Annotated in this window: 49 protein-coding genes (1 of these 49 running past the window's edge); 23 read left to right on the top strand and 26 right to left on the bottom strand. The window is 67.4% G+C overall.

Features of this window, described 5'->3' with window-relative positions:
- Positions 1–109 precede the first annotated feature (109 nt).
- A complete protein-coding gene (locus ACYQ7X_RS10980) occupies positions 110–310 on the top strand; it encodes a hypothetical protein (protein WP_459697063.1) in 201 nt (66 codons plus the stop codon).
- Positions 311–456: 146 nt separating this feature from the next.
- Here ACYQ7X_RS10980 and ACYQ7X_RS10975 read toward each other — a convergent pair whose 3' ends face one another.
- Positions 457–1,680 (bottom strand): CaiB/BaiF CoA transferase family protein, encoded by a 1,224-nt coding sequence (locus ACYQ7X_RS10975; RefSeq protein WP_459697062.1) that lies wholly within the window; start codon positions 1,678–1,680, stop codon positions 457–459.
- Positions 1,681–1,784: 104 nt separating this feature from the next.
- On the opposite strand from ACYQ7X_RS10975, the gene speB reads away from it, so the two are divergent.
- Both speB and ACYQ7X_RS10965 read left to right on the top strand, forming a co-directional pair.
- Positions 1,785–2,735, top strand: a complete 951-nt coding sequence (speB, locus tag ACYQ7X_RS10970) for an agmatinase (RefSeq protein ID WP_459697061.1) — start codon at positions 1,785–1,787, stop codon at positions 2,733–2,735.
- Between the two features lies 1 nt (position 2,736).
- On the top strand, positions 2,737–3,348 hold the full coding sequence (locus ACYQ7X_RS10965) for a flavin reductase family protein (RefSeq protein WP_459697060.1): 612 nt from the start codon (positions 2,737–2,739) through the stop codon (positions 3,346–3,348).
- Positions 3,349–3,373: 25 nt separating this feature from the next.
- Here ACYQ7X_RS10965 and ACYQ7X_RS10960 read toward each other — a convergent pair whose 3' ends face one another.
- Entirely contained in the window at positions 3,374–3,898 is a 525-nt protein-coding gene (locus ACYQ7X_RS10960) for a hypothetical protein (protein WP_459697059.1), read from the bottom strand.
- Between the two features lie 180 nt (positions 3,899–4,078).
- On the opposite strand from ACYQ7X_RS10960, the gene ACYQ7X_RS10955 reads away from it, so the two are divergent.
- From ACYQ7X_RS10955 to ACYQ7X_RS10945, 3 genes are read left to right on the top strand one after another with little or no spacing between them, the layout of a single operon-like run.
- Positions 4,079–5,401 (top strand): PqiA/YebS family transporter subunit, encoded by a 1,323-nt coding sequence (locus ACYQ7X_RS10955; protein WP_459697058.1) that lies wholly within the window; start codon positions 4,079–4,081, stop codon positions 5,399–5,401.
- Positions 5,398–7,086, top strand: a complete 1,689-nt coding sequence (locus tag ACYQ7X_RS10950; RefSeq protein ID WP_459697057.1) for a PqiB family protein — start codon at positions 5,398–5,400, stop codon at positions 7,084–7,086. The genes ACYQ7X_RS10955 and ACYQ7X_RS10950 overlap by 4 nt, the downstream gene beginning before the upstream one ends.
- A complete protein-coding gene (locus tag ACYQ7X_RS10945) occupies positions 7,083–7,664 on the top strand; it encodes a PqiC family protein (RefSeq protein ID WP_459697056.1) in 582 nt (193 codons plus the stop codon). The genes ACYQ7X_RS10950 and ACYQ7X_RS10945 overlap by 4 nt, the downstream gene beginning before the upstream one ends.
- 30 nt (positions 7,665–7,694) lie before the next feature.
- Here ACYQ7X_RS10945 and iolG read toward each other — a convergent pair whose 3' ends face one another.
- On the bottom strand, positions 7,695–8,687 hold the full coding sequence (iolG, locus tag ACYQ7X_RS10940) for an inositol 2-dehydrogenase (protein WP_459697055.1): 993 nt from the start codon (positions 8,685–8,687) through the stop codon (positions 7,695–7,697).
- A gap of 238 nt (positions 8,688–8,925) precedes the next feature.
- On the opposite strand from iolG, the gene ACYQ7X_RS10935 reads away from it, so the two are divergent.
- The 6 genes from ACYQ7X_RS10935 (at position 8,926) to ACYQ7X_RS10910 (ending at position 17,093) form a co-directional block, all read left to right on the top strand.
- Positions 8,926–9,930: a MurR/RpiR family transcriptional regulator gene (locus ACYQ7X_RS10935; protein WP_459697054.1), complete on the top strand. Its 1,005-nt coding sequence runs from the start codon at positions 8,926–8,928 to the stop codon at positions 9,928–9,930.
- A 117-nt stretch (positions 9,931–10,047) separates the two neighbouring features.
- Positions 10,048–11,961 carry a bifunctional 5-dehydro-2-deoxygluconokinase/5-dehydro-2-deoxyphosphogluconate aldolase gene (locus ACYQ7X_RS10930; RefSeq protein ID WP_459697053.1) on the top strand — a complete coding sequence of 638 codons (1,914 nt, stop codon included), beginning with the start codon at positions 10,048–10,050 and terminating at the stop codon, positions 11,959–11,961.
- A gap of 27 nt (positions 11,962–11,988) precedes the next feature.
- Positions 11,989–13,860 (top strand): 3D-(3,5/4)-trihydroxycyclohexane-1,2-dione acylhydrolase (decyclizing), encoded by a 1,872-nt coding sequence (gene iolD, locus ACYQ7X_RS10925; protein WP_459697052.1) that lies wholly within the window; start codon positions 11,989–11,991, stop codon positions 13,858–13,860.
- A 26-nt stretch (positions 13,861–13,886) separates the two neighbouring features.
- Positions 13,887–14,771, top strand: coding sequence for a myo-inosose-2 dehydratase (gene iolE, locus ACYQ7X_RS10920; protein ID WP_459697051.1), 885 nt, complete (start codon positions 13,887–13,889; stop codon positions 14,769–14,771).
- The gene (gene iolB, locus ACYQ7X_RS10915; RefSeq protein ID WP_459697050.1) at positions 14,771–15,571 is read left to right on the top strand and encodes a 5-deoxy-glucuronate isomerase; all 801 of its coding nucleotides are present in this window, start codon (positions 14,771–14,773) and stop codon (positions 15,569–15,571) included. Before iolE ends, iolB begins: the two co-directional genes overlap by 1 nt.
- A gap of 28 nt (positions 15,572–15,599) precedes the next feature.
- Positions 15,600–17,093, top strand: coding sequence for a CoA-acylating methylmalonate-semialdehyde dehydrogenase (locus ACYQ7X_RS10910; protein ID WP_459697182.1), 1,494 nt, complete (start codon positions 15,600–15,602; stop codon positions 17,091–17,093).
- Between the two features lie 42 nt (positions 17,094–17,135).
- Here ACYQ7X_RS10910 and ACYQ7X_RS10905 read toward each other — a convergent pair whose 3' ends face one another.
- Positions 17,136–18,254 carry a Gfo/Idh/MocA family protein gene (locus tag ACYQ7X_RS10905; RefSeq protein ID WP_459697049.1) on the bottom strand — a complete coding sequence of 373 codons (1,119 nt, stop codon included), beginning with the start codon at positions 18,252–18,254 and terminating at the stop codon, positions 17,136–17,138.
- A 120-nt stretch (positions 18,255–18,374) separates the two neighbouring features.
- Between ACYQ7X_RS10905 and ACYQ7X_RS10900 the strand changes: the two genes are divergently transcribed.
- Positions 18,375–19,445 carry a threonine aldolase family protein gene (locus ACYQ7X_RS10900; RefSeq protein ID WP_459697048.1) on the top strand — a complete coding sequence of 357 codons (1,071 nt, stop codon included), beginning with the start codon at positions 18,375–18,377 and terminating at the stop codon, positions 19,443–19,445.
- A 33-nt stretch (positions 19,446–19,478) separates the two neighbouring features.
- Here ACYQ7X_RS10900 and ACYQ7X_RS10895 read toward each other — a convergent pair whose 3' ends face one another.
- Genes ACYQ7X_RS10895 through ACYQ7X_RS10885 form a run of 3 tightly spaced genes read right to left on the bottom strand, consistent with a single transcriptional unit; the run spans position 19,479 to position 22,626 of the window.
- Entirely contained in the window at positions 19,479–20,309 is an 831-nt protein-coding gene (locus ACYQ7X_RS10895) for a carbohydrate ABC transporter permease (RefSeq protein ID WP_459697047.1), read from the bottom strand.
- On the bottom strand, positions 20,309–21,229 hold the full coding sequence (locus ACYQ7X_RS10890) for a carbohydrate ABC transporter permease (RefSeq protein ID WP_459697046.1): 921 nt from the start codon (positions 21,227–21,229) through the stop codon (positions 20,309–20,311). The genes ACYQ7X_RS10895 and ACYQ7X_RS10890 overlap by 1 nt, the downstream gene beginning before the upstream one ends.
- 44 nt (positions 21,230–21,273) lie before the next feature.
- Positions 21,274–22,626 (bottom strand): ABC transporter substrate-binding protein, encoded by a 1,353-nt coding sequence (locus ACYQ7X_RS10885; protein WP_459697045.1) that lies wholly within the window; start codon positions 22,624–22,626, stop codon positions 21,274–21,276.
- Between the two features lie 187 nt (positions 22,627–22,813).
- Between ACYQ7X_RS10885 and ACYQ7X_RS10880 the strand changes: the two genes are divergently transcribed.
- Positions 22,814–23,935 (top strand): ABC transporter ATP-binding protein, encoded by a 1,122-nt coding sequence (locus ACYQ7X_RS10880; RefSeq protein WP_459697044.1) that lies wholly within the window; start codon positions 22,814–22,816, stop codon positions 23,933–23,935.
- Between the two features lie 10 nt (positions 23,936–23,945).
- Here ACYQ7X_RS10880 and ACYQ7X_RS10875 read toward each other — a convergent pair whose 3' ends face one another.
- From ACYQ7X_RS10875 to ACYQ7X_RS10865, 3 genes are all read right to left on the bottom strand, one after another.
- Positions 23,946–24,449: a CreA family protein gene (locus ACYQ7X_RS10875; protein ID WP_459697043.1), complete on the bottom strand. Its 504-nt coding sequence runs from the start codon at positions 24,447–24,449 to the stop codon at positions 23,946–23,948.
- Positions 24,446–25,591, bottom strand: a complete 1,146-nt coding sequence (locus tag ACYQ7X_RS10870) for a ceramide glucosyltransferase (RefSeq protein WP_459697042.1) — start codon at positions 25,589–25,591, stop codon at positions 24,446–24,448. Before ACYQ7X_RS10870 ends, ACYQ7X_RS10875 begins: the two co-directional genes overlap by 4 nt.
- Before the next feature lie 194 nt (positions 25,592–25,785).
- Positions 25,786–26,052, bottom strand: coding sequence for a hypothetical protein (locus tag ACYQ7X_RS10865; RefSeq protein ID WP_459697041.1), 267 nt, complete (start codon positions 26,050–26,052; stop codon positions 25,786–25,788).
- A gap of 152 nt (positions 26,053–26,204) precedes the next feature.
- Between ACYQ7X_RS10865 and ACYQ7X_RS10860 the strand changes: the two genes are divergently transcribed.
- Together ACYQ7X_RS10860 and ACYQ7X_RS10855 are read left to right on the top strand one after the other, a co-directional pair.
- Complete coding sequence (locus ACYQ7X_RS10860) at positions 26,205–28,499, top strand: FdhF/YdeP family oxidoreductase (RefSeq protein ID WP_459697040.1); 2,295 nt, start codon at positions 26,205–26,207, stop codon at positions 28,497–28,499.
- Between the two features lie 213 nt (positions 28,500–28,712).
- Positions 28,713–29,246, top strand: a complete 534-nt coding sequence (locus ACYQ7X_RS10855) for a hypothetical protein (protein ID WP_459697039.1) — start codon at positions 28,713–28,715, stop codon at positions 29,244–29,246.
- Positions 29,247–29,281: 35 nt separating this feature from the next.
- Here ACYQ7X_RS10855 and ACYQ7X_RS10850 read toward each other — a convergent pair whose 3' ends face one another.
- Genes ACYQ7X_RS10850 through gltX form a run of 8 tightly spaced genes read right to left on the bottom strand, consistent with a single transcriptional unit; the run spans position 29,282 to position 41,281 of the window.
- Positions 29,282–30,772: a S41 family peptidase gene (locus ACYQ7X_RS10850; protein WP_459697038.1), complete on the bottom strand. Its 1,491-nt coding sequence runs from the start codon at positions 30,770–30,772 to the stop codon at positions 29,282–29,284.
- Entirely contained in the window at positions 30,769–33,102 is a 2,334-nt protein-coding gene (rnr, locus tag ACYQ7X_RS10845) for a ribonuclease R (protein WP_459697037.1), read from the bottom strand. The genes ACYQ7X_RS10850 and rnr overlap by 4 nt, the downstream gene beginning before the upstream one ends.
- A gap of 7 nt (positions 33,103–33,109) precedes the next feature.
- Positions 33,110–35,860 carry a type I DNA topoisomerase gene (topA, locus tag ACYQ7X_RS10840; protein WP_459697036.1) on the bottom strand — a complete coding sequence of 917 codons (2,751 nt, stop codon included), beginning with the start codon at positions 35,858–35,860 and terminating at the stop codon, positions 33,110–33,112.
- Between the two features lie 21 nt (positions 35,861–35,881).
- Positions 35,882–37,030, bottom strand: coding sequence for a DNA-processing protein DprA (gene dprA / locus ACYQ7X_RS10835; protein WP_459697035.1), 1,149 nt, complete (start codon positions 37,028–37,030; stop codon positions 35,882–35,884).
- A complete protein-coding gene (plsY, locus tag ACYQ7X_RS10830; RefSeq protein WP_459697034.1) occupies positions 37,027–37,623 on the bottom strand; it encodes a glycerol-3-phosphate 1-O-acyltransferase PlsY in 597 nt (198 codons plus the stop codon). The genes dprA and plsY overlap by 4 nt, the downstream gene beginning before the upstream one ends.
- Entirely contained in the window at positions 37,620–38,894 is a 1,275-nt protein-coding gene (locus ACYQ7X_RS10825) for a dihydroorotase (protein ID WP_459697181.1), read from the bottom strand. The genes plsY and ACYQ7X_RS10825 overlap by 4 nt, the downstream gene beginning before the upstream one ends.
- A 23-nt stretch (positions 38,895–38,917) precedes the next feature.
- Entirely contained in the window at positions 38,918–39,853 is a 936-nt protein-coding gene (locus ACYQ7X_RS10820; RefSeq protein WP_459697033.1) for an aspartate carbamoyltransferase catalytic subunit, read from the bottom strand.
- 15 nt (positions 39,854–39,868) lie between these two features.
- Complete coding sequence (gltX, locus tag ACYQ7X_RS10815) at positions 39,869–41,281, bottom strand: glutamate--tRNA ligase (RefSeq protein WP_459697032.1); 1,413 nt, start codon at positions 41,279–41,281, stop codon at positions 39,869–39,871.
- A gap of 25 nt (positions 41,282–41,306) precedes the next feature.
- On the opposite strand from gltX, the gene ACYQ7X_RS10810 reads away from it, so the two are divergent.
- The 6 genes from ACYQ7X_RS10810 to ACYQ7X_RS10785 all read left to right on the top strand — a co-directional run bounded on the left by ACYQ7X_RS10810 (position 41,307) and on the right by ACYQ7X_RS10785 (position 48,806).
- A complete protein-coding gene (locus ACYQ7X_RS10810; protein WP_459697031.1) occupies positions 41,307–43,535 on the top strand; it encodes a ComEC/Rec2 family competence protein in 2,229 nt (742 codons plus the stop codon).
- Between the two features lie 32 nt (positions 43,536–43,567).
- Positions 43,568–44,545, top strand: a complete 978-nt coding sequence (locus ACYQ7X_RS10805; protein ID WP_459697030.1) for a sugar-binding transcriptional regulator — start codon at positions 43,568–43,570, stop codon at positions 44,543–44,545.
- A 123-nt stretch (positions 44,546–44,668) separates the two neighbouring features.
- Positions 44,669–45,973 carry an ABC transporter substrate-binding protein gene (locus ACYQ7X_RS10800; protein WP_459697029.1) on the top strand — a complete coding sequence of 435 codons (1,305 nt, stop codon included), beginning with the start codon at positions 44,669–44,671 and terminating at the stop codon, positions 45,971–45,973.
- A gap of 318 nt (positions 45,974–46,291) precedes the next feature.
- The gene (locus ACYQ7X_RS10795) at positions 46,292–47,215 is read left to right on the top strand and encodes a carbohydrate ABC transporter permease (protein ID WP_459697028.1); all 924 of its coding nucleotides are present in this window, start codon (positions 46,292–46,294) and stop codon (positions 47,213–47,215) included.
- Positions 47,212–48,039 carry a carbohydrate ABC transporter permease gene (locus ACYQ7X_RS10790; RefSeq protein WP_459697027.1) on the top strand — a complete coding sequence of 276 codons (828 nt, stop codon included), beginning with the start codon at positions 47,212–47,214 and terminating at the stop codon, positions 48,037–48,039. The genes ACYQ7X_RS10795 and ACYQ7X_RS10790 overlap by 4 nt, the downstream gene beginning before the upstream one ends.
- The gene (locus tag ACYQ7X_RS10785) at positions 48,036–48,806 is read left to right on the top strand and encodes an L-iditol 2-dehydrogenase (RefSeq protein WP_459697026.1); all 771 of its coding nucleotides are present in this window, start codon (positions 48,036–48,038) and stop codon (positions 48,804–48,806) included. Before ACYQ7X_RS10790 ends, ACYQ7X_RS10785 begins: the two co-directional genes overlap by 4 nt.
- A 16-nt stretch (positions 48,807–48,822) precedes the next feature.
- Here ACYQ7X_RS10785 and ACYQ7X_RS10780 read toward each other — a convergent pair whose 3' ends face one another.
- The gene (locus tag ACYQ7X_RS10780) at positions 48,823–49,704 is read right to left on the bottom strand and encodes a helix-turn-helix domain-containing protein (RefSeq protein WP_459697025.1); all 882 of its coding nucleotides are present in this window, start codon (positions 49,702–49,704) and stop codon (positions 48,823–48,825) included.
- 138 nt (positions 49,705–49,842) lie between these two features.
- Between ACYQ7X_RS10780 and ACYQ7X_RS10775 the strand changes: the two genes are divergently transcribed.
- Positions 49,843–50,850, top strand: coding sequence for a fatty acid desaturase (locus ACYQ7X_RS10775; protein ID WP_459697024.1), 1,008 nt, complete (start codon positions 49,843–49,845; stop codon positions 50,848–50,850).
- Here the strand turns inward: ACYQ7X_RS10775 and ACYQ7X_RS10770 are convergent.
- The 7 genes from ACYQ7X_RS10770 to ACYQ7X_RS10740 all read right to left on the bottom strand — a co-directional run.
- On the bottom strand, positions 50,832–51,680 hold the full coding sequence (locus tag ACYQ7X_RS10770; protein WP_459697023.1) for a phosphate/phosphite/phosphonate ABC transporter substrate-binding protein: 849 nt from the start codon (positions 51,678–51,680) through the stop codon (positions 50,832–50,834). The two genes, ACYQ7X_RS10775 and ACYQ7X_RS10770, sit on opposite strands and share 19 nt — an antisense overlap.
- Complete coding sequence (parA, locus tag ACYQ7X_RS10765) at positions 51,677–52,309, bottom strand: ParA family partition ATPase (protein WP_459697022.1); 633 nt, start codon at positions 52,307–52,309, stop codon at positions 51,677–51,679. Before parA ends, ACYQ7X_RS10770 begins: the two co-directional genes overlap by 4 nt.
- Before the next feature lie 194 nt (positions 52,310–52,503).
- Positions 52,504–52,806, bottom strand: coding sequence for a ubiquitin family protein (locus ACYQ7X_RS10760; protein WP_459697021.1), 303 nt, complete (start codon positions 52,804–52,806; stop codon positions 52,504–52,506).
- Complete coding sequence (locus ACYQ7X_RS10755; protein WP_459697020.1) at positions 52,803–53,918, bottom strand: WD40/YVTN/BNR-like repeat-containing protein; 1,116 nt, start codon at positions 53,916–53,918, stop codon at positions 52,803–52,805. Before ACYQ7X_RS10755 ends, ACYQ7X_RS10760 begins: the two co-directional genes overlap by 4 nt.
- 162 nt (positions 53,919–54,080) lie before the next feature.
- Entirely contained in the window at positions 54,081–55,322 is a 1,242-nt protein-coding gene (gene choV, locus ACYQ7X_RS10750) for a choline ABC transporter ATP-binding protein (RefSeq protein WP_459697019.1), read from the bottom strand.
- A gap of 4 nt (positions 55,323–55,326) precedes the next feature.
- On the bottom strand, positions 55,327–56,175 hold the full coding sequence (gene choW / locus ACYQ7X_RS10745) for a choline ABC transporter permease subunit (RefSeq protein ID WP_459697018.1): 849 nt from the start codon (positions 56,173–56,175) through the stop codon (positions 55,327–55,329).
- A gap of 231 nt (positions 56,176–56,406) precedes the next feature.
- Positions 56,407–56,440: the 3' portion of a choline ABC transporter substrate-binding protein gene (locus ACYQ7X_RS10740; RefSeq protein ID WP_459697017.1), read on the bottom strand. It continues 929 nt past the right edge of the window; 34 of the gene's 963 nt are visible here — the last part of the coding sequence; its start codon lies off the right edge, out of view; it ends in the stop codon at positions 56,407–56,409.

Below are 56,440 nucleotides of genomic sequence, written 5' to 3'. Positions count from 1 at the left end.
AGCCAAGGCGAGCTTTCTCCGATTCACGCAACGAGTTGTTTGACACTTCTGGAAGAATTCCCTTTAAGCTATCGTTTGTCTACGTGCCATCCAACGAGGGAGTTACGGAATGACCGCCGTTTCCATGCGAACAGAAGGTTCCCGCAAGCTGCTGCGTCGTGCAGCGATGCTTGCCGTCGTGCTTCCCGTCATGGCGCTCGCCGCCTGCGCGAGCCCGAAGCCGCCGCCGCCGCCGGCCCCCGCTCCGGCCCCGGTGGTGCAGCCCGCGCCGGCGCCCGCGCCGACCCCGGTTCCGCCGGCCCGCGGCTGATCAGCTCTAAGCGGTCAGGCTTCGGCACGCGGGCCCTCACGGGTTCTCGGGCCGAAGCCTGACCGTGCCTCTCCCGGCCTTTTCGCGCCCGGCATGATCGTCGGTGCTCGTCGCGACTTGTCGCCGTCCTCGGCCTGTCGCTTCCTTCAAATCACGCCGTTTTTGGCCAGCGTCTCCACCTCCGCCTCGCTGAGGCCGAGCGTTTGGCGCAGTACCTGGGCCGTATGCTCGCCGAGAGCCGGCGGGGCAGACCGGTATTCGGCCGGCGTCTCGGAAAGCCGGATGGGATTGGCGACGAGGGCGACATCGCCGCCGGCCGCATGCGGTAGGGAAAGCCGCGTGCCGCGCGCCACCACCTGCGGATCGGCGAAAACCTCCGCCAGATCGTTGATCGGGCCGCAGGGCACGCCCGCCTCTTCCAGCGCCGCGACCCATTCCTTCGTCTTGCGCAAAACCGAGACGGCGCTGAAGGCCGCGACGAAGGCCGCGCGATTCTCCACCCGCGCGCGATTGGTGGCGAAGCGGGGATCGGCCGCCCATTCCGGATGCCCGGCGACGAGCGCGAGCTTGGCGAACTGGCCGTCATTCCCGACGGCGAGAATCATGGCCCCATCCGCGGTCGGGAAATCCTGATAGGGCACGATATTAGGATGGGCATTGCCCATGCGGCGCGGGGGCGTGCCCGTCACCAGATAGTTCATCGTCTGATTGGCAAGGCTCGCCACCTGCACGTCGAGCAAAGCGAGGTCGATATATTGCCCGCGGCCTGACCGCTCCCGCCAGGCGAGGGCGGCCAGGATGGCGTTGGAGGCATAGAGGCCGGTCAGCACGTCGGTCAGCGCCACGCCCACTTTCTGCGGCCCGGCGCCGGGCTCGTCCTCCCGCCGGCCGGTGATGCTCATCAGCCCGCCCATGCCCTGGATCAGGAAGTCGTATCCCGCGCGCTCGGCATAAGGGCCGGTCTGGCCGAAGCCGGTGATGGAGCAATAGACGAGGCGGGGGTTGATGGCTGCGAGGCTCGCGTAATCCAGCCCATATTGCGCGAGGCCGCCGACCTTGAAGTTCTCGATCAGCACGTCTGAGCGCTCGGCAAGCGCCCGGATGATCGCCTGGCCCTCGGGCCGGGTGATGTCGATGGTGACGGATTGCTTGTTGCGGTTGGCGCAGAGGAAATAGGCGGCATCCCGCGTATCCTGCCCCGCGCCATCCTTGAGGAAGGGCGGACCCCAGCCGCGCGTATCGTCCCCCGTGCCCGGCCGCTCGATCTTGATGATTTCGGCGCCGAGATCGCCGAGCAGTTGGCTCGCCCAGGGCCCGGCCAGCACGCGGGAGAGATCGAGCACGCGAAGGTGAGAGAGAGCGCCGGCCATGGTCCATCCTTGGAGAAGCAGCCAGAGAGAGGATACCAGCCGGCGGCGTTGATCAAGCGGAGCGCGGCGGGCACTCTCTCGGTCAGCCCGGAAGGAAGCGTGCCATGCAGCAGTTCAACCAGCCGATCGACGCAGCTCTCGTCCCGCGTTTCGCCGGACCCGCGACCTTCATGCGCCTGCCGGCGGCGGCGGATGCCGCGGGGCTCGATGTCGCGCTCATCGGCGTGCCCTTCGATGGCGGAACGACGAACCGGCCCGGCGCCCGCCATGGGCCGCGCGAAATCCGCAACCAGTCGAGCCTCATGCGGCGCTACCACCATGCGCTCGGCATCTCACCCTATGAGGTGCTGCAGGTGGCGGATCTCGGCGATTGCCCGGTAAACCCGATCGACCTGCGGGATTCGCTCCGCCGGATCGAGGCATTTTTCGCCGAGGTGGTGGCGGCAGGCGCCATTCCGCTCAGCGCCGGGGGCGACCATCTCATCACCTTGCCGATCCTGCGCGCGGTCGGCCGGGCCGAGCCGGTGGGGCTCATCCATTTCGACGCCCATTCCGATACAAACGATACCTATTTTGGCGAGAACCCCTTCACCCATGGCTCACCTTTCCGCCGCGCGATCGAGGAAGGGATGCTCGATCCGCGCCGGATGGTGCAGATCGGGCTGCGCGGCTCGCTCTATGGCGCGGAGGATCACGCCTGGGCGCGCGCCCAGGGCATCCGCCAGATCTTCATCGAGGAATACGCCGCCCGGGGGGCGGAGGCGGTGATGGCGGAGGCAGTGGCGATCGCGGGCGGGGCGCCCAGCTATGTCTCCTTCGATATCGACAGCCTCGACCCTTCAGTCGCAATGGGCACGGGCACGCCCGAGATCGGCGGCTTCTCGGCGCGCGAGGCGCAGTTCATGCTGCGGCGGCTGGCTGGGGTGCGGATCGTCGGCGCCGATGTGGTCGAGGTCTCGCCGCCGCTCGACCCGACGGGGCTGACCGCGCTGACGGGGGCGACCATGATGTTCGAACTGCTGAGCGTGATCGCGCTCGGCCGCAGGGAGCGGTGAGATGACCGAGAGCTATTTCTACGAGCAGGCGGCCGGGCATGGCCTGCCGCACGACCCCCTGAAGGCGATCGTGGCGCCGCGCCCGATCGGCTGGATTTCAACGATGGACCGGGAGGGCCGTGTCAACCTCGCGCCCTACAGCTTCTTCAACATGGTCTCGGACAATCCGCCGATGGTGATGTTCTCCAGCAACGGGCTGAAGGACAGCGTCCGCAATGTGGCGGAGACGGGGGAATTCGTCTGCAACCTCGCCGGGCTCGAACTGGCCGAGGCGATGAATCGGAGTTCGGCCTCGGTGCCGCATGATGTCGATGAGATGGAGCTGGCGGGGCTTGAGAAGGCGCCGTGCCGGCTGGTCCGCCCGCCGCGGGTGGCGCGGGCCGCGGCGGCGCTCGAATGCCGCAAGCTCTCGATCACTCATCTGGCCGGGCTGAATGGCGAGCCGTCCTCGAACCACCTCGTCATCGGCCAGATCGTCGCCGTGCATATCGACCCGCGCTTCCTGCACGAGGGCCGGTTCGATACCGCCGCTGCCGCCCCGCTCGGCCGCTGCGGCTATCGCGGCGATTACATAGCGGCGACCACGCTGTTCGAAATGATCCGCCCGCGCTGAGACGGGGCGGGCGGCTGGGCGCGCTCTATTGGAGGGTGATCACCATCGCATCCCCGCCGAGGCTGAGCATCAGCCCCTCACGCTTAGCGTGCAGATGCAGCGTGACGCCGGCATTGTTTTTAAGCCAGAGATCACCTTTGCTTGCCGTGCCGAAAGCGAAACCCATCCGCCCCTGGACATAGGGGCCGGCGAAGGCAGCGAGGCTATGGAGGTTATAGACTTCGCCCGTCGCGTCGATCGTGGAGGCGCCGATACCGCCAAGCCCGAGGCCGGCGATTGTGAAGGGATAGGCGTGGCCCTGGAAATAAAGCGTGCCGGTGCCGCCGCTGCCGGCGCCGATAAAGGCTGCCTGCACCTGATGCATCGTCACTGTCCCGCTTGGCTGCTGCACGGGGCCGGATACCGTCTGCTGGCTGGCGCAGCCGCCGAGGAGTGCGAGGGTGATAAGCGCCCCGGCGCCCAGCGCCTGCTTGCGCGCCCGCGGTGCGCCACCGTCGCTCTTTCGATGATGACCGATGATTGCTTTACGGGAAAATAACGATCGGGCCATGCGCGCCTCCCAAACGTCATCAAGCAACGCCGGCCAGCCGGATGGGGGCCGCGCCGCGCAGGTTTCGCGGCCTTGCCGCTTGACGACTTCACGAAAACGCTATCAGGTCACGCCTCAGATCAGCAAGCGAAGCATGAGCGGCCCAGGGATGTTGCGGTTTGGATACAGGCGGCGCCGCTGATGAGAACCACGGCCTGGGCGGCGAGCACGGACATCGCTGCGGCGACCCTTGCCATGCCGATGATCTGCCGGCATTGCGGGCTGTTGCAAAAACTCCCGGCCATGCATGCACCCGCGGTCGCCGTCTGCCCACGCTGCGGCGTTTCGCTCCGCCGCGTGCGGCGCAATCCCCTCGGGCGTGGCCTTGCGCTGACCTTGACCGCCCTGGTCTGTTTCGCTGTCGCCGTCTCCATGCCGCTGATGCGGGTCAGCACCTCCGGCATTACGCTTGGCGCCGATCTCTTCACCGGGCCTGAGCGGCTTGACCTGCAGGGCATCTGGGAACTGGCGCTCGTCGTGTTGTTCACCACGGTCGCCGCTCCCTTCCTCAAGCTTATCGGTACCGCCTATGTGCTGATCGGGCTGCGGCTCGCGCGGCCACCGCGGCATCTCCGCCTCGTCTTTTCCTGGGTGGAACGAATGCGGCCCTGGGCGATGGTGGAAGTCTATCTCATCGGCATCTTCGTCGCTTACGTCAAACTCGTGGACCTCGTGCATATCGATGTCGGCTTCGCCGTCTATGCGCTGGTCGGCCTTATGCTGGCGACGATCGCGGCGGATGCGGCGCTCGACCGGCAAGCCGTCTGGGAGGAGATGGAGCGGCGCGGCGCTGTCGGCCATCCTTCGGCGCCCGCAACCGGGGCGAGCTTCGGCGCGCTGGCCCGGCACCGGCAGGCTCTTCTCGCCTGCGAAACCTGCGAGAAGGTGGCGCTGGCTGAAGGTGAGGGGCGGCATCACTGCCGGCGCTGCGGCAGCCGGCTGCACGGCCGCAAGCCGAACGGCATCGCCCGGTGCTGGGCGCTCGTCATCGCTGCTGCCATCCTCTACATTCCGGCGAATGTCTATCCGGTGCTGACGGTGGTGCAGCTCGGCTCCGGCATGCCGAGCACGATCCTCGGCGGCGTGGAAGAGCTGATCGCTGCCAAGATGTATCCGCTCGCGCTCGTCGTCTTTTTCGCGAGCGTGATGGTGCCAATGCTCAAGCTCGTCGGCCTCGTCCTGCTGCTGGTGATGACACAGCTCAGGCGGCGGGAAAGGCTTGTGGATCGTGTGCGGCTCTATCGCATCGTCTCCGTCATCGGGCGCTGGTCGATGATCGATATCTTCATGGAGTCGATTCTGGTGGCCCTGGTCCAGTTCGGCGCGATCGTGACGATCGAACCCGGCGTCGGCGCGATCGCCTTCGCGGGGGTCGTGATCATCACGATCTTCGCCGCCGAGTCATTTGATCCCCGGCTGATGTGGGACGCCGCAGGCGCGGACGAAAGCGGTAGAGACACATGAACGAACCTCCGATCGAAACATCCGTTGTGCAGAAGAAGGGAAAGCGCCGCTTCTCCCTCATCTGGATCATCCCGATCGCGACGCTCGCGATCGGCGGCTGGCTCGTATGGGATACCTATGCCAAGCGCGGGCCCCGCATCACCATCACCTTCGATCAGGGCAGCGGGCTCGTCGCCGGGCAATCGGTCGTCAAGCATCGCGATGTGACGCTCGGAACCGTCACCGCCGTCAAGCTCACGCCGGACATGAACCATGTGAACGTGACCGTGCAGATGACGCGGGATGCGACCCCGCTGATCACCAAGAATACGAAGTTCTGGATCGTGACGCCGCGCTTTTTCGCGGGCAGCCTGTCCGGCCTCGGCACGCTGCTCTCCGGCCCTTATATCGACCTCCTGCCGAGCCCGAGTGGTGGCGCGCCGGCGACGCATTTCGTCGGCCTCGAAGATCCGCCGGTGCTGCAATCGGTCGTGCCGGGGCGCACCTTCCTGCTCAAAGCGAACCGCATCGGCTCCGTCACCCTCGGCGCGCCGGTATTCTTCCGCGATCTCGAAGTCGGCCAGGTGCTCGGCTGGGATATCGGCAATATGGCGAAAAGCGTGACGATCCACGCCTTCGTGCGCGCGCCCTACGATGCCTATGTGCATGAGGACAGCCGCTTCTGGAACTCCTCCGGCCTTTCCATCAATCTCGGCGCGTCAGGCGTTCATGTGGAGGTGCAGTCGCTCAACGCGCTTCTGCTCGGCGGCGTTGCCTTTTCAACGCCCGACGAATCTACGGGTGGGGAAGCAGCATCCCACTATGCCTTTCCGCTCTATGACAGCAAGCAGGCGGCGGATGAATCGAGCTACCAGCGCAAGGTCAATTTCGTCTCGTATTTCTCGGGTTCGGTCTCCGGTCTCGGGCCCGGTTCCCCGGTCACGCTGCATGGCCTCAAGATCGGCCAGGTCACCAGCGTATCGATCGTCTATGACACCGACCAGCACAAGATCCTGGCGCCCGTCCACTTCGAAGTGCAGCCCGGGCGGATCAAGAACATCACCAAGCAGGTGCAAGCGGCCGGACCGCTCGCCAATCTGCGCAACCTGGTCGCCCACGGCGCCCGGGCGCAGATTCAGAAGGCCAATCTCCTGACGGGGCAAAGTGAAATCGCGCTCGTCGAGGTGCCGGATGCGCCACCGGCGGAGGTCAGGCTGCGGGGGGATGAGATCGTGTTCCCGACCGCGCCGGGCGCCTTCGATTCGATCAGCTCCTCCGTCACCACCCTTCTCAACAAGATCAACGCGCTGCCCTTCGACAAGATGTCGGCGAGCCTCACGGACACGCTGAACGGTCTCGACACTCTGACGAACGGGCCGAAGACACAGCAGGCGGTCTCCGCGCTCGCCGGGACGCTCGCCGCCTCGCAGACGCTGGTGAGGCAGCTCAACACCGATATCGGCCCCGCGATGAAGAGCTTGCCGCAATTGACGCGGCAGCTGAACAGCGCGGTCGCCAATCTCAACGCCGTGCTCGTCTCGGCCAATACCTCTTATGGGAGCGATTCCCATTTCAGTCGCCAGCTCACGCAGCTGATGACGCAGCTGAATGATATGGCACTCTCCTTCCGCGCCTTGGCCGATCTGTTGGCGAGCCATCCGGAGGCGCTGATCCGCGGCCGCACCGCTACGGGGGTTCAACAATGATGCTTTCGCGCCGCCAGGTTTCGTTCGGGCTGCTGGTGCTGGCGGCTTTGCCAGCGGGCTGCGCCTCGCCCAATCCGGTGCTCTACACCCTCGATACGGTCCCTGGGCCGGTGCAGCCGAATGCCGGGCGCACCATCCTGCTGCAGGATATCGCGATCGCGCCCTATCTCGATCGGAAGTTCGTTGTTCGGTCATCGAGCGATTTCCGCATCGCGGTCGAACAGAATGACTGGTGGGGAGAGCCCTTCGCCGCCATGCTCGGCCGCGTGCTCGGCGCCGAGCTTGGGCAGCGTCTGCCGGGAGCGACGGTGCTGACCGAGAGCAGCACGCTCGCTGCCAAGCCTTCGGCGACCGTCGCGATCAATGTCTCCCGCTTCGACGAGGATGCCTCCGGCAGCGTGGTGCTGGTGGCGCAAATGGAGGTGACCTTCGCCGATGGCCGGCGTGCTCCGGCGATCCAGAACCTGCGGCTGGTGGCGGCTCCGGCAGGGCAGGGCGTGGCCGCCCAGGCGGCGGCGATGAGCGTCGCCTGGGGGCAGTTCGCTGACCGCCTGGCCGCGACGATCGCGGCCAGCTGAGCCGCGCCCTGCGCGGATGCGCCGCTAGGCTCAGCCGAGCTTGACGCTGCGCCCGGTCTTGAGGCTCTCAAGCGCGGCATCGGCGAGGCGAAGTGCCTCAGCGCCATCCTGAAAGCTCGTCAGCGGCACCGTTTTCGCGGCGACGCTCTCGACGAAATGGGCGACCTCAGCGGCATAGGCCTCGGCATAGCGCTCGATGAAGAAGGGCAGCACGACATCGCCTTGCCCCGTTCCGGCGGCAGAGAAGGATTGCACCGTGGTCGCCGTGCGGTTGCCGGCGATGAGCATGCCCTTTTCGCCGAAAACCTCCAGCCGCTGATCATAGCCATAGGATGCGCGGCGGCTGTTGTTGATATGGATGAGCGCGCCTGACGCGGCCCGCATCGTCACCATCGCGGCATCGATATCGCCTGCCTCGCGGATGGCGGGGTCGACCAGATTGGCGCCGAAGGCCTGGACCTCGACGATCTCGCCGGCGAAATAGCGGGCGAGGTCGAAGTCATGGATCGTCATGTCGCGGAAGAGGCCGCCAGAGACGTTGATATAGGCGATCGGCGGCGGCGCCGGATCGCGGCTGGTGATGATGACCTGTTCGAGGCGGCCGATCTCGCCCGCGCTCACCCTGTCATGCACCGCGCGAAAGGAGGGATCGAAGCGGCGGTTGAAGCCGATCATCACCGTCGCGCCGAGATCGCGGATCTCGCTCCAGCATTGCGTGACCTTCGCCATGTCGAGCGCGATCGGCTTCTCGCAAAGGATCGCCTTGCCGGCCTTCGCCGCCCGGGTGATGAGTTCGACATGGGTATCGGTCGAAGTGGCGATGAGCACGGCATCCACCGCGGGGTCGGCGAGAACCTCATCGACCGAGCCGGCCGCTGTCACGCCCAGCTCGGCCGCCATCGCGTCCGACGCCTTGGTGAAGACATCGAACACCGAAACCAGCCGCGCCTGCGGGTGCCGGGCGAGGTTGCGGGCATGCATGGTGCCGATGCGGCCACAGCCGAGAACGGAAAAGCGGATCATGAAAGGCCTGTCTCTTTCGTAAGGGGGCGAGAAGGGGCGGCGACGGGTGCCGAAGGGAAGGGCGGCGGAAGAGCGCGCGTGGCCGGCACACACCGCAGGGCGGCGGGGGTCAGCAGGCGATGCCGCAGCGGAACGGGTTGGTCCTCCCTTGGTGCTTGGAGCGCCGTTTTTTCTTCGAGGAAGATATGGAAGAAAAATTCCATTTAGTCTATCCGTTGTCAATGGGAGAGACGCCTGGATGACGATCGACACGGATGGCGGGGCACCGCAGGAGGGCCGCCCCAGCGCCGCCGGCATGGCGGAAGCGGAGGAGGCTGCGGGGCTGGCCGAAGACAGCGCGGAAGGGGGGCTCGCCGCGGGCGAGGCTGTGCCGCGTGATTTCCGGGCGCTCCGCGCGCTCATCCTGGAACGGCGGGAGAGCCTGCCCAAGCGCCTCGTGCAAGTGGCCGATTTCGCCGTGCAGCATCCGCAGGAAATCGCCTTCGGGCGGGTCGCGGAACTTGCCAAGCTCGCCAATGTCCAGCCGTCGACGATGATCCGCTTCGCCCAGGCCCTCGGTTATTCGGGGTTTTCCGAATTGCAGACGGTCTTTCAATCCCACGCGCGCAATCGTTGGCCCGATTACAATGCGCGGCTTGAAGCCTTGCATGAGGGCAACCAGGGCGGGGACGTGCTCGCCCTGCTGGATGGGCTGGTCGATGCGGCTTGCGCTTCCGCCCGGGATTTCCGCCAGAGCGTCGATGTCGATGCGCTGGAACAGGCGGTCGAGCGGCTGGCGGCCGCCCGTATCATCCATATCGTCGGCGTGCGGCGGGCCTTTCCCGTCGCCGTCTATCTCGTCTATGCCCTGCAGAAGCTCGGCGCCCGCTGCGATATCATCGACCAGCTGGGCGGCCTCGGCACCCGGCAGACCGATCTGATCGAGCCCGAGGACGCGCTGCTGGCGCTCAGCTTCACGCCTTATGCGAGCGAAACCTTGGGCGCCGCGAGGGCCGCCTTCCAGCGCGGCATTCCGGTCATCGGCATCACCGATTCGCCCTTTTCCCCGCTCGTTCAGGTCTCATCCGTCTGGCTCGAAGTGGCGGAGGCCGATTACGGCGGATTCCGCTCGCTCTCGGCCTCCTTCGCGCTGGCGACGACGCTTGCGGTCGCCCTCGTCAGCAAACGCAGCGGGGATCTGCCGCCGGTGCAGCCCGAGGCAAAAAAGGAACGCATGAACCGGATTGACGAAAATTTGGAATGATGATTTTATTTTTCCAGAAGCAAGTGCGGCGGCAAGCCGCTGACCCAGGATAGGCTTGGCCCGGCGCGGATATCTCCTCCGCCGTCGGCGGGCGCGATCCGCCAGAAAGGTTTTCCGATGGCAGACCCGGTACTCGACCTCATCACCATTGGTCGCTGTTCGCTCGATCTCTACGGCCAGCAGATCGGGGGCCGGCTCGAGGATATGGGCAGTTTCAGCAAGGCGGTGGGCGGGTGCCCGGCCAATATCGCGGTCGGCACCGCGCGGCTCGGCCTGCGGTCGGCGCTGCTGACGCGGGTGGGGGATGAGCAGGTCGGCCGCTTCATCCTCGAACAATTGGCGCGCGAAGGGGTGGAGACGCGCGGCGTGCGGACGGACCCCAAGCTGCTGACCGCCCTCGTCATCCTCGGCGTGCGGGATAGCCACACCTTTCCGCTCATCTTCTATCGCGATCATTGCGCCGACATGGCGTTGTGCGAGGAGGATGTGGAGGAGAATTTCATCGCTTCTGCCGGCGCCATCGTCGTCACCGGCACGCATTTCGCGAAAGAGAATACTGCCGCCGCGCAATATAAGGCGATGCGGATCGCCCGCGCGCATGGCCGCCGCATCATCTTCGATGTCGATTACCGGCCGAACCTCTGGGGTCTCGCCGGGCATGACGCGGGCGAGAGCCGCTATATAAAGTCGGATGCGGTCACCGCCCATCTCGCCCCCGTGCTGCCGTTCTGCGATCTCATCGTCGGCACCGAGGAGGAGTTGCATATCGCCGGCGGGTCGGAAGATACCCTCGCCGCCATCCGCGCCATCCGCGCGGCCTCCACGGCCGTCATCGTCTGCAAGCGCGGGCCGATGGGCTGCGTCGTCTTTCCGGGCGAGATCCCGGCGAGCCTTGATGACGGCATCCGCGGGCCTGGCTTCCCGGTCGAGGTCTATAACGTGCTGGGCGCTGGGGATAGCTTCATGTCCGGCTTCCTGCGCGGCTGGCTGCGGGGCGAGCCCTTGGAGACCTGCTGCGCCTTCGCCAATGCCTGCGGCGCCTTCGCCGTCTCCCGCCTGCTCTGCTCGCCGGAAATCCCGACCTTCCCTGAGCTGCAATATTTTCTGGAGCATGGCAGCCGCCAGCGCGCGCTGCGTTTCGACGATGACCTCAACCATATCCACTGGGCGACGACCCGCCCGGCGACGCCGCCCGGTATCATGGCGCTCGCGATCGATCATCGGGTGCAGTTGGAGGCAGTGGCGACAGAGGTGGGCGCGCCCTTCGAGAAGATCTCCGATTTCAAGGTGCTGGCTGTGCAGGCGGCCGCGCGGGTGGCGGCCGGGCGGCCGGGCTTCGGCATGTTCATCGACGGGCGCTACGGCCGGGAGGCGCTGTTCCGGGCGGTCGATCACAAGCTCTGGATCGCGCGGCCGGTGGAACGCACCGGCTCCCGCCCGCTGGAGTTCGAGGCCGGCGGCAGCCTCGGCACGCATCTGCTCGAATGGCCGATGGCGCAGGTAGTGAAATGCCTCTGCTTCTATCATCCGGACGATCCGGAGGAGCTGCGCCTGCGGCAGGAGCGGGAATTAGCGCGCGTCTATGATGCCTGCCGGCGCCAGGGGCGGGATCTGCTGGTGGAAATCATTGCCGGCAAGCACGGCCCGCTCGCGGTCGATACCATCCCCCGCGTGATCCAGCGGCTTTACGATCTCGGCATCAAGCCTGACTGGTGGAAGCTCGAACCGCAGAAGAGCGCCGCCGCCTGGGCCGCCATCGATGAGGCCGTCAGCCGGAACGACAGCTATTGCCGCGGCGTGCTGGTGCTTGGCCTGGAAGCGCCGATGGAGGATCTCATGGCTTCCTTCGCGGCCTGCCGCGGCGTCTCGGTCGTGCGGGGCTTCGCGGTCGGCCGCACGATCCATATCGAGCCGGCGCGCGCCTGGCTTGCCGGGCGTATTTCGGATGAGGAAGCGGTCAGCCAGATGGCCGGGCGCTTTCAGCAACTCGTCGATGCCTGGCAGGCTGCGCGCCAGGTCGAAGCGGCGTAAGAAGAACGAAACGGGGAAACGCGAGCGATGCGTGTCATTCGCCTAACGATGGCGCAGGCCCTGGTGCGGGCCATGGCCGCCCAGAAGACCGTGGTGGAAGAGGCTTCCGGGGAGACGCGGATACTCCCCTTCTTCGGCGGGGTCTGGGCGATCTTCGGCCATGGCAATGTGGCCGGCATGGGGGAAGCGCTGCATGGCCTGCGGGAGCAGCTGCCCACCTTCCGCGCTCATAACGAGCAAGGGATGGCGCATGCGGCGATCGCCTATGCCAAGGCGCTGCGCCGCCGCCGGGCGATGGCCTGCACGACCTCGATCGGCCCGGGCGCGCTGAATATGGTGACAGCTGCGGCGGTCGCCCACGTCAACCGCCTGCCGCTCCTCCTGCTGCCAGGGGACGTTTTCGCCAATCGCCGCCCCGATCCGGTGTTGCAGCAGATCGAACATTGGGGGGACGGCACGGTGAGCGCGAATGACGCCTTCCGCCCCGTCTCGCGCTATTTCGACCGGATCACCCGGCCCGAGCAGATCATCCCCGCCTTCGCCCGCGCCATGCAGGTGTTGACCGACCCGGCCGAGTGCGGCCCCGTCACCCTCGGCCTCTGCCAGGATGTGCAGACGGAGGCCTTCGACTTTCCCGCCCATTTCTTCGAGGAGCGGATCTGGTCCCCCCGCCGCCCGCGGCCAGATGCCGAGGAACTTGGCGCCGCGGTGCGCCTGCTGCGCGGTGCCAAGCGCCCCTTCATCGTCTGCGGCGGCGGCACGCTCTATGCGCAGGCGGAGAGCGATCTCGCTGCCTTCGCGCAAAGCCACGGCATACCGGTGGGGGAAACCCAGGCCGGCAAATCCTCCCTCGCCACCGGCCATCCGATGAATATGGGCGCGATCGGGGTGACGGGCACCGAGGCCGCGAACACCATGGCGGCGGAAGCCGATGTCATCCTCGCCGTCGGCACCCGGCTGCAGGATTTCACCACCGGCTCCTGGGCGCTGTTCCAGGGTGAGGGGCGGCGCATCATCGGGCTCAATACGCTGGCCTTCGATGCCGCCAAGCATCAGGCGCAGCCGCTGGTCGCCGATGCCCGGGTCGGCCTCACCGAACTGGGCGCAGCCCTCGGCGGCTGGCAGGCGCCCGAGGCTTGGACGGCGCGGGCGGCGGCGGTGAAAGCCGCCTGGTTCGGCCGCGCCGCCTCCTATACCGCGCTGCCCGATCCTGCCGGCAATGCGCTGCCTTCCGATGCGCAGGTGATCGGCGCGGTGCAGCGCCAGGCGCTCGCCTCCGATGTCGTGCTCTGCGCGGCCGGCGGCCTGCCGGGCGAGTTGCACAAGCTTTGGCAGGCGAGCCTGCCCGGCGGCTATCACATGGAATACGGCTTCTCCTGCATGGGCTACGAGATCGCAGGCGGGCTCGGCGTGAAGATGGCGGAACCCGCGCGCGAGGTCTTCGTGATGGTGGGAGACGGCTCCTACCTCATGCTGAATTCCGAACTCGCCACCTCGGTCATGCTCGGCCTCAAACTCACCCTCGTCATCCTCGACAATCGCGGCTTCGGCTGCATCAACCGCCTGCAACAGGCGACGGGCGGCGCAGGCTTCAACAACCTGCTGAAGGACAGCCGCCACGAGGTGATGCCCGAGATCGACTTCGCGGCCCATGCCCGCAGCCTCGGCGCGGTGACGGAGAAGGTCGCGAGCCTTGCCGCGCTCGAAGCGGCGCTCGGCCGTGCGCGGGCCAGCAGCCGGACCTATGCCATCGTGATCGACACCGACCCGCTGGTCTCGACGGATGCCGGGGGCCATTGGTGGGATGTCGCCGTGCCCGAGGTCTCCGACCGGGCCGAGGTGAAGGTCGCGCGGGAGCGCTACCTCGCCGCGACCCGCCGCCAGTTCATCGGTAACTGAGTTTCTGAGGAAGAGAGCGACCCGCTATGACGATCCGCATCGGGGCCAACCCCATCTGCTGGGCGAATGACGATATGCCCGAACTGGGCGGGGAGACGACGCTCGAAACCATCCTGCGCGAGGCGAAGCAGATCGGCTTCGAGGGTATGGAACTCGGCAAGAAATTTCCGCGCACGCCGGAGGCGCTTTCGGCGGTGCTCGCGTCGCATGGGCTTGCCTGCATCTCCGGCTGGTATTCGGCGAAACTCCTGACACGGGATGCGACGGCGGAATTCGCCGCCATGCAGAAGCACTTCGCGCTGCTCAAGGCGCAGGGCTGCGAGGTGATGGTGCTGTGCGAAACCTCCAACACCATTCAGGGAGAGATCGAAACGCCGCTCTCCCGGCGGCCGCGCCTCGGGGGGGAGGAGTGGAAGCTGTTCGGGGATCGGATGACGGCGCTCGGCGACCTTATGCGCGCAGCCGGCATGCGGCTCGTCTATCACCACCATATGGGAAGCGTGGTGCAGGCGCCCGAGGATATCGATGCCTTCATGGCCCATACCGGGCCTTCGGTGCAGCTTCTGCTCGATACCGGGCATGCCGTTTGGGGCGGGGATGATCCGGTGCGGATCGCGACGCGCTATCGCGATCGCATCGGCCATGTCCATACCAAGGATATCCGCGCCGAGGTGCGCCGGACGGCGGAGGCCGAGGATTGGAGCTTCCTGAAAAGCGTGCTCAACGGCATCTATACCGTGCCGGGCGACGGCATGATCGACTTCGTGCCGATCTTCCGCGCGCTCGCCGGCTATTCCGGCTGGGTGGTGCTGGAGGCCGAGCAAGACCCCGCCAAGGCGAACCCCTATCGCTATGCGAGCCTCGGCCTAGCCAATCTCCGCCGCGATCTTCGCGAGGGAGGGCTTCTCTGATGGCCTCGCCGCTGCTCATCCACCCCAAGGCGCCGGACCAGGACGGGTTCATCCATCACATCACCCCGGCCTCCGCCGGCTGGGGCTATGTCGGCTTCTCCGTCCTGCGCCTGCCCGCACACAAGGTCGTCTCGCGGCCGACCGAGGGCAGCGAAGCCTGCCTCGTCATCCTCTCGGGCCGCGTGCGGATTGCGGCGGGCGATGAGGATTGCGGCCTGCTCGGCGAGCGGCAATCGGTTTTCGACGGTCTGCCCTGGTCAGTCTATATCCCCGCCCAGTCGCGCTGGACGGTGGAGGCGGAAACCGATGCCGAGGTCGCCATCTGCACCGCGCCCGCGCAAGGCCGGCTGCCCGCCCGCATCATCCCGCCTGCCGAGGTTGGCGAGGAAGTGCGCGGCAAGGGCACTAATACCCGGCATGTGCGCAATATCCTGCCCGATACCGCGGTTGCCGAAAGCCTGCTCGTCGTCGAGGTGATCACACCCGGGGGCAACTGGTCGAGCTATCCGCCGCACAAGCATGACGTGGACGATCCGCCGCGCGAGACCTATCTCGAAGAAACCTACTACCATCGGCTGAGGCGCGGCTCCGGCTTCGCTCTCCAGCGCGTCTATACCGATGACCGGTCATTGGACGAGACGATGGCGGTGGCGGATGGCGATGTGGTGCTGGTGCCGCGCGGCTACCATCCGGTCGGCGCGCCGCATGGCTTCGATCTCTTCTATCTCAACGTGATGGCGGGGCCGGTGCGCGAATGGCGCTTCACCATGTCCCCCGACCATGCCTTCCTCACCTGGTAATGGCGCAGACTTGGCCCTGGAGACGATGATGGATCTCGTTCAGCACTATATCGGAGGCGCCTTGACCTCCGGCTCCTCCACCCGCACCGCCAATGTCTATCAGCCGGCGGATGGCACGGTCGCCCGCCAGGTGGTGCTCGGCACGCCGGCGGATGTCGATAGCGCAGTGCGCGCGGCGGCCGCCGCTTTCCCGAAATGGGCGGCGACCCCGCCGCTCGCCCGGGCGCGGGTGATGTTCCGCTTTCGCGATCTGCTCGACCAGAATGCCAAGAAGCTCGCCGCCATCATCACCTCCGAACACGGCAAGGTGCTCTCCGATGCGCTGGGCGAAGTGACGCGCGGGATGGAGGTGGTGGAGTTTGCAACCGGCGTGCCCGAACTGCTCAAGGGTGATTTCACCGAGCAGGTGGGGCGGGACATCGATGCCTATTCCATGCGCCAACCCTTAGGCATTTGCGCCGGCATCACGCCCTTCAACTTCCCCGCCATGGTGCCGCTCTGGATGCTGCCGACGGCTTTGGCCTGCGGCAATTGCTTCATCCTCAAGCCTTCCGAGCGCGATCCTTCGGCCGCGCTCTTCATCGCCGACCTGCTGAAGCAGGCGGGGCTGCCGGATGGCGTCTTCAATGTCGTGCATGGGGACAAGGAAGTGGTGGACGCGATCCTTGAACATCCCGGCATCCATGCCGTGAGCTTCGTCGGCTCGACGCCGATTGCCGAATATATCCACCGCACCGGTACCGCGCATGGCAAGCGCGTGCAGGCGCTGGGTGGCGCGAAGAACCACGCCGTCATCATGCCGGATGCCGATCTCGACAAGACCGTCGATGCGCTGATGGGCGCGGGCTACGGCTCGGCCGGTGAGCGCTGCATGGCGATCTCGGTCGCGGTCGCGGTCGGTGGCGTGGGAGATAAGCTGGTCGAGGCGCTGGCCCCCCGCGTGCGGGCGCTGAAAGTCGGCCCTGGCACGGATGAGGCGAGCGAGATGGGCCCGCTCGTCACCCGCCAGCATCTCGAAAAGGTCACCGGCTATATCGATGCCGGCGTCGCGGAGGGGGCGAAGCTCGTCGTCGATGGGCGCGGGCTGAAGCTCCAGGGCTACGAAAGCGGCTATTTCCTCGGCGGCACGCTGTTCGACGATGTGAAGCCTGAGATGAAGATCTACCGCGAGGAAATCTTCGGCCCCGTGCTTTCGGTGGTGCGGGCGGATGATTTCGAAAGCGCGATCGATCTCGTCAACCGCCACGAATTCGGCAATGGCACGGCGATCTTCACGCGCGATGGCGATTCCGCGCGCACTTTCGCGCATCGCGTGCAGGCCGGCATGGTGGGCATCAACGTGCCGATCCCGGTGCCGATGGCCTTCCATTCCTTCGGCGGCTGGAAGCGCTCGCTGTTCGGCGATCACCATATGCACGGGCCGGAGGGTATTCGCTTCTTCACCCGCTACAAGGCAGTCACCTCCCGCTGGCCGACCGGCATTCGCGCCGGCGCCGATTTCATCATGCCGACGCTCGGGTAATCGGACGGCGAGGCGGATGAGCGATCATCCGCCTCATTCCGGTTACAGCCTTACCCAGCGTTCTTCCCGGCCGGAGAGCAATGCGGCGTCGATCACGCGCTGCACCTCATAGGCCTCGCGGAAATCCGCATAGGGCTTCGGCCCGCCGGCAAGCGCTTCGAGGAAGCCGCGGATTTCGATGACCTTGAGATCGTTGAAGCCGATCTGATGGCCGCCCGCGACGCAGAAGGCGCCATAGGGCGGATGCTCGGGGCCAGCCAGGATGGTGCGGAAGCCGTTGCGGGACCGATCGCGCTCCACCTTGTAGTAGCGAAGCTCGTTGAAGCGCTCCTGGCTGAAATGCAGCGCACCCTTTTCGCCGATGATCTCGAACTCGAGCTGCATCTGCCGGCCCGTCGCGAGCCAGCTCGTCTCGATCGTGCCGCGGCAGCCGCGGGCGAAACGCACCAGAAGCCGCGCCTGGTCATCCACCGCGACCGCGCGGCGCTCCGTGCTCCCCGGTAGCGGGCGTTCGCCGATCACCGTCTCGACATCGGCCGAGAGCGCCTCGATCGGGCCGAGCAGGAAGCGCGCCATGCCGATGATGTGGCTGCCGATATCGCCCAGGGCGCCGGCGCCGCCCCGCGGATCGAGCCGCCAGGTCCACGGCGTCTCCCGGTTGATCATGAAATCCTCGGCGTGGATGCCGCGGAAACCCCAGACCTGGCCCAACTCTCCGGCTTCGATCATCTCGCGCGCAAGCTGGAGGATGGGGTTGCAGATATAGTTGAAGCCGACTTGGGTGACGAGGCCGGCAGCTTCGGCCGCCTGCACCATGGCGAAGGCTTCCTCGGCGGTCGGTGCCAGCGGCTTTTCGCAATAGACGGGCTTGCCTGCGGCTAGCGCGGCAAGCGCGATCGGCGCATGCAGCGCATTGGGCGCGGTGATATCCACCACATCGACGGCCGGATCCGCGACGAGGGCTTGCCAGTCCCCGGTGGAGCGGGCGAAGCCGAGGCGCGCGGCGGCGGCGGCGGCGATCTCCTCCGTCGCATCTGCCAGCAGTTCGAGCCGCGGCTCCACGGGCAGATCGAAAACCCCGCCGACCGCGCGAAAGCCGAGCGCATGGGTGCGGCCCATGAAGCCGGAGCCCACCAGGCCAATTCGGATCGTTTGTTTCATATGCGCGTGCCTCCCGGAACGTTTGCTCTCTTTTGCCATGAGAAGAGGTCGAAGTCATGGGCATTTGGGAAATTTCGCCGCTCATGGCTAAGCTGCCCGCGCAAGCGATGGAGAGTGAGCGTGGCTGAGGCGAAGCTGAGTGCCTGGAACTTCTGTAGTGACAATGTGGCGCCGGTCGCGCCCGAGATCATGGCGGCGATCGTGGCGGCGAACCGGGACAATGTCTCCTCCTACGGCGCCGACCGGTGGACGCGCGATCTGTCCGCCCGCCTGGCCGAGATTTTCGAGACCGATCTGATTGCCCATCCGGTCGCCACCGGAACGGCTGCCAATGCGCTCGCGCTCGCCACCCTCGTTCCGTCCTACGGCGCGGTGTTCTGTGCGGAGGAGGCGCATATCAATACCGATGAATGCGGCGCGCCGGAATTCTTCAGCGGCGGCGCGAAGCTTCTCGGCTTGCCGAGTGCGGACGGGCGCATCACGCCGGATCAGGTCGTGGTGAAGCTCGCCCATGCCCGCTCGGGCGGCGTGCATTTCACCCAGCCGCGGGCGATCAGCATCACCCAGTCCACCGAATGGGGGGCCATCTATGGCCTCGCGGAGATTGCCGCCCTCGGCGCGCTGGCGCGGGCGGAGGGCCTGGCACTCCATATGGATGGCGCGCGCTTCGCCAATGCGCTCGTCGCCCTCGGCTGCACGCCGGCGGAGATGACGTGGAAGGCCGGCGTCACCGCGCTTTCCTTCGGTGCCACCAAGAACGGCGCGATGGCGGCCGAGGTCGTCATCTTCTTCAACCCGGCGGAGGCGCGCGGCTTCGAGGAGCGACGCAAGCGCGCGGCGCATCTCTGGTCCAAGCAACGCTACATGAGCGCTCAACTCCTCGCCTATCTGGAAGGCGATCTCTGGCTCCGCCACGCCCGCCACGCCAATGGTGAGGCCGCCCGGCTGGCCGCCGGCCTCGCCGATATCCCGGGCGTGCGCCTCTATCAGCCGGTCGCCGCCAACGAGGCTTTCGTCATCATGCCGGAAGGCATGGTCGCCGCCCTCGAGGCGGAGGGCTTCGCCTTTTATCGCTGGGAAGCGGAAACGCCGCCGGGCACGGCGATGATCCGCCTCGTCACCTCCTATGCGACCGAGCGGAGCGGCGTCGAGGCGTTCGTCGCCGCGGCGGCACGCCTCGGCAATCGCTGAGGGCGGGCGAGGGCAGGGGAGCGATCGGCGCCGCTACTTCACGGCGCCCATCGTCAGCCCGCGGGCGATATACTTATGCACGATGATGCCGCCGACGATCACCGGCGCGCAGACCATGGTGGAAGCCGCCATCACCTCGGGCCAGGGAATGACGTAGCCGCCGAGATAGGTCAGCACCACCGTCGATGCCGTGCGGGCCTCTGGCGAGGGCGTCAGGATGAAGGCGTAGAGCATGTCGTTCCAGGCGAAGATGCCGGACAGGATGGCCGAGACCGCGATGCCGGGTTTGACGAGCGGCAGCGCGATCTTGAGGAAGATCTTGAAGCGGCTGAGGCCATCGAGCTGCGCCGCTTCTTCGAGCGCCACCGGCACCGCGCTGAACTGATCGACGAGCAGCCAGACCACGAGCGGCACGATAAAGACCTGATAGACGAGGATGAGCACGATCGGATTGTTGATGAGGCCGAGCCAGGAGGCGGTGAGATAGAAGGGAATGAGCACGACGACGGGCACCAGCATCCAGTTCGTCACGTACCAGAACCACACGTCCCGCCGCCCGGCGAAGCGATAGCGGGCGATGCCGTAGGCCGCCGGCGCGCCGACGATGAGGCCAAGCCCCACCGCGCATGCCGTGACCAGCACGGAATTGACGAGGTTGGTCAGGATGTCGGTGTTGTTGATGGCATCGGCATAGGCCGCGAAGCTCGGCGTGAAGAACCACTTCGGCGGCATCGCGAAGAGATCGTTCTCGGTCTTGAGCGACCCCGCCACCATCCAATAAAGCGGGAACAGGATGACGACGAGCGCGACGATGATCGCGATCGCCTGAAGCAACCGGGGCAGAGAGAAGCGCGAGCCGGACATCAGTCCATCTCCCGGTAGAAGACGCGGATATAGATCCGGGCGAGCAGGATCGAGAGCACCAGCATGAGGATCGATTCCGCCGCGGCAAGGCCGACATCGAAGCCACGGAAAGCCATCCGCTCGATCTGCATAACGGCGGTTTCCGTGGCGGTTCCCGGGCCGCCCTTCTCGATCGTGTAGATCATGTCGAATTCCTTGATCGCGAAAGCGGTCTGGAAGACGAGGGCGGCGGTGATGCCGGGCCACATGAAGGGCAGCTGGATGGAGCGGAAGCGCGGCCACCAGCGCTCCGTCTCCAGCTCGGCCGCCTCGTCGATATCCTGCGGCACGGTGGAAAGGGCCGCGGAGAGCACGAGTGCCACGAAGGGCGTCCACTCCCAAACCTGCACGACGAGCACGGTGCCATAGGCGGAAAGCGGACGGCCGAGCCAGTCGAGTGCGGGGATGCCGATGAGGCCGAGCAGATGGTTGATGATGCCGAGCTGCTGGTTGAACATGAGCTGGGTCAGCAGCCCCACCACCGAGGGGGTGATGGCGATCGGGATAACGAGGCAAATCTGCAGCAAGCGGCGCAGCACGGCGAGGTGCGGGCTGTCGAGCGCGAGGGCGATCATCATCCCGAGGATGAGTTCGATCGGCAGGGTGATGAGGATCAGAAACAGCGTCCGCAGCACCGAATTGCCGAAGTCGCTGGAGGTGAAGGCATGGGCGTAGTTGTGCAGGCCGCCGAAGCTTGGGCCCTCCATGCCCATCACCCAGTTCTGGAAGGAGGCGATCAGCGTATAGATCGTCGGGTAGAGGCCGATCGCCACCAGGAGCAGAACCGAGGGCAGGATGAAGAACCACGGCTCCATCTTCTCCTTCCAGGAAGAGGGAGCCGCGGGCATCGGGGGCGCGCGGCGGTCTGCTCCGTCACTCATCCGTCTGCTCCGCGCGCCTTGCCGTCATGCCGTCCTTCGCCGTCTTACTTGTAGAGCGACATCGCCGCTTCGGGGTTGTTCACCTTGCTCCAGCACTTCGACGAATCCATGTAGCCGCTGAGATCCTTCTGCATGCTGTCGAGCCCCGCCTGCACCGCGACCTGCCCGAGTTCGATCCGCGAACCCCAATCGGAGACGATATCCGAGAAGCGGGGATAGCAGCCGAGCTGCGGGCGCCAATCCGGCACCGTCGATGTCTGCCAGGTGGCGACCATCGGCGCGAGGTTGGGGAACTTCGCCTGGATCGCCGGGTCTTCATCGGCGCTCTGGCGGGCCACCACCGCGCCGCCCTCGATCAGCGGCTTGGCCATTTCCTTCGAGGTCAGCCATTGGATGAAGAGATAGGCCGCATCCTGGTGCTTCTTGTTGACCTGGGCGCTCACCATATAGGCGAAGCCGCCGAAGGCCGAGTAGCCGCCCTTGGGGCCCTTCGGCTCAGGCGCGATGCCGAGATCGGCGCCGAGGCCGGAGGCCGCGAGCGTCGGGTAGAAGGCGGACCACTCGGTGATCATCGCGACCTTCTTTTGCGCGAACATCTCGACGACCTGGCTGTGGTCGTCGGAAACGATGCCGTCCGGCATGTATTTCAGCAGGCTCTGGCGGAAATTGATGCCATCGACGGCCTCGGGCGCGTTCACCACCACCTTCTTGTTGGCATAATCGAGGAAGCGGCCGCCCCAGGGCCAGAGGAAGCGGGCGAAGGCGTCGGCCGTCTGCGTCTCGCCGCGCGCGGATTGCAGCGCATAGCCGTAAACACCCTTGGTCTTGTCGGTGAGCTTGGGCAGGTAGGTGTTTTCGAGATCTGCCCAGGTGGTGGGCGGGGCATCGAAGCCGGCCGCTTTCAGCATCGCCTTGTTGTAGTAGAGCAGGCCGGCATAGGAATCGAAGGGCAGGCCGTAGAGCTTGTTATCCACCGTGAAGCTCGCGAGCCAGACGGGGAAGAAGTCCTTCATGTCGAGCGCGGGATCGGCGAGCTTGGCATTGTCGGTGAACTTGGAGAGGGGAACGACCCAGCCCGGATCGGCGAAGTTCACCGGCCACACCACGTCCGAGAGAATCGCGTCGAACTGCTGGCTTTTCGAGATGAAGTTCAGCGTCTCTTCCTTGAGGGTGTCCTCATAGGGGAAGATGTTCCAGCGGACGTGAATGCCCGTCTCTTTCTCGAATTGCGGCGTCAGCTGCTGCGCCGCCTTGTAGCTCGGCCGGTCGAGCCCGACGACGGTGATGGTGGTGCCCTTGAAGGGCGCGGCGGCCTGCTGCAGGCTCCATGCATGCGCCTGGCCGGTGCCGGCACAAAGCGCCGCTGCGGCGGCGAGACCCAAACCCAAGCGTTTCACGCGCAATCCTCCCCTGATGCGCGGGGCTTGTGCCCCGCAGTTGAACAGTCCTTCGGCCGCGCCGCCCAGATGCTGGGTGCGGCACGGCACGATCCGAACGAATTGTTAACCGTAACACAATCCTGTATTGGGGCGATGTCAAGAGACGGCTGTACCGTTTCGACGAGGTGCCCAAGGGAGGGACGCAATGGCTGAGGTCGGCATCGAGCGCCTGCACAAAAGCTTCGGGGAAACCCGGGTGTTGAACGATATTTCGATGCAGATCCGTCATGGGGAATTCATGGTTTTTGTCGGCCCCTCGGGCTGCGGCAAAACCACGCTGCTGCGCAGCATCGCCGGGCTCGAAAAGCCGAGCGCGGGGCAGATCATGATCGGTGGCGAGGATGTGACGGCCTGGCCGCCGGCGCGGCGCGGCGTTTCCATGGTGTTCCAGTCCTACGCGCTCTACCCGCATATGTCGGTGCGCGAGAATATCGCCTTCGGGCTGAAGGTGGCGGAGGTTCCGAAGGAGGAGATCGCCCGCCGCGTCAGCGATGCGGCGACGATCCTGCAGATCAGCCACCTCCTCGATCGGCGGCCGAAGGAGCTATCGGGCGGGCAGCGCCAGCGCGTCGCCATCGGCCGCTCTATCGTCAAGCAGCCCAAGGCCTTCCTCTTCGATGAGCCGCTCTCCAATCTCGACGCCGAGCTTCGCGTGCAGATGCGCGTCGAACTCGTCGGCCTGCATGAGCGGCTGGGCGCGACCATGATCTATGTGACGCATGACCAGATCGAGGCGATGACGATGGCGGACCGTATCGCCGTGCTCAATCGCGGCGAGGTGGAGCAGATCGGCCCGCCGCTCGAACTCTATCGCCAGCCGCGCAACCTCTTCGTCGCGACCTTCATCGGCTCGCCCAAGATGAACATCCTGCCCGCGGTGGTACGGGCCGTGGGGCCGGAGGGCGTTACCGTGGGCCTGCCGAACGGCGCGACGCTCACGGTGCCCGTCTCGGCGGAAGGGATCGTCGAGGGGCAGAGCCTCAAGCTCGGCCTTCGCCCGGAGCATATCGGCATCGGCGAGGCGGTGGGCGGCGCGGGGGAAGCCTTCGTGCCGGCGCGGGCGGATCTCGTCGAGCATCTGGGGGGCGAGATCCTCGCCCATGTGCGGCTCGCGGATGGTACGGCCCTCGATGTCAAAACCCACGGCCACGGCGATGTCGGCCGGGCGAGCGAGATGCAACTCGGCCTGCGCGGCGAACTCGCCTATCTCTTCGACGAGAGCGGCCGCTGCCTGCCCGCGCTCCACTCGCGGGACATCGCCGCCTGAGGCGGCAGGCTCAGCCGCCCGATGCCGGCCCGGTCGCGACCGCGCTGATGGCGTTGTAGGGGCTGCCTTGCTTGATGCGCGTGCTGATCACCAGATAGAGGATCACCCGCTTCTCGGGGTCGAGCAGGCGATAGACTTCGAGGTTCTTGAACAGCACCGAGAGCGCGGCGGAAAAGACCCGCTGCTTCTTGGGCAGGCTTTCGGGGTAGGCAACCGGCCCCGTTGCCCGGCAGGCGATGGAGAAGCGGGAGGGATCTTCGGCAAGCCCGACGCTGCCCGCGATCCCGCCCGTCGCCGCGTGGGAGACGTAGCAGGAGACGTTGGGCACGGCCGGATCGTCATACCGGTCGATCACCACGCGGTCATTGGCGCCGAGGATGCGAAAGGTCGTATCCACCGAGCCGATGCGGCTTTGCGCCCGCGCGGCGGGGAGGATCGGCAGGGTGAGGGCCGCCGCCATCAGGCCCATCAGCCCAATCCGCGCCAGCCGCCGCCCGATCCCCGCACGCCTCATTCAAGTTCCTCCGCCATCACCGGCTGCACGCGCACGGCATTGCCGCGCCATACATAGTCCCGCCTGGCCCAGGCGTAAGCCCAGACCGCCGGAAAGAGGCAATCGCGCAGCGCGAAGGCGAGGAGCAGGCGGGAGGAGACGAACCAGCCCGAACGCCGGGCGAGCAGCAGTTCCGGCCCATACCAGAGGCCGAAGAGGCCGGCCGCCACCATGGCGACGTTGATATTCGCCGCCCAAGCCGCGCTGATCCCGGCGATCATCGGAAGACAGGCGCCGGTCAGCACCTCGGGCGCGAACATCAGCGGAAAGGTCGAGCGGCGCAGCATCGCCCAGCGCGCCTGGCGGGACCAGACCTCCGCCACCCGGCGCGTGCCGAGAGGCTGCGGGAAGGGGTGATCGACCAGATGCACCTTCCGCCCGGCGGCGCGCACCAGCTTGGTGAAGGCCGCGTCTTCGGCAAGCTCGGTGCCGAGAGCGCGCAGCAGGCCGCCCGCCTCGTCCACCAGCGCGCGCTGCATCAGCATGCTCTTGCCCTGGGCGAAGCCATGGCCGAGCGCCTCGCCGACATATTGCCAGCGGGCCTGGAAGGTATTGAGAAAGGCGCATTCCAGTTCGGCGCCGAAATCGGCGGGTGCCGCGCCGATCGGCATGGAGCAGACGAGGCCCGAATCGGCCTGCCAGCGGCTCATCATCTGCTGGATGTAATCCCGCGGCATCAGCACGTTGCTATCCGCCATGATGACCCAGGGGAAGCGCGCCGCATCCCAGGCCTTGAGGCAGTTGTTGAGCTTGGGATTGGCGGTGCTGCGGTTGCGCCCGATCAGCAACTGGGCCGGCACGGCAGGATGCTCCGCCATCAGCCGATGCACGAGGCCGATGACCGGGTCATCCTCATCCTCGACGCAGAAGAGGATCTCGTAAGCCGGGTAATCGAGCTCAAAGGTCGAGCGGAGCGTTTCCCGCTCGAAATTGTTGATCCGGCAGAGCGGCCGGATGATGGTGACGCCCGCGGCCTCCGTGGGGCTGGGCGGGGGCACGGCGGCGCCGGGCCGCGGCAGGCGCCGCGCGGCAATGGCGAGGCCGGTCAGGTTTACGCAGGTAGCGGCCGCGCAGTAGAGGGCCGCCGCTTGGGCGAAGCTCATCGCTCTCGAACTCCGGGAGCCGGGCAGGCCCCGCGCAAGCGCGGCCCCGCCGGGGCGTTGACTGCCGCCCTTTGGTACAGAACGCCCCCTCTTTGTCCAACGCTTCCGCGCGGCAAGCGATGACAGAACCGAGACATCTTCGGCCGCGCACCTCGCGTGCGGCAACCGAGCCCTGCCGCTTCGCCTGGCGCGGGCTAGGCGCGACGGCGCTGCCGCGCAGAGCGGGGATGGGGCGCGGGGCGCCGCGCGCGGCCCATGCGCCCGCCCAGCATGCCAAGGCCGAGGGCGAGCAGGGTGGCGAGCGCCGGGTGGCGGCGCGCCTGCTCCCCGGCCTCATGGCAGCCGCGTTCCACCTGCGTCGCCCAATCGGTCGCGACCGGCATCACCCGCTGCGTCAAAAACGCGTGTGCCGCGCGCGGGCCGGAGCCGGGCTTTTCCGTGAGATAGGATGGGCTGACCATGAGTTTCTCCCCTTTGCCTGAGAACTGGCGCGGCGGCCCGGCAAATCAAGCGCCATTGCTCAATCCGGCAAGCTCCCCAACTCCGGCGGGCAGGGGTGGCGAGGCTTATGGCTGCGCTGTCCATCGCCCGCGGCCGCAGCAGGGGGGAATTCATGACCGGACGTCTCACGCACAAACCCTATCAGGGCCCGTCCGGCGGATGGGGTTCGGCACGCTCTGTCGCCAATATCCTGCGGCGCGAGGGCGTGCCGCTCAGCGGCCCGCTGGTCCTGCAGCGGCAGAACAAGGTGGATGGCTTCCAATGCGTGAGCTGCGCCTGGGCGAAGCCGGCATCGCCGCTGCCGCTCGAATTCTGCGAGAACGGCGCCAAGGCGACGGCTTGGGAGATCACCACCCACCGCGCCGGGCCGGAATTCTTTGCCGAGCACAGCGTCTCCAAGATGCTGAGCTGGGAAGACTACGATCTGGAGCAGGCCGGCCGGCTCACCCATCCGCTGCGCTACGATCCGGCAACCGACCATTACCGGCCCTGCAGCTGGGAGAGCGCTTTTCGGGAAATCGGCGCGGCGCTCGGCGGCGTGCAGGACCGCAAGAAGGTGGTCTTCTATTCCTCGGGCCGCAGCTCCAACGAGGCGAGCTATCTCTACGGCCTGCTCGCTCGGCTCTATGGCAACAACAACCTGCCCGACAGTTCGAATATGTGCCACGAGACGACCTCGGTCGCCTTGCCGGAAAGCATCGGCGTGCCCGTCGGCACCACCACGCTCGACGATTTCGCCAAATCCGACTGCATCTTCTTCTTCGGCCAGAATGTCGGCAGCAACAGCCCGCGCATGCTGCACGCGCTGCAGGAAGCGGCCGAGCGCGGCGTGCCGATCATCAGCTACAACCCCCTGCGTGAGCGTGGGTTGGAGCGCTTCACCAACCCGCAATCGCCGGTCGAGATGCTCACCGGGCGAGAGACGCGCATCAGCAGCCAATACCATCAGGTCAAGGCGGGCGGGGATCTCGCGGCCATCACCGGCATCTGCAAGCGGCTGCTCGATCTCGATCGGGAAGCGCGGGAAGCGGGCCGGGCGCCGATCGTCGATGATGTGTTCATCGCCCAGCACACGGTGGGCTTCGAGACTTTCGTGGAATGGCTCGGCCGCCAGGATTGGGCGGAGCTTGAGCGCCGCTCGGGGCTGACCTTCGCTGCCTTCGACGCGACGGCGACCGTCTATGCCCGCGCCCATGCCGTGATGGGCATCTACGGCATGGGGTTGACGCAGCATCGCGCCGGCGTCGAAACCGTGCAGATGCTCGTCAATCTCCTGCTCTTGCGGGGCAATATCGGCAAGCCGGGCGCCGGCATCTGCCCGGTGCGCGGGCATTCCAATGTGCAGGGGCAACGCACCGTCGGCATCACCGAGAAGCCGAAGCTCGTGCCGATGGACCGCCTCGCCGAGCAGTACGGCTTCGAGCCGCCGCGCGACGAGGGGATGAATACGATCGATGTGGTGGAGGCGCTCCTGGCCGGGGAACTCGAAGCCTTCATCGGCCTCGGCGGCAATTTCGCCCGTGCGATCCCCGATCAAGGGCGCACCGATCCGCGCTGGCGGGATCTCGGGCTCACCGTGCATATCGCCACCAAACTCAACTGCTCCCACCTGCTGCCGGGCAAGGTCTGCTACCTGCTGCCGGTGCTCGGGCGGACGGAGTTCGACGTGCAGAGGACGGGCCAGCAGTCGCTCTCGATGGAAGACAGCACCTCCTGCATTCATGGGTCACGCGGCGTGCGCCCGCCGCCGGGGCGCCATCTCAAGAGCGAGATCGAGATCGTCGCCCGCATCGCCATGGCAACGCTCGATCCGAACCCCAAAGTTCCATGGCAGGGCTGGATGGATGACTATTCGACGATCCGCTCCTCGATCGGGGAGACCTATCCTGAAATCTTTTACGATTACGAGCGCCGCATGTGGGAGCCGGGCGGCTTCCACCGGCCGCTGCCGGCGCGCGAGCGCGTGTGGCACACAGCCTCCGGTAAAGCCACCATCATCACACCGAAAGCCCTCGACGAGGATCCCGACATGCCCGAGCAGAGGCCAGACGGGCTTCGGATGATCACGCTCCGCAGCAACGACCAGTTCAACACCACCGTCTATGGCTATAGCGACCGTTTCCGCGGGATCGATGGCAGCCGCATGGTCATCTTCATGAACCGCGACGATATGGAGCGGCTGGAGTTGCGCGAGGGCGAGAGGGTCAAGGCCGTCACGCAATCGACGGATGGGCACCATCGGGAACTGCCGGGCTTGCAGGTCGTTCCGTATGATATCCCGGCCGGCTGCGTCGGCGCCTATTACCCGGAGGCGAATGTCCTGCTGCCGGCCGGGCATTACGCAACCGGCAGCAAGACCCCGGCGGCGAAATCCATCCCTGTGCTCGTGCAGAAGCTGGCCGGGTAGAGCGCGGCGCGGCTCGGCCGGATCGAAAGCCCCGTCCGTGGGCGGGCCTTCGGCCGACGCCCGCGATCCTTGCTCGCCGCGGGGATGCGCGATCAACGGGCGCGCGTCCGCTCGCGCGCTGTTGAGGCTCGGGCGTCGGATCCGCGTCAGGCTTGGGCTTTTCGCCTCGCCCCGAGCCCGCACATGCAGCAGGCAAGAGATGGTGGAGACGAGATGCGACGCTTAGCCCTGATGCTCGCGGTGCTTCCTTTGGCCGGCTGCGGCTATGGCGCCTCGCGCATGGCCCATCAGGCCCAGATCAGCATGATCGGCATGAGCGAGGCCGATCTCCTCTCCTGCGCTGGCCCGCCTGCCAAGCAGACGCGGCTGAACCCGGAAGCGGTTGTCGATACCTATGGCTATAGCCCCGGCTCCAGCAACGGCTTCACCCTCACCCTGCCGCTTACCCTCGGCGGTGTCTCGCTCGGCGCCTCGGGCACCACCTGCACCGCCGATGTCCGCATCGTCGATCATCGGGTGACGGAGGTACATTATACCGGCGCGGATGACATGACGATCGGTGAGGATGGTGTCTGCGCCCCGATCTTCCGGGGCTGTCTGCGCCAGCCCGAGGCGACGATGGTGCCGGATGTCAGCAAGGCTTACGACAAAGCTTCGGCCTTCTCCTCGCCCGCCGTGCCGGCCCAGCCGCCAGCGGCGGAGATCATGGCGCCACCCGCCCAAGCCGGAGTGGTGCCGGGGAAATAGGCGCGCGTGTCTGCTGCTCGTCGCGCTAAGGCTTCTTAGGGAGGGCTGATCAGCGCCGTCTGGTAGGCGGGGGGCGTCGCCAGCAGGAATTGCGCGGCCTGCATGTCGAGATCGGAGCCGAGGGCGGCCGGGCAGGCATCGCGCAGGCGCAGAATCTCGTCCAGGCTGATGCCCGGCCGGGCGCGGCGTTCCTCCAGCAGTGTGCCGGCCATCGGCTGGCTGCCGGCGCTCAGGGCCTCCAACTGGCTTTCGGCCGCGTTCGTGCCGCCACTGGTGCAAACCTGGGGCATCACGCCGAGCCCCTGGAGCGGCCAGCCGAGCGGGGCGAGCAGCAGCGCCCAGGTCACCAGCAGATGCCCGCCATCGGGCAGGGCGGTTGCCGCCTGCACTAGGCCCTTGCCGAAGGTCGCGCTGCCGATGACGACGGCACGGCGGTTGTCCGCCAGGGCCGCCGCCAATACCTCTGCGGCGCTCGCCGTACGCCCATCCACCAGCACGGTAATGGGCAGGCCCCTCACCATATCCTGGCCATCGCCGCGCCAGACCTGATCCGATTCAGGATCGCGCCCCTGGGCGCGGGCGATCATCCCCTGGGGAACCAGCATGTCGGCGATGCCGACCGCCTGTTCGAGTAGCCCACCGCGATTGCCGCGCAGGTCGATGATCAGGCCAGCGGGGGGCGCTGGGCTTTGCATGGCCCGCGCCAGTTGCAGGCGGAACCCTTCCGCCGTTCCCGGTTCGAAACCGGTGATGCGCAGCAGCAGCGCATGCCCGGCCGCGGTCGCGAATACGGTTTGCGGAATCTGCGCCGCGCGGCGCAGCGGCAGGTTGCGCACATGCCCGCGGCCGGAGGAGAGCCGCAGCGTTACGACCGATCCAGCTTCCCCGGCCAAGGCGCCGTTCAGAGAATAGAGATCCTCGCCCCGCGTCGGCACGCCGTCGATCGCCAGCACATGCTCGCCCACGGTGAGCCCCGCTTGCGCCGCCGGGCCGCCGGGCTCCACGCTGCCGATCACCGCCTGACGGCCGACGCGGTTGATGGTGAAGCCGAGATCGGCGGGGGGCATGTCGGTCGTGCGGGAATCGGGGGCGACGTAGCGCGAATAGGGGTCGAGGTGATTGAACAACTCGTCGAAGAAATTACTGATAATGCCGCCCATGCCCGCTTCCGCGATGGCGGGCGAGAGGCTGGCGGCCTTGGTGCAGAGGAGGGCGGCGAGTTTGGCCCAGGCTTGCGCATCCTTCGCTTTCGGTAGCGGCAGGCTGAGCACCGGCTGGCCACGATCATAGAGCGCGAAGCTCTGCGCGGTCATGCCGGGGGAGAGCGAGGGATCAAGCGCCGTCAGCCCGCGCAAGCCCCAGAGCGTGAGATCGGCGAGCGGGATGGGCGCCAGCGTGCGCGGCTCCATGAAGGCGAAGGCGGTGGCATAGACACCGGCCGCGAGGTTTTCATTCCACCCCGCTTGTGCCTCGGCCCGTAGCGGCAGACCGAGGAAGAGGCAGACGAGAACGGCGTGCCGCCTCACTGTGCGCGTGTACGGGCCTTGCGGGCGCCGCCTCGTCCCACGCCGGAAGGCGTCGCCCCGCCGGGGCGGCCTAATGCGCGATCGGCCCCGCCCGCGATCTGAAAGAGCAGGCCGCCCGTTACCGGCTTCGCCTCGATCAGCCGCACGCTGACCGCCTGGGCCAAGTGGAACACCACCCTGCTTCGCTTGCCGCTCAGGCTTTGGCTCGCTTCGTCATGCATCCAGAAATCATCGGGAAGCCCGCTTAGCGGAATCATTCCGCTCGCGCCGGTTTCGCTCAAGGTAACGAAGAGGCCGAAGCGCGTCACACCGGAAATCCGCGCATCAAACATGCAGCCGATCTTGTCGGCCATGAAGGCCGCCATGTAGCGGTCGATCGCATCGCGCTCCGCCTGGGCGGCGCGCCGCTCGGTCGCGGTGATATGCGCCGCGGTATCCTCCAACTGCGCGGCTTCCTCGGCGCGGAGCCCGTCATTGCCGAGATCGAGGCCGGCGATGAGCGAGCGATGCACCAGCAGATCGGCATAACGGCGGATCGGGCTCGTGAAATGCGCGTAGCGGGTGAGGGCGAGGCCGAAATGGCCGATATTCTCGGGCGCATACTCCGCCTGGGATTGGCTGCGCAGCACCGCATCGTTGACGAGCGGCGCCTCATCGGTGCCCGAGACGCGGCTCAGCACGGCGTCGAGGTCTCGCGGATGCACCTGGTCCCCGGGCGGCAGAGAAATGTTCATGCCATGCAGATAGGTACGCAGCGCGGTGAGTTTAACCTCGGAAGGCGGGGCATGGACACGATAAACCACCGGGCGGTGCAGCCGCTCCAACTCCTCCGCGGCCGCGATATTGGCGAGCACCATGAATTCCTCGATCAGCCGGTGGCTGTCGAGCCGGATGCGCTTGGTGACGCTCTGCACCCGCCCCTCGCGGTCGAGCGCCACCTTGTATTCCGGCAGGTCGAGATCGAGCGTGCCGCGCCTGCGGCGCGCGCCGAGCAGGGCGGCATAGGCGGCGTAGAGTTCCTGAAGCGGAATACCCGGCAAAGCCCGCCCGCTCTCTCGCGCCTCCTGCACCTCCTCATAGGTCAGCCGCGCGGCGGAGCGCATGAGCCCGCGCCCGAAACGATGGCGGCGCTTGCTGCCGTCCGCCGCAAGCCAGATCTCCGCGAAGAGGCAGGCGCGGTCCTCCTGCGGGCGCAGGCTGCACCAGCCGTTGGAGAGGGCCTCGGGCAGCATCGGCACCACGCGATCGGGGAAATAGACCGAGTTGCCGCGCAGGCGCGCCGCGCGGTCGAGCGCGCTGCCGCTCTTTACGTAATGGGAAACATCGGCGATGGCGATGATGAGGCGGAAGCCATCCTCGGCGGGCTCGGCGAAAACGGCGTCATCGAAATCCCGCGCGTCCGCGCCGTCGATGGTGATGAGCGGCAGGCTCCGCAGATCCTCCCGCCCTTCGGGCGAGGCCCCGCGCGCATGCGCCGCCTCGGCCAGCGCCTCCTCGGGAAAGGTCTCGGGGATATCGAGGGTCGCGATCACCAGCAGGCTCACCGCGCGGGCGGCGGATGCATCGCCGAGGCGCTCGATGACGCGGGCGGGCTTGAGGCCGAGCCCGCCCATGGGCAGCGGCTCGCCCCGCACGATCTCGCCATCCGCGGCGCCGAGATCCTCGCCCGGCGGCACCACCCATTCGGCCTTCACCCGCTTATCGGTCGGCTCGATGCGCATGAGGCTGCCGCGGCGGCGGAAGATGCCGATGACGCGGCCCGGCGTGCCTTCGATCCGGCGGAGCGTGCGGCCCTCGTATTTGCGCGCGCCGGCGGCGCTGCCGATCGGGCGGATGCGGGCGAGCACCCGCGCGCCGGGGGCGAGGGCGGGCTGGCCACGCCCTTCGGGCTGCATGAAGATGGTGGGCGCGGGCCCCTGGCCGCGCCACTCCGCCGGCCGGCCGATCGGGTCGCCCTCGGTATCGATGCCGGTGATCTCGACGATGATCGCTTCCGGCAGCCGGGCGGTATGGCGGCGGCTGAGCTGCCCCACCCGCGGCTCGGCGCTGCGGCCTGCGGTGGGCGGCAGTGCGCCGTGCGGGGCGGTGAAGCGGCGATGCCCGGCGGGCGCCACCTCCCCGCGTGCCGCCATATCCTTCAGCACCTGCTTCATCGCCACCCGATGCTCGGGCCCCAGGCTGAAGGCGCGCAGCACCTCCCGCTTGCCGACGCGGCCGGCATTCTCGGCGAGGAAGCTGCGGATCTCCTCCCGGCTCGGAAACGGGCGGGAGGCCGCCTGCGGCTGGGCGTCCCGCTTGCTCTTCGGCTTCTTGCGGGCGGTCTTGGTCACCGTGCGGTCAGTCCGCCGCGGAGCGTTTGGCGCTCGTCTTCGGCGCGGCCTTGGCAGCACCAACCTTGGCGGCCCCCGGCTTGGCGGCGCGCACTTTGCCGGCCGCAGCCTCTGCCTTCGCTTTGGTCTGGCCCTTGGCGGTGGCGGTCGCCTCGGCCGCCGGCTTGGCGGGCTTGGCCCCGCGCGCGGCGGGCTTCGCCTTCGCCGCCGCGCCTCTGCCGGCCGCACCCTTCGGTTTGAGTTCCTTGCCCTTCTCGGCGAGCAGCGCCACCGCCTGTTCCAGCGTGATATCGTCCATCGGCAGGTTGCGCGGCAGGGTGGCGACGATCTTGCCATGCTGGGCATAGGGCCCGAAGCGGCCCTTCTTCACCTGGATCGGCTCGCCATCCTTGGGATGGGCGCCGAGGCTGCGGACCGAGGCGAGCTTCTTGGCGAGCAGATCGACCGCCCGATTGGCGCCGACCGCCAGCACGTCGTCATCCCGGTCGAGCGAGGCATAGACCGAGCCCATGCGGATATAGGGGCCGAAGCGGCCGATCGCGGCTTCCATCGGCTCGCCGGTTTCCGGGTGGATGCCGATGAGGCGGGGCAGGGTGAGAAGGCCGAGCGCCTGGTCCAGCGTAATCGTCTCGCCATCCAGCCCGCGCGGGAGGGACATGCGCTTGGGCTTTTCCGCCTTCGCCTTCTTGTCCTTCCGGTCTTCCGCCGGGGCCGGCTCGCCGAGCTGGACGTAGAGCCCATAGGGGCCGCGCCGCACCGTGACCTCTTCGCCCGTGGCAGGGTCCTGGCCCAGCACGCGCAGGCCTTCCTTCAGCGTCTCCTCGCCTTCCTCGCCACCCGAGACCGCGAGGCGGCGGGTATACTGGCATTCGGGATAGTTGGAGCAGCCGATGAAGCTGCCATGCCGGCCGAGCTTGAGGCCGAGCCGCCCCGTGCCGCAGGCGGGGCAGGCGCGGGGATCGGCGCCATCCTCCTTGGCGGGGAAGAAGTGCGGGCCGAGATCGTCATCCAAAGCGTTAATGACATCTGAGATCTTGAGGTCGCGGGTCTGCTCCACAGCTTCCGAGAAATCATGCCAGAAGGCGCGCATCACCGCCCGCCAATCGGCGCCGCCGGCGGAGATTTCGTCGAGCTTCTCTTCAAGGTCGGCGGTGAAGCCGTAATCGACGTAGCGGTTGAAGAAACTCGTGAGGAAGGCGGTCACCAGCCGGCCGCGATCCTCGGGGATCAGCCGCTTCTGTTCGAGCCGGACGTAATTGCGGTCCCGCAGCACGGAGAGCGTGGAGGCGTAGGTGGAGGGGCGGCCGATGCCGAGTTCCTCCATCTTCTTGACCAGGGATGCCTCCGTATAGCGCGGCGGCGGCTGGGTGAAATGCTGGCTCGCCCGCACCTCCCGCCGGGTCAGCGGGTCGCCCTCGGCCATCGGCGGCAGCACGCGGCTTTCGTCATCGGCGTCGTCCGGCTCGTCGCGGTCCTCGCGGTAGAGCTTGAGGAAGCCGTCGAAAGCCAGCAGCGAGCCATTGGCGCGCAACGTCTGGCCGCCGGCATCCGTCATGTCCACCACCACCTGGTCGAACTCGGCCTGCGCCATCTGGGAAGCGACCGCGCGCTTCCAGATCAGCTCGTAGAGCCGCGCCTGATCGGGGGAGAGGAAGCGGGCCATATCCTCGGGCCGGCGCCGCACATCGGTCGGCCGCACCGCCTCATGCGCTTCCTGGGCGTTCTTCGCCTTGGTGCTGTATTCCCGCGGTACGGCGGGCAGATAGTCGCCGCCATATTCGACCTTCACATGGTCGCGAATGGCGTGGATCGCCTCGCGCGCCATCTGCACGCCATCGGTTCGCATATAGGTGATGAGGCCGACCGTCTCGCCGCCGAGATCCACGCCCTCGTAGAGCTGCTGGGCCACCCGCATGGTGGCCTGCGCGCCGAAGCCGAGCTTGCGGCTCGCCTCCTGCTGCAGCGTCGAGGTCGTGAAGGGCGGCATCGGATTGCGCCGGGCGCGCCGCCGCTCGATTTTGGTGACGGAGAAGTCGCCAGCCGCGACCCGGGCACGCGCGGCCTCGGCGGCCGCGGCGTTCGCAAGATCGAACTGGTCGAGCTTGCGGCCGCCCAGATGCGTCAGCCGTGCCGTAAAGGGCGCGCCGGCCGGCGTCGCCAGCAGGGCTTCGATCGTCCAGTATTCGCGTGCCCGGAAAGCCTCGATCTCGGCTTCGCGCTCGCAGACCAGGCGGAGTGCGACGGATTGCACGCGGCCCGCGCTGCGGCTGCCCGGCAGCTTCCGCCAGAGCACGGGGGAGAGGGTGAAGCCCACGAGGTAATCGAGGGCGCGGCGGGCGAGATAAGCTTCGATGAGCGGCTGGTCCAGCTCGCGCGGCGCCCGCATCGCCGCGGTGACGGCGTTGCGGGTGATCTCGTTGAAGGTGACACGGCGGACCGTCACGCCCTTCAGCGCGCGCCGCTCTTCCAGCATCGCCCGGACATGCCAGGAAATCGCCTCGCCTTCCCGGTCCGGGTCGGTCGCGAGATAGAGGGTGGTGCCGCTCTTGATGGATTTGGCGATGGCCGAGACCTGGCGGCTGCCGCGCTCATCGGCCTCCCAGTCCATCGCGAAATCCTCGTCCGGGCGCACGCTGCCATCCTTGGGCGGCAGATCGCGCACATGGCCGAAGCTCGCGAGAACAGTGTAGCCATCGCCAAGATACTTGTTGATGGTCTTGGCCTTGGCGGGGGATTCGACGACGACGACGTCCGACATGCTGATCCTGACTAGGCGGTCTCACCACCCCGCATCGGCCAGCCGCACGACCCGGTTGCCTGGCAGGGATTCGATCATTCCGCCCAGTTCCAGATCGAGCAGGGCGGCCAGAAGGGCGGTCCTTGTGGTGAACTGGCAGTGTCGGAGCAGATCGTCAACCGATGTCGGCGCCGCGCCGAGCGCGGACAGGACGGCATCCCGTATTTCGCGGGCCTCGGCCGGGCTCGGGGCGGGCTCCTCGGCGAAGCTGCCCGGCGGCTCCTCTGCGGGCTCCTCGGCGGCCTCCGGCCGAGCGCGATCGGCCAGCCGATCGCCGAGATGGGCGAGGATATCCGCCGCCGTTTCGACGAGCGGGGCACCCTGGCGGATGAGGTCGTTGGCACCCTGGGAGCGCGGGTCGAGTGGCGAGCCGGGCACCGCGAAGACCTCCCGCCCGGCTTCCAGCGCAAGGCGGGCGGTGATCAGGCTGCCCGATTGCCGCGCCGCCTCGACGACGACGACGCCGAGCGAAAGCCCGGCGATGAGGCGGTTGCGGCGCGGGAAGTGGCGCGCCTGCGGCTCGGTGCCGAGCGGCGCCTCGGTCATCACGACGCCGCGTGCCGCGATTCGGGCCTGCAGGCCGGCATGCTGGGGCGGGTAGGGTTTATCGAGCCCGCCGGCGACGGCGGCGATCGTCACGCCCTGCGGCAGGCTGAGGGCTGCTTCATGCGCCGCGCCGTCGATGCCGCGCGCCATGCCCGAGACGACGCCGACACCCGCTTCCGCGAGGCCGCGCGCAATCGCGGCGGCGATATGCTGGCCGTTGAGGGAGGCGTTGCGGCTGCCGACCACGCCGATCAAGCCGCCCCTGCAATGGGCAGGATCGCCGAGGATGGCAAGCGCGGGCGGCGGATCGGCCAGCTGGCGCAGCAGGCGCGGATAATCCGCCATATGCGGCATGAGGATGCGGCCGCCGAGCCGGTCGGTCGCGGCGATCTCATCCTCGATCGCGCCGATCGGGGGCAGTTTGAACTGCGCGCGCCCGGCAGCGCGGGCGAGGCCCGGCAAGGCCTGCAGCGCCTCGTCCGGGCCGCCGAAGCGGCCGAGCAGCCGGCGATAGCCAACGGGGCCGACCCCTTCCGTGCGGGCAAGCCGCAAATAGGCGGCAAGCGCGGGGCCGGCCGGGGTCACGCAGCCCCGATCTTGGGTTCGGAGCCGGTCATCAGCCGGCGAATATTGGCGTGGTGGCGGCCGAGCACCATGAGGGCGACGATCAGCGCCAGAAAGGCATGCGAGGCACCGCCGAAGACCCAGGCGAGGAAAGGCGAGGCGACGAAGGCGGCCAGCGCCGAGGCGGAGGAAATGCGCGTCACCTTGGCGCCGATGAGCCAGACGAGGCACATCAATACCCCTTCCGGCCAGCAGGCGGCGAGGGCGACGCCGATACCGGTCGCGACCCCCTTGCCGCCGCGAAAGCCGAGCCAGACGGGAAAGATATGGCCGAGCACCGCGAAGCCGCCCGCCCATAGCTCGGAGTGGTGGCTCATCACCGGCGGCCAGACGAGGGCGATCAGCACCGCGGCCGCGCCCTTCGCGCCGTCGAGCAGCAGGGTCGCGGCGGCAAGGCCACGGCGGCCGGTGCGCAGCACATTGGTCGCGCCGATATTGCCGGAGCCGATCTTGCGGATATCCCCCGCCCCGCCGAGGCGGGTGATGATGAGGCCGAAGGGAATGCTGCCCAAAAGATAGCCCACCAGGCAGGCGAGATAGGGGATAGGGCTCATCCGAGCACGCGCCTCCCGGCCTTCCAGGTTCCAAGCACCCGGCCTTCCACGGCGCGGCCGTCGAAGGGCGTGTTTTGCGCCTTGCCGGGGAGCTTCCCGGCCTCAATCTTCCACACCCGGTCGGGATGGAAAAGGCAAAGATCGGCTGCCGCCCCCCGGGCGATGCGCCCCGCCGCGAGGCCGAAGACGCGCGCCGGCGCCGCCGTCAGCAACTCCACCGCCCGCATCAGGCTGATCTGCCCGCCATGCACCTGGGCGAGGGTGATCGGCAGCAGCGTCGCCAGCCCCGCCCCGCCGGGCGAGGCAAGCGCGAAGGGCTGGCGCTTGTCATCGGCGTCGCGTGGCTGATGATCCGACGCGATGGCGTCGATCGTGCCATCGGCGAGGCCCGCGACCACGGCTTCGCGGTCCGCCTCGGCGCGCAGAGGCGGGGAGAGCTTGGCATAGGTGCGAAAGCCGCTGATCGCGATCTCGTTGAGGTCGAAATAAGGCGGCGCGGTATCGCAGGTGACGGCGAGACCTTCCTCCTTGGCGGCGCGGATCAGGGCAAGAGCGGCGCCGGTCGAGACATGCGCGAAATGTAGTCGCCCGCCGGTGAGGCGGGCGAGGGCGATATCGCGCCCGACCTGGATCGCCTCCGCCGCCACCGGCACCGCCGGCAGGCCGAGGCGGGTTGCGAGTTCGCCCTCGGTCGCCGCCGCGCCCTCGGCGAGCGAGGCTTCCTCCGGATGCTGCACCACGAGGCCGCCGAAGCCGCAAGTATAGGAAAGAGCGAGGCGCATGAGGCGGGCGGGGCGGATCGCCCGCGCGCCATCGGTGAAGGCGATGGCGCCGGCTTCGGCCATCAGGCCAAGCTCGGCCATCTGCTCCCCCGCGCAGCCGCAGGTCGCCGCGCCATAAGGGTGGATGGAGAGGCTGCCGGTTTCTTCCCCCCGGGCGATGAGCGCCCGCACCAGTGCCGGATCATCCGTCGCCGGATCGGAATCGGGCAGCGCGCAGAGCGTTGTGATGCCACCGGCCGCCGCCGCCCGGGAGACGGATTTGACCGTCTCGCGGTCTTCCCGCCCGGGCTCGCCAAGCTCAGCGCGCAGATCGACAAGGCCGGGGCAGAGCACCGCCTCCCGTGCCTCGATCCGCTCGGCCCCCTCCGGCACGCCCTGGTTGCGGCCGATATCGGCGATGCGGCCGCCGGCGATCAGCACATCGGCCAAGGCATCATACCCGCTCGCCGGGTCGATCACCCGGGCGCCGAGGATCACGCAGTCGCGCAGGCTGGGGTTCACCATCCCGTCCATCACCGGCGCGCTCCCGCCTGGGCGCTCGGCGGGCGGGAGAGCATGTCGAGCACGGCCATGCGCACGGCGACGCCCATTTCCACCTGCTCGCGGATCACGCTCCGCTCCGGATCGTCGGCAACCGCGCTGTCGATCTCCACCCCCCGGTTCATCGGCCCGGGATGCATCACGAGCGCGTCCGGCTTGGCGCGCTCGAGCTTCTGCGCGTCGAGCCCGTAATAGCGGAAATATTCGCGGGCGCTCGGCACCAGGTTGCGGGACATGCGTTCTTTCTGCAATCGTAACATCATGACCACGTCCGCCCCCTCCAGTCCAGCCTTCATGTCATGAAAGACGGTGCAGCCGAGGGCCGCGATGCTGCTGGGCATCAGCGTGGGCGGCCCCACCACGCGCACGCTGCACCCCATGGCGTTGAGCAGGTGGATGTTGGAGCGCGCGACGCGGGAATGCGCCACATCCCCGCAGATGGCGACCGTGAGCCCCGCCAGTTGGCCGCGATGGCGACGGATGGTCAAGGCATCGAGCAGGGCCTGGGTCGGGTGCTCGTGCATCCCGTCCCCGGCATTGATCACCGCCGCTTCTACCTTCCGGGCGAGAAGCGCCGGCGCGCCGGACTGGTCGTGCCGCACCACCAGCAGGTCGCACTGCATGGCGTTGAGGGTGGCGGCGGTGTCGAGCAGCGTCTCCCCCTTCTTCACCGAGGAGGTGGAGACCGACATATTGATGACATCCGCGCCGAGCCGCTTGCCCGCCAGTTCGAAGCTCGTTCGCGTGCGGGTGCTGTCTTCAAAGAAGAGGTTGATCAGTGTCCGCCCGCGCAGCCGGTCCCGCTGCGTCTTACCCGAGCGATTGAGCAGCGCGTAGCTCTCAGCCAGGTTGAGCAGATCGCCGATGAGCAGCGGCGAGAGGCCTTCGATGGCAAGCAGATGGCGCATGAGCGGGGCCTTCCTTCAGCGTTCGGCAACCGCATGGATGCGGGCGAGGGCTTCCGTGCGGCCGAGGGCGGCGAGCGTCGCGTCGATCGGCGGGCTGGTGGTGGAGCCGGTGAGGGCGGCGCGGATCGGCTGCGCCACCTGGCCGAGCTTGCGGCCGGTTTCCTCGGCGAAGGCGCGCAAGGCGGCATCCACGCCGGCCTTGGTGAAATCGGTCTCGGCCAGGCGGGGGGCGAGTTCGGCCAGCATCTGGCGGGCTTCTGCGGTCAGCAGCGCCTCGGCCTTGGGCTCGAAGGGCAGGGGCAGCGGGCGCGCCAGGAAGGCGGCCGCCTGGGCCAGTTCCACCAGCGTCTTGGCCCGCTCCTTCAAGGCCGGCATGAGGGTCGCGATGCGGGCGCGGGCGGCTTCGTCCAGCGTCAGGTCGCGGTCCTCGGCCAGGCGGCGGAGCACATCGGCGGTCAGCCGCGCATCATCGGCGCCGCGCAGCCAGACGCCGTTGAGATGGGTGAGCTTGGCGTAGTCCATCCGGCTCGCCGCCCGGCCGACGCCGTCGAGATCGAAGAGGGCGATTGCCTCCTCGCGGCTCAGCACCTCGGCATCGCCATGGCCCCAGCCGAGGCGGAGCAGATAGTTGCAGAGGGCTTCCGGCAGAAAACCCTCCCGCTCGAATTCGAGTACGCTGACGGCGCCGTGGCGCTTCGAAAGCTTGGCGCCGTCCGCCCCGTGGATGAGCGGGATATGGGCGAAGCGCGGCGTCTCCCAGCCCATGGCGTGATAGATCTGGGTCTGGCGGAAGGTATTCGTCAGATGATCATCCCCACGGATGACATGGGTGATGCCCATGTCATGATCGTCCACCACCACGGCGTGCAGATAGGTCGGCGTGCCGTCGCTGCGCAGGATGATCATGTCGTCCAACTCGGTATTGGCCACGCGGACACTGCCTTGCACGAGGTCGGCGACCTCCGTCACCCCCTCGCGGGGGGCGCGCAGGCGGATGGCAAAGGGCTTGCCTTCCTGCTCGGGGCCGGGGGCGCGGTCGCGCCAGCGGCCATCGTAGCGCGGCGGGCGGCCGGCGGCCTGGGCTTCCGCCCGCATCTGCTCCAGCTCCTCGCGGGTGGCATAGCAGCGATAGGCGCTGCCGGCTTCGAGCATGGCGAGGGCGACGGCGCGATGCCGCTCCTCACGGCTGGTCTGGAAGACCGGCGGCGCGTCGGGCGTGAGGCCGAGCCAGGTGAGCCCGTCGAGGATCACCTGGGTCGCCTCGGCGGTCGAGCGGGCGCGGTCGGTATCCTCGATGCGCAGCAGGAATTCCCCGCCATGGTGGCGGGCGAAAAGGAAATTAAAGAGGGCGGTGCGCGCCCCGCCGATGTGCAGAAGGCCGGTCGGGCTCGGGGCGAAACGGGTGCGGATGCGGGGCTCGTGTGTCATGCTGGCTGCTTAGAGCATTTCGCCCATGAGTGAAAATCTCCGCGGCCTCCTCACCCTTGCGCGACAGGCGCGCAGCCGCCGCGCGGCCTCGGCGCTTGGCGCGGCCTGGCTTGCCGCTGAGCACGGGCATTTCCTGCCCTGGCTCGCGGTCTTCATGGGTATCGGCAATATCCTGTTCTTTGCCGAAAGCACGATGCCGGCGGCCTGGATCGGCCCGCTGCTGCTCGCGCTCTCTGGCCTGCTGCTGCCCTTGGCCTGGAGGCGCCTGCTGCCCCGCGCCGCCGCCCTCTGCCTGTGCTTCCTGGCGCTCGGCTTCGCCGCGGCCAGCCTGCGGACCCACGCCCTGCCGCCATTGACCAAGCTGCCGCGCGCGGCGGCGATGGTGGAGGGGCGGGTCGTCACCCTCGAACCCCTGCCGCGCGGGCGGCGGGTGCTGCTCAGCGCGGTCTCGCTCGATCAGGGGTCGCGCCTGCCGCGCGGGCTGCGCATCCGGCTGAAGGACAGCGATACGACGCCGCTGCGGCCGGGGGAGGAGGTGAGGCTGCGCGCGCTCCTCAGCCCACCCTATCCGCCGAGCTATCCGGGTGGCTGGGATCAGCGGCGGGATGCCTTCTTCACCGGGCTCGGCGGTCTCGGCTTCGCACTCGGCCCGGTGCAGCGGGTCGCGGCCTCCGCCGCCGCCCGTCTCGGCTGGGGCGGCTTTTGGCAGGGAATGCGGGAGCGGGTGAGCCGGCGGATCATCGCCGAGATCCCGGGGCCCGCCGGTGCCGTCGCCGCGACGCTGCTCACCGGCATCCGCTCGGCGCTTCCCTATGCCGACCGCAGGGCCTTCTCGGTGACCGGGCTCACCCATATCCTGGCGGTGGCCGGGCTTCATATCGGCATCGTGATGATGACGATCTTCGCCGCCGTCCGCCTCAGCCTCGCCTGCTGGCCCTGGCTTGCGCTGCGCATGCCGGTGAAGGAGGCGGCGGCGATCGCCGCGCTGGTCGTCGGTGCCTTCTACATGATGATGACGGGGATGCATCTGCCGATCTTCCGCAGCTTCATCATGGCCTCCCTGGTGACGCTCGGCCTGCTCGCCGGGCGGCAGGCGATCTCCATGCGCAGCCTCGCCCTTGCCGCCATGCTGTTGCTGCTGGTGCAGCCGGAAGCGCTGGCCGGGGTGAGCTTTCAGATGAGCTTCAGCGCCGTGCTGGTGCTCATCGCGGGCTATGATTGGCTCCGCCGCCGCAAGCTCGGCATGCTCGCGCATCGTCCGGGGCTGCTCGGGTTCCTGCGGCGGGATCTGAGCTTCGTGACCTTGACGAGCCTGCTCGCCGCCTTGGCGACCGCGCCCTTCGCCGCCTATCACTTCGGCCAGATCGAACTCTATTCCATCCCCGCCAATATCCTGGCGGTGCCGATCACCGCCTTTTGGGTGCTGCCGCTCGGCCTCTTCGCCTATCTGCTCCTGCCGCTGCATCTCGGCTTTCTGGCGCTGGTGCCGATGGGCTGGGGGTGCGCGGCCATCCTCGGCATCGCGCGGCTCGGCGCGGCGCTGCCGGCGGCCACCCTTCCGACCGGCGGGGTGCCGCTGTTCTGCCTGGGGTTGACCGGCTTTGGCGTGCTCTGGCTCTGCCTCTGGGGGAGCGCCGCGCGGCTGCTCGGGCTGCTGCCACTGGCGCTCGGCCTCGTGCTGCCACCGCTGCTGGCGCGTGCGCCGGATGTGCTCATCTCGCCTGACCTGCGCATGCTGGCCTTTGCCGTGCCCGGCGCCGTGCTGCTGGAAGGCAAGCGGCCTGAGGCTTTCACGCTCGAGGAGTGGCAGCGCTTCTGGGGCGGACGGCCGCTGCTGCGCCTGCCGGCGGAAGGCGCAGTGCGGGTGCCCGGCCGCAGTGGCGCGCCCGCCGCCCTCTGCTCGGCCGATGGCTGCCTGCTGCCGCGCCGCGGCGCCGACCCCGTGCTGCTCTGGCGCGCGGCAGACCCGCCGGGCAGCTGCGCCGGCTTCTCGCTCGTGATCCTCGCCGCGATCTGGCACCGGCCTTACGCCCCGGGCTGCGCCCGCGTGGCGATGCTGACGCGCGCATCCGTCTGGGCCGGGGGGGCAACCGCGCTCTCCTTTCGCGCCGGCGGCATCCGGCTGCGGGCGGACCGGCCGCCGCGCGGCAGCTGGCCCTGGCTACCGGTTGTTGCGCTGCACCCTTGGGCGCGGCCGCAGGGGCACGAAAAACTCTTGGCAAATGCCCGGCGCGCGAACAATACTTCGCGTTAATCGGATGGCATCCATCCTAGGGCAGGACGTTCATGGCTGAGAAGATGGGGCCCGATGCGCGATCGCGCCAAGGGCTGAGACTGGAACAGGCGGCGCGGGCCGCCTGGATGTATTATGTCGGGCGACGCACCCAGGATGAGGTGGCGGCCCAGCTCAATATCTCCCGCCAGGCCGCCCAACGGCTCATCTCGCTCGCCCTCTCGGAACGTCTGATCAAGTTTCGCTTCGATCACGAAGTCGGGCCCTGCATGGAGGCGGGGGATGCGCTGGCAAACCGCTATGGCCTCTCGCTCTGCGAGGTGGTGCCGACGATGGCGAGCAATTCCGGCACCCTCGGCTCGGTCGCCATCGCCGGCGCGCAATTCCTCGAAAAATGGCTCAGCCAGCGCACACCTCTGGTCCTCGGCCTCGGCACCGGCCGCACGCTCCGCGCCATCGCCAATGAGCTTTCGCCCGTTGCCGCGCCGCAGCATAAGATCTTTTCGCTCTGCGGCAGCATCCTGCCGATGGGGCGCGCCATCGCGCTCGATCCCGTCTTGCGGATTGCCGAACTCTCCGGGGCGCAATGCTTCTCGCTGCCTTGCCCGGTGATCGCGGCGACGGTGGAGGAGCGGGACGTCTTGCAGAAGCAACAGCCCTACCAGACCATGCGGGAGCTTTTGCCGCAGGCGCGCTGCCTGCTCGTCGGCGTCGGCTCGGTTGATTGGAAATGCGCGCTGCATGCCGATGGCTGCGTTTCGGATGCGGAACTCACCGCGCTGATCGAGGGTGGCGCGGTTGGCGAAATCTGCGGCTGGTCCTTCGATGCCGAGGGCCGGCTGCTCGGCGGCGCTGTCAACGAACGGGTGGCCGGTGTCTGGAACCTCGCCCTCGCGACCCAGGCGCCGCGGGTGGGGGCGGCCTTCGGCTTGCAGAAGGTCGCCGCGATCCGTGCGGCGATGCAGGGGCGGATGATCGACGGGCTGATTACCGACGAGGCGACCGCCCGCGCCTTGCTCGCCGCGTCATGAAGCGCTCATCCCCCCGCAAGAGATCTTGACAGAGGAGCGGTGTTTGATGTTCTGCTCACAGCATGGGCAGACGCTCGGTCACCAGTGCGAAGCCCGAAGCGGCCATGAACAAGGGATGAGGAAATGCGTCTAAGAGCGATCGCGGCTTTCGCCGCCGTTTTTCTGTCCGGTACCTGCCTCGCGCAGGCCACCACCATCACCATCGCGACCGTCAACAACTCGCAGATGGTCGTCATGCAGAAGCTCTCCTCGGTCTGGGAGAAGAAGACCGGCAACCACATCAACTGGGTGGTGCTGGAAGAGAACGTGCTGCGCCAGCGCGTGACGACGGATATCGCGACGCATGGCGGTCAGTTCGATATCGTCACCATCGGCTCCTATGAAACCCCGATCTGGGGCAAGCAGGGCTGGCTCACCCCGGTGGGCGACATTCCCGGCTATGATTACAATGACGTTTTCAAGTCGGTGCGGGATGCGCTCTCCGCCAATGGCAAGCTCTATGCTCTGCCGTTCTATGCCGAGAGCTCCTTCACCTACTACCGGACGGATCTCTTCAAGCAGGCGGGGCTGACCATGCCCGCGAACCCGACCTGGCAGCAGGTCGAGCAGTTCGCCGCCAAGCTCACCGACAAGAACAAGCAGCAATACGGCATCTGCCTCCGCGGCAAGCCGGGCTGGGGTGAGAACATGGCGATCTTCGACACCATGGTGAATACCTTTGGTGGCGAATGGTTCAACACCAAGTGGCAGGCCCAGCTCGATACCCCGGCCTGGCACAATGCACTGACCTTCTACGTGCATCTGCTGCGGGACTACGGCCCGCCGGGCGCGAGCTCGAACGGCTTCAACGAGAACCAGGCGCTCTTCGCCACCGGCCATTGCGCCATGTGGGTGGATGCGACCTCGGGCGCCGGCCTCATCTATGACAAGACCAGCAGCCAGGTGGCCGACAAGACCGGCTTTACCGCCGCCCCGGTGGATGTGACGCCGAACGGCTCGCACTGGTTCTGGTCCTGGGCGCTCGCCATTCCCTCCACCTCGAAGAAGGTCGCCACCGCGAAGGACTTCATCGCCTGGGCAACCTCCAAGGATTACATCAACCTGGTGGGCCAGGATGCCGGTTGGACGACGCTGCCGCCCGGCACCCGTCTTTCGACCTATGACAACCCGGACTATCTGAAGGCGGCGCCCTTCGCGCCGGCCGTGAAGCAGGCGATCCTGACCGCCGACCTGACCCACCCGACGAAGGATCCGGTGCCCTATACCGGCATCCAGTATGTCTCGATCCCTGAGTTCCAGGCGATGGGGACGACGGTTGGCCAGTTGGTGGCCGCGGCGCTGACCGGGCAGCAGACGGTGGATGGCGCGCTGAAGGAAGCGCAGTCCTCGGTCTCCTCCACCATGCAGCAGGCCGGCTACACGCAGTAAGCTTCGGCGTCTCGCCTTGAAGGGGGCGGCCTGGCGGTGATCCGCCGGGCCGCCTGACTTCAGGGTGTTGGCCGCCGGCCATGCCTCTCGGCGGCGCGCTTGCGCAAGGCGAGAGAGCGACGGGCATGGCAGGACCGGCTGCGGCGTGGCAGAGTGGCGCCCCGGCATTTGCGACAAAACTGCGACAAAAACCAAGAACACCGCGAACAGCTCTTTCCCAGATGGTTGGTCAATCTCGGCTTCGTGCTCCCGGGCCCGCGCGGGGGCAGCCAAGCCCCGCTTGCGAGGCAGCCGCCTAGCCTTTCGAAGAGGATCGTCATGAGTGCCACATCATTGAACGGTGGAGGACCGGCCCCGGCCCCCGCCAAGGCAAAGGGGCCCGGCGGCGGTGTCAACACGCTGCCCTTGCTCGCGCCCTCCGTCGTCCTGCTGCTGATCTGGATGATCGTGCCGCTGGCGATGACGCTCTTCTTCGCCTTCCGCCGCTACAACTTGCTCAACCCGATGATTCACGGCTGGGCGGGCTTCAACAACTTCAAGTTCCTCTTCGAAGACCCCGCACTTGCGCATTCGCTGCTCGTCTCCGTCATCATCGTCGTCGGCGTCATCGCGATCACGATCTGCCTCGGCGCGGTGCTGGCGGCGATCTTCAACCAGCCCTTCCGCGGCCAGGGCATCGCCCGCGTGCTGATGATCTCGCCCTTCTTCGTCATGCCGACGGTGTCGGCGCTGGTCTGGAAGAACCTGCTGCTCGATCCGGTCAACGGCCTCTTCGCCTGGATGTTCCGTGCCGTCGGCCTCAGGCCGATCGCCTGGTTCAGCACCTTCCCGCTCGGCTCGATCATGCTGATCCTCTGCTGGGAGTGGCTGCCCTACGCCTTCCTCATCCTCTTCACCGCCCTGCAATCGATGGACGAGGAGCAGCTGGAAGCCGCACGCCTCGACGGTGCTTCCGCGCTCGATATCTTCTTCTCGATCCAGCTGCCGCATATGGCGCGCGCCATCTCGGTCACGATCATGATCGAGATGATCTTCCTGCTCGGCGTCTTCGCCGAGATCTACGTGACGACGGGCGGGGGCCCCGGCTTCGCCACCACCAACCTCACCTTCCTCATCTATCAGCGCGCCTTGCTCGCCTTCAATGTCGGCGGCGCCTCGGCCGCGGGCGTCATCGCCATCATCCTCGCCAATATCGTCTCGGCCTTCCTCACGAGAAGCGTAGCCCGGAGGCTCGAAGTATGAGTTACGGTGTCGCCAAGAAAGGCAGCCCGATCGCCGGCACCATCGCCTGGATCGCGGCGCTCGTGATGTTCTTCCCGATCGCCTGGATGGTGCTCGCGAGCTTCAAGACCGAAGTGCAGGCGGTGCAGACGCCGCCGCTGCTCTTCTTCGTGCCGACGGTGGTCAACTACCGCGACATCTTCTCGGAAGCGAACTACCTGCTCTTCGCCTGGAACAGCATCGCAATCTCCGTCGGCGCCACGCTCCTCACCCTCATCATCGGCGTGCCGGCCGCCTTCTCGATGGCTTTCTACCCGACCAAGCGGACCCGCGGCCTGCTGCTCTGGATGCTCTCCACCAAGATGCTGCCCGCCGTTGGCGTGCTCGTGCCGATCTACCTGCTCTGCCGCGATGCCGGGCTGCTGGACAGCAAGACCGCGCTCATCATCATCAACATGCTGAGCAACCTGCCGATCGCGGTCTGGATGCTCTACACCTTCTTCCGCGATCTGCCGAAAGACATCATCGAGGCGAGCCGGATCGACGGCGCCAATCTGCGGCAGGTGCTGGTGCATGTGCTGCTGCCGCTCGTCATGCCCGGCATCGCCTCCACCGGCCTCCTCGGCATCATCCTCTGCTGGAACGAGGCTTTCTGGAGCCTCAACCTCACGGCCCATCACGCGGCCCCGCTCACCGCCTTCATCGCGAGCTTCTCGGCGCCGCAGGGGCTTTTCTGGGCCAAGCTTTCCGCGGCCTCTGTTCTCGCGATCGCGCCTATTCTCATCTTCGGATGGATCAGCCAGAAGCAGCTCGTGAGTGGGTTGACCTTCGGAGCGGTGAAATGAGGCTTGAGGATAAGATTGCCATCGTAACCGGCGGCGCGCGCGGCATCGGCCGCGCGATCGCCACGCGCTATGCGGCGGAGGGGGCGCGCGTCGTCATCGCCGATATCAATGGCGCGGAGGCGGAGGCAGTCGCCGGGGAGATCGGCGCCGGCGCCATGGGCTTCGCGCTCGACGTGACGAAGCAGGCCTCGATCGATGCGATGGTCGCGGGTGTCGTCGCGCGCCTCGGCCGGATCGATATCCTGGTCAACAATGCCGGTATCTTCGAGATGGCGCCGGTGCTGGAGATCACCCGGGAAAGCTACGCCCGCCAGTTCGCGGTGAATGTCGAAGGGCTGCTCTTCACCCTCCAGGCGGTCGCGCGCCAGATGGTGGCGCAAGGGAAGGGGGGCAAGATCGTCAATTTCTCCTCCCAGGCCGGCAGACGGGGCGAGGCGCTGGTCGCCGTCTATTGCGCCTCCAAGGCGGCGGTGATCAGCCTCACCCAGAGCGCGGGGCTCGCACTCATCAAGCACGGCATCAATGTGAATGCCATCGCGCCCGGCGTCGTCGATACCCCGATGTGGGACGTGGTGGACGCGCAATTCGCGAAATACGAGAACCTTCCGCTCGGCGAGAAGAAGCGCCAGGTGGGCGCAGCCGTGCCCTTCGGCCGCATGGGCTATCCTGAAGACATGACGGGGGCTGCGGTCTTCCTCGCCTCTGAGGATGCGAACTATATCTGCTGCCAGACCCTCAACGTCGATGGCGGCAACTGGATGAGCTGAGCCTTCCGCGCTCGCCTCAGCGGCTTCGCCCGCGCCCGTCGCCGAGCGGGCGGAGATCGCGCAGATAGGCCGGAATATCCCTCGCCTCCACCTTGGCGGCGCGCAGCAGCTGGTCGAAATGGCCGATCAGCGTGCGGATATGGTCCCGGCTCTGCATCACCAGGAAGGACTGGCCGATATAGATCGCCGCGCGCGTCGGCCCGAAGATGGTGATGGGGGCCGAGTAAAGCTCCGAACCGTCATAGAGGAACCAGCGGAAGCGCGGATAGAGTTCCTCGCAGAGCGCGATCAGATGATCGAGCTGGGCGCGGCGGATATCCGCCGGCAGCTTCTGCCAGCGCCCTTCGCCGCGCGCGAAGCCTTCCATCACCTGTAGCGGCGTCGCCGCCTCCATATCCGTCTCCGGGCGCCGGAGATAATCGAGCCGCATCTCCGTGATCTCGATCCGCCTCTGCGCGGAGAGGGTGAGGGTGCGGGCATATTCCGCGTCGATCACCGCCGGGGTCTTGAGCACATCGGGAAAATTCACCGGCACATGGCGGATCTTGTAGCCCGCCGCCTCCTCCAGCCAGGAGACCAGCCGCGCATCGACCGGCGATTCGGCGTCCCGCTCGAAGCTCAGATGATCGGTCAGCATGCCCGGGTCGGTCTGCTCCACCGCGCGCAGGCCGAGCAACCAATCCAGCGAGACCTGGCCGAGCCGCGCGATGGCGGCAACCGATTCGAGCCGCGGCAGCCGGTCGTTCGCGGGCGAGAGGATCTGGGAGAGGGTCGAGCGGTCGATCCCGGCGCGGGCGGCGAAGCTGCTCTGGTTGAGGCCGGAGCGCGCCATGACGGTGAGCAGCCGCTCGCGGAAGGTGCGGACGAGATCGGCGCGATCGGCGGAGGTGAAGCTCATGTGCGGATAATAACATGATGGTGGAAAACGCACCATATTTTGCATCTGAGTGACGCTTGTAACGCTCCATGCGCATTATCCACGATTCGGGATCGTTCTATCCTTGTCGGCGGCCGATGGGAGGGCGAAGCATGGGGCATGCCTCATCCTTTCCACAGCAAGCCCGCCCGCCCCGCCACCATCGAATGGCCGACGATCGGGCTTTGCGCCACCATCTATGGCGGCTGGCTGGCGCTGACATTTTTCTATCGGGATATTCCCTGGCCGCTGCTGCTGGCGCTCGGCGGCTGGCTGGTCGCCTGGCATATGTCCTTCCAGCACGAGGTTCTGCACGGCCACCCGACGCGGTGGCGTGCGCTCAACGATGCGCTGGGCTTCCCGCCGCTCACCCTCTGGCTGCCCTATCGCATCTACCGGGCGAGCCATTTGCGCCATCATCGCGATCATCATCTGACGGACCCGCTGGAAGACCCCGAGAGCTACTACCTCGCCCCGGCCCGCTACGCCCGCCTCGGGCGCTGGCGGCGCGCCTGGCTTCGCATGACCCACACCTTTCCCGGCCGGATCACGCTCGGCGCGGTCTGGAGCGTGCTGGTCTTCCTCTCGCGCCAGGCACGCCTTTGCCGGGCCGGCAACCGCGCTCTGCGACGCATCTGGTTCTGGCATCTGCTCGCTGTGGCCGGCGTGCTCCTCTGGCTGCTCGCCGTGTGCGGCATGCCGCTCTGGCTCTATCTCCTATGCTTCGTGGTGCCGGCCCGCATGCTCGCCTCCATCCGCTCCTTCGCCGAGCATCGGGCGGCACCGGCGGCGGGGGAGCGCACGGCGATTGTAGAAAACGCGCCGGTGCTCGGCCTGTTGTTCCTCTACAACAATCTCCATGCCGTGCATCATGCCGCACCCGGCCTGCCCTGGTATCGCATACCGGGCGCCTATCGCCGCCATCGCGCCGCGTTCCTGCAAGCCAATGGCTATCTCGTCTATGCTGGCTATTGGGAGGTGGCGTGGCGCTATTTCTGGCGCCCGCATCATCCCGGGCCGCATCCCGGCTTCAGCGCGCTGCGCGCGCCCTTGCCGGGCAGCGCCGCGACCACGCCGGCCGGCGCCTTCACCCAGGAAGGTCTCGGCTCTCAGGAAAGCATGGGATAGCCGAGGTTGGCGGCCTCCGCCTCGTAGCGCAGAACCACCTCATAGGCGTTCAGGCGGGGCGGCAGGATGCGGGCAATCCGCAAGCCCGCCAGCGCGGCGGCGAGGGCAGGCGGTGGGGCTGCCAGCAGGCGGCCCATCCGCGCCGCGAGATCGGCCGGCGTGGCGGCGGCGGTGATGAAGGGAATGGCCGGCGCAGGCGGCGTTTCCCCCACGATGCGCAGCCGGGCGGCAAGCGTCGGGCGGTAGCGGGCGATGAAGCCATGGGTCACGCAGTCGATCGCGGCGGCATCGGCCGCGCCCTCGGCCACCATCTCCATGCTGCGGAGATGGCTGCCGCTGATCAGCACCGTAGCGAAGAAGGGCCTGGCCCCGGCGAGCGGCGCGAAGAGGCGGCGGGGCAGGTTCATGCCGGAATTGGAATCCCGCCCGTTCATCGCGAAGCGGAGGCCGCGCAGATCGCCCAAGACGCGCCCTGGCGCTTCCGCCCGGATGACGAGGAAGGAGCGATGCTCCGGCACCGCCTCCGCTTCCCTCCCCAACGCGCAGCCCGGCAGATCGTAAAGCGGCGTGCCGAGCAAGCGGTATTGCCCGTCATACAACGTCCTGAGCGGATAGCCGCACATCTGGCTGAAGACCGTCTCCGGCGCGATCTTCCTCGGTAGAGCGGCGGGGGGCGCGGTCAGCCGGGCAGGCAAGGCGGCCGGCGGCACGCCTTCGGCCAGCAGCGCCGCCGCGAGGCTCGCCCAGACCGCCTCATTCTCCGCCGCCATCTCGGGCAGCGCATACATCGGCAGGAAGGCGAGGGGGGCCGGCTCACGGCTGCCGCTCATGCCTGGGCGATCCCGCCGATCTCCTCCAGCAGCGCGGCCATCTCCCGTGCCGCCAGGGAGCGCGGGCTCGCTTCCTGCACGCCCATGCCGAGGGCGAAGGCATTGGCGAAGCCGGCACGATTGCCGATGGTGTTCTGAAACAGCGCGTAGCCGGCGGCAGCGGCTTCCCGCTCCACCTGGCTGCGCAGCTTCGATGCGGCCGGCGCCCGGTTCAGCAGGAGCCGCACCGGCCGCTTTTCAGAGGCCGCGAGAGCGACCGTGCCGGCGGCCGCCCATAAGTCGGGCGGGCTCGGCTGCAACGGCACGATGACGAGCCGTGCGGCGCGGATCGCGAGCTTCGCATCGGTCTCGACCTGCGGCGGCGTATCGACGATGAGCACGTCGAAATCCCGCATCAGCCGGTCAAGCTCGGTGCGGAGGCGCCAGCCCGAGACATCGGAAAAGCCGATGGGCGGCAGCGGCTTGGACGCCTTGGCGCGCAGCGCGTGCCAGCGCGTGAGGCTCTTCTGCGGATCGATATCGAGCAGGCAGACGCGATGGGTGGCAGAGAAGCCGGCCGCCAGATTGGCCGCGATCATGCTCTTGCCGGCGCCGCCCTTTTGCTGGGCAATCGTCAGGACCAGGCTCATGGGCGAGAGACTCCTCAAGGAGCGGCCACTATAGGCCAGCCTCGCCGATGCGCACGCATTTCGGCGCGGTCCTGCGAGCGGCAGGATGTAGCGCGGGTGGACGGTCGGCCCGCATGGCCTCGGTCATCGTCCATAGGTTGCGGCCCATCAGCCGCTCCCGGGATCGGGCGGGATGTCCAACCGCTTCGGGCGCATCACCCTCCGGCAATGGCGCCGATGATGATGAATGCCTCCTCGCCCCGCGCCACCGCATCAGGAAGCGCGTCCTCCGCGGTGGCGTGGGACAGATCCTCCCGGCAGGCGAAAAACCTGACGAAGGGCCGACGTTTCTTCGTGCCCTGGTCGCGGATCGTACCGCGCAGCATCGGATAGGCAGCCTCCAACGAGTCCAGAACGCTTCCCAAGGTGGCCGGCGCCGCGCAGGCAAGCCGCACCTCGGCCGCGGTCCCCGCCAGGACGCAAAGGCTGGTGGGCAAGGCAACCCGCACCGTGTTCATCTCAGCGTCTGCACTTCAACCGAGAGCACCGCCGGAAGATCGCGCACGATCGCCTGCCAGCTATCCCCCGCATCCGGAGATACATAGACCTGCCCGCCGGTCGTGCCGAAATAGATGCCGCAAGGATCGAGCGTGTCGGTCGCCATCGCGTCGCGCAGCACGTTCACGTAACAATCCTGCTGCGGCAACCCCTCCGTCAGCGGCTCCCACTCCACGCCGCCGCTGCGGCTGCGATATACGCGAAGCCGCCCCTCGGGCGGAAAATGCTCCGAGTCACTCTTGATCGGCACGACGTAGAGGGTTTCCGGCTCATGCGCGTGAACATCGATGACGAAGCCAAAATCGCTCGGCAGATTGCCGCTGATCTCTCGCCAGGATTCGCCCGCATCGTCGGAACGCATCACGTCCCAGTGCTTCTGCATGAACAGCGTGCCCGGGCGCGATGGATGCATCGCGATATGATGGACGCAGTGGCCGACCTCTGCTTCCGGATCGGGGATATAGTCCGAACGCAGGCCACGGTTGATCGGGCGCCAGGACAGGCCGCCATCATCGGTGCGGAACGCGCCGGCGGCGGAGATGGCGATGAAAATCCGCAGCGGGTTGCTGGGGTCCAGAATAATCGTGTGCAGGCACATGCCGCCGGCGCCAGGTTGCCATGCCGGCCCGCTGCCATGCCGGCGGAGGCCCGAAAGCTCGCGCCAGGATCGGCCGCCATCGGCCGAGTGGAACAGGCCCGCGTCCTCGACGCCCGCGTAAACGCTATCGGCATCGGTGAGGGACGGTTCCAGATGCCAGACGCGCTTGAACTCCCACGGATGCGGCGTCCCGTCATACCATTGGTGCGTGCCGGGCAAGCCATCATAGGCGAAATGATTATCCATCGCCGTCCAGCTCGCGCCGCCATCGTCCGAGCGTTGGATGATCTGGCCAAACCAGGCCGATGTCTGCGATGCGTAAAGGCGCTGGGGATCGGCCGGCGAGGCTTTGAGGTGAAAAACCTCCCAGCCCGGGAAATGCGGGCCGGAGACCGACCAGTCCCGCCGCGCGCCGTCTGCGCTCAGGATAAACGCGCCCTTGCGCGTGCCGACGAGAACGCGAAGCTGGGCCATGTCTTCCCCCGGGGATGACCAGGATCCTGTTCACAGCTAGCACAAATGCGGTTGAGCACGGAAGGGCAGAAAGATCCCGCGCCTTCTCGTCCGCGCAGCCTTCTGGCGCTCGGGGGCGCGGAGCCGCCCGCCGCTGTGGCCCCGGCGCTCGTATTTCGAAACCTAGTCGGCCGCCGCCGCCGCGGTCGTATCACCCACCGTCTGCCAGCCTTCGGAGGCAAGGGCGTGGAGGATTTCGTCCTCACCGCACACGCCCACAACGCGCCCTTCGGCAGTCATCAGCACCGGCAGGCCGGTCGCCTGGCGCAGCTGGATGACGTTCTTCATCGTTGCATCCCGCGTCACCGCCGCGCAATGCCCGGCGGGCGGAATCGCCCCTTCCGGGACTTCGAGGATGGAGACCGGCGCGGCGCCCATGGTGAGATCGGCGCTCGCCCCACGCTCGGCCCCGTGCAGCAGGATGCCGCGCGCGCTTTCGAGCAGATAGCCGCCGTCCCGCATCGGCAGATGCTCGATCCGCTTCATGAAGGTATGGCCGCGCAGCACATGGAGCGGGTTCATGTGCTGGACGAATTCGCGCACATAATCATTCGCCGGCGTCAGCACGATATCCTCGGGGCTGCCGGCCTGGATGATCCGCCCGCCTTCCAGAATCGCGATCTGGTTGCCGAGCTTGAGCGCCTCGTCCAGATCGTGGCTGACGAAGATGATGGTCTTGCGCACCTCCTTCTGCAGCGCCAGCAGCTCGTCCTGCAACTTGGTGCGGATGAGCGGATCGAGGGCAGAGAAGGGCTCGTCCATCAGCAGAATATCGGCATCCGTCGCGAAGGCGCGGGCGAGGCCGACACGCTGCTGCATGCCGCCCGAAAGCTCGCGGGCATATTTGTCCGCCCATTTATCGAGCGCCACGAGCTTGAGCTTTTCATCGACGATGCGCCGCCGCTCCTGCGCGTTGACGCCGCGGAGTTCGAGGCCGAGGCCGACATTCTCCCGCACCGTCCGCCAGGGCAGCAGGGCGAATTGCTGGAAGACCATGGCGATGCGGCGGGTGCGCATGAAGCGCAGCGTCTGCCGGTCGCAATTCGCCACATCCACCTGCCGCTCGCCGTTCTGCACCAGCACGCGGCCACGGGTCACCTGGTTGAGGCCGTTGACGGCGCGCAGCAGCGTCGATTTGCCGGAGCCCGAGAGCCCCATCAGCACGCAGATCTCGCCCTCGCGCACGGTGAGGGATGCGTCCTTGACGCCCATGACGACGCCGGTGCGGGCGAGGATCTCCTCGCGCGTGTGGCCCTGGTCCATCAGGGCGATGGCTTCCGTCCTGGCTCGTGCGCCGCGCCGGCCGGCACTGCTGAACAGGATATCGACGTGGGAGAATTCGATGGCGGTTTGATGAGCGGACATCGGATCAGGCCTCGCTGCGGCGGGGGCGGCAAACACGGTCGAGGATCACGGCGAGGACGACGATGCACAGGCCCGATTCGAAACCGACATCGACCCGCACGGTGTTGAGCGCCATCACCACCGGCACACCCAGGCCGCCGGCCCCCACCAGGGCGGCGACGACGACCATCGAAAGGCTGAGCATGATGCACTGGGTGAGGCCGGCCATGATGGTGGGCATCGCATGCGGCAGTTCCACCTTCCAAAGCAGCTGGCTTTTCGAGGCGCCGAAGGCTTCGCCCGCTTCGATCAGCGGGGCGGGCACGGAGGCGATGCCGAGTTGCGTCAGGCGGATGGGCGCGGGGAGGGCGAAGATGATCGTGGAGATGAGCCCCGGCACCGCGCCCAGGCCGAAGAGCACCAGCGTCGGGATGAGATAGACGAAGGTCGGCAGCGTCTGCATGAGATCGAGCAGCGGCCGCACGCCGACATAGAGCCATGGCCGATGCGCGCAGGCGATGCCGACGGGCACGCCGATCAGCATGGAAATCGCCGTCGCGAAGACGATGAGCGCCGCGGTCTCCATGGTCTGGGACCAGTAGCCCTGGTTGAGAATAAAGAGCAGGGCGATGATAACGAAAACCGCGAGCTTCCAGGAGCGCTGGATGGCATAGGCGCCGAGCCCGATGATGAGAATGAGGATGATGCTGGGAACCGCTTCGAGCACGGAAGTGAGGCCGTTCACCGCCGCGCCGATGCCGTTCGAGATCGCGTCGATGAAGTTCGAGCCGCTGATCGCATTGACGACGTTCGAAATCCAGTCACCGAGCGGGATCTTGTGATCGGAGATGACACTCGCGAACCAGTGCAGCATTCAGCACTCCACAACAAGCAATGAGACGCTCAGACTTCGACAGATATCAGAGCACGAAACCACCACCAGAGTTCAGGTATTTGTGACCCGCGGGTTGCAAAAACCCGACATGCCGGCGGTGCAGGGGCGAAGCGGCGGCAGGGCAGGCCGCATCCGGATCCGCGCGGCGGCGTGCAATGGCACGGAAACGCCGCAAAAGCGGGGGGCGCGGGCGGCGCCCCCCGTTCTTCGTCAGAGGCCGAGGGCCTTCTTCACGACAGGCAGA

It is taken from the genome of Acidisoma sp. C75 (assembly GCF_054665095.1).
Note: the sequence above shows the minus strand (reverse complement) of the source record. Positions and strands in the feature narration are given on the sequence as shown.

Bases quoted from the DNA above. Each gene is read 5' to 3' on its own strand.
- ACYQ7X_RS10980 (WP_459697063.1), top strand. From the start codon at position 110: ATGACCGCCGTTTCCATGCGAACAGAAGGTTCCCGCAAGCTGCTGCGT.
- ACYQ7X_RS10975 (WP_459697062.1), bottom strand. From the start codon at position 1,680: ATGGCCGGCGCTCTCTCTCACCTTCGCGTGCTCGATCTCTCCCGCGTG.
- speB (WP_459697061.1), top strand. From the start codon at position 1,785: ATGCAGCAGTTCAACCAGCCGATCGACGCAGCTCTCGTCCCGCGTTTC.
- ACYQ7X_RS10965 (WP_459697060.1), top strand. From the start codon at position 2,737: ATGACCGAGAGCTATTTCTACGAGCAGGCGGCCGGGCATGGCCTGCCG.
- ACYQ7X_RS10960 (WP_459697059.1), bottom strand. From the start codon at position 3,898: ATGGCCCGATCGTTATTTTCCCGTAAAGCAATCATCGGTCATCATCGA.
- ACYQ7X_RS10955 (WP_459697058.1), top strand. From the start codon at position 4,079: ATGAGAACCACGGCCTGGGCGGCGAGCACGGACATCGCTGCGGCGACC.
- ACYQ7X_RS10950 (WP_459697057.1), top strand. From the start codon at position 5,398: ATGAACGAACCTCCGATCGAAACATCCGTTGTGCAGAAGAAGGGAAAG.
- ACYQ7X_RS10945 (WP_459697056.1), top strand. From the start codon at position 7,083: ATGATGCTTTCGCGCCGCCAGGTTTCGTTCGGGCTGCTGGTGCTGGCG.
- iolG (WP_459697055.1), bottom strand. From the start codon at position 8,687: ATGATCCGCTTTTCCGTTCTCGGCTGTGGCCGCATCGGCACCATGCAT.
- ACYQ7X_RS10935 (WP_459697054.1), top strand. From the start codon at position 8,926: ATGACGATCGACACGGATGGCGGGGCACCGCAGGAGGGCCGCCCCAGC.
- ACYQ7X_RS10930 (WP_459697053.1), top strand. From the start codon at position 10,048: ATGGCAGACCCGGTACTCGACCTCATCACCATTGGTCGCTGTTCGCTC.
- iolD (WP_459697052.1), top strand. From the start codon at position 11,989: ATGCGTGTCATTCGCCTAACGATGGCGCAGGCCCTGGTGCGGGCCATG.
- iolE (WP_459697051.1), top strand. From the start codon at position 13,887: ATGACGATCCGCATCGGGGCCAACCCCATCTGCTGGGCGAATGACGAT.
- iolB (WP_459697050.1), top strand. From the start codon at position 14,771: ATGGCCTCGCCGCTGCTCATCCACCCCAAGGCGCCGGACCAGGACGGG.
- ACYQ7X_RS10910 (WP_459697182.1), top strand. From the start codon at position 15,600: ATGGATCTCGTTCAGCACTATATCGGAGGCGCCTTGACCTCCGGCTCC.
- ACYQ7X_RS10905 (WP_459697049.1), bottom strand. From the start codon at position 18,254: ATGAAACAAACGATCCGAATTGGCCTGGTGGGCTCCGGCTTCATGGGC.
- ACYQ7X_RS10895 (WP_459697047.1), bottom strand. From the start codon at position 20,309: ATGTCCGGCTCGCGCTTCTCTCTGCCCCGGTTGCTTCAGGCGATCGCG.
- ACYQ7X_RS10890 (WP_459697046.1), bottom strand. From the start codon at position 21,229: ATGAGTGACGGAGCAGACCGCCGCGCGCCCCCGATGCCCGCGGCTCCC.
- ACYQ7X_RS10880 (WP_459697044.1), top strand. From the start codon at position 22,814: ATGGCTGAGGTCGGCATCGAGCGCCTGCACAAAAGCTTCGGGGAAACC.
- ACYQ7X_RS10875 (WP_459697043.1), bottom strand. From the start codon at position 24,449: ATGAGGCGTGCGGGGATCGGGCGGCGGCTGGCGCGGATTGGGCTGATG.
- ACYQ7X_RS10870 (WP_459697042.1), bottom strand. From the start codon at position 25,591: ATGAGCTTCGCCCAAGCGGCGGCCCTCTACTGCGCGGCCGCTACCTGC.
- ACYQ7X_RS10865 (WP_459697041.1), bottom strand. From the start codon at position 26,052: ATGGTCAGCCCATCCTATCTCACGGAAAAGCCCGGCTCCGGCCCGCGC.
- ACYQ7X_RS10860 (WP_459697040.1), top strand. From the start codon at position 26,205: ATGACCGGACGTCTCACGCACAAACCCTATCAGGGCCCGTCCGGCGGA.
- ACYQ7X_RS10855 (WP_459697039.1), top strand. From the start codon at position 28,713: ATGCGACGCTTAGCCCTGATGCTCGCGGTGCTTCCTTTGGCCGGCTGC.
- topA (WP_459697036.1), bottom strand. From the start codon at position 35,860: ATGTCGGACGTCGTCGTCGTCGAATCCCCCGCCAAGGCCAAGACCATC.
- plsY (WP_459697034.1), bottom strand. From the start codon at position 37,623: ATGAGCCCTATCCCCTATCTCGCCTGCCTGGTGGGCTATCTTTTGGGC.
- ACYQ7X_RS10820 (WP_459697033.1), bottom strand. From the start codon at position 39,853: ATGCGCCATCTGCTTGCCATCGAAGGCCTCTCGCCGCTGCTCATCGGC.
- gltX (WP_459697032.1), bottom strand. From the start codon at position 41,281: ATGACACACGAGCCCCGCATCCGCACCCGTTTCGCCCCGAGCCCGACC.
- ACYQ7X_RS10810 (WP_459697031.1), top strand. From the start codon at position 41,307: ATGAGTGAAAATCTCCGCGGCCTCCTCACCCTTGCGCGACAGGCGCGC.
- ACYQ7X_RS10805 (WP_459697030.1), top strand. From the start codon at position 43,568: ATGGCTGAGAAGATGGGGCCCGATGCGCGATCGCGCCAAGGGCTGAGA.
- ACYQ7X_RS10800 (WP_459697029.1), top strand. From the start codon at position 44,669: ATGCGTCTAAGAGCGATCGCGGCTTTCGCCGCCGTTTTTCTGTCCGGT.
- ACYQ7X_RS10795 (WP_459697028.1), top strand. From the start codon at position 46,292: ATGAGTGCCACATCATTGAACGGTGGAGGACCGGCCCCGGCCCCCGCC.
- ACYQ7X_RS10790 (WP_459697027.1), top strand. From the start codon at position 47,212: ATGAGTTACGGTGTCGCCAAGAAAGGCAGCCCGATCGCCGGCACCATC.
- ACYQ7X_RS10785 (WP_459697026.1), top strand. From the start codon at position 48,036: ATGAGGCTTGAGGATAAGATTGCCATCGTAACCGGCGGCGCGCGCGGC.
- ACYQ7X_RS10780 (WP_459697025.1), bottom strand. From the start codon at position 49,704: ATGAGCTTCACCTCCGCCGATCGCGCCGATCTCGTCCGCACCTTCCGC.
- ACYQ7X_RS10775 (WP_459697024.1), top strand. From the start codon at position 49,843: ATGCCTCATCCTTTCCACAGCAAGCCCGCCCGCCCCGCCACCATCGAA.
- ACYQ7X_RS10770 (WP_459697023.1), bottom strand. From the start codon at position 51,680: ATGAGCGGCAGCCGTGAGCCGGCCCCCCTCGCCTTCCTGCCGATGTAT.
- parA (WP_459697022.1), bottom strand. From the start codon at position 52,309: ATGAGCCTGGTCCTGACGATTGCCCAGCAAAAGGGCGGCGCCGGCAAG.
- ACYQ7X_RS10760 (WP_459697021.1), bottom strand. From the start codon at position 52,806: ATGAACACGGTGCGGGTTGCCTTGCCCACCAGCCTTTGCGTCCTGGCG.
- ACYQ7X_RS10755 (WP_459697020.1), bottom strand. From the start codon at position 53,918: ATGGCCCAGCTTCGCGTTCTCGTCGGCACGCGCAAGGGCGCGTTTATC.
- choV (WP_459697019.1), bottom strand. From the start codon at position 55,322: ATGTCCGCTCATCAAACCGCCATCGAATTCTCCCACGTCGATATCCTG.
- choW (WP_459697018.1), bottom strand. From the start codon at position 56,175: ATGCTGCACTGGTTCGCGAGTGTCATCTCCGATCACAAGATCCCGCTC.